Here is a 57671-nt window from a genome sequence, read left to right on the forward strand (position 1 = left end):
CACAGTGCCTGGCGGCGGTGGCCGGCGAGGCTGGCGAGCGCGCCGGCGCCCGCCAGCCTGCGCAGCGTGCCGCCGTCGAGCCCGGTGCGCAGCGCGAGGTCCTGCGTATCGGCAAAGCGGCGTTCGTGGCGCGCTGCCACGATGCGGGTGGCCGCATCCCGGCCCAGGTCATGGATCATGCGCAGCCCAAGGCGCACGGCCGCTTGTGTAGCAGCTTGAGCGGCATCGGCTGTGTCCGTGCTGGCGGGCGGGACGGCTTCGAGCGTGCAGTCCCAGTCGCTGGCGCATACATCGGCCGTGCGCACCTCGACGCCATGCCGGCGTGCGTCCTGGATGAGCTGCGAGGGGGAATAGAAACCCATCGGCTGGCTGTTGAGCAGGGCGGCCAGGAAGGCGGCGGGCTCGAAGCACTTCATCCACGCCGAGGCGTACACCAGCAGCGCGAAGCTGGCAGCGTGCGACTCGGGAAAGCCGTAGCTGCCGAAGCCTTCGATCTGCTGACACAGGCGTTGGGCAAAGTCGGCGTCGTAGCCGTTTTTCGCCAGCCCGGCGAGGAGCTGTTCGCGATAGCGCTCGAGTTCGCCCTTGCGCCGCCAGGCGCCCATCGCTCGGCGCAGCTGGTCAGCCTCGCCGCCGGTGAAGCCGGCGGCCACCACCGCCAGCTGCATCACCTGTTCCTGGAAGATCGGCACCCCGAGCGTGCGCGCCAGTACGCCGCGGATCTCCGGGCGCAACCCATCCATGGGGTCCTCGCCGCGCGCGTCGCGTTCGCGCGCGTGCAGGTAGGGATGGACCATGCCGCCCTGGATCGGGCCGGGGCGCACGATGGCGACCTCCACCACCAGGTCGTAGAAGCGGCGTGGCCTCAAGCGCGGCAGCATGGTCATCTGCGCGCGCGACTCGACCTGGAACACGCCGATCGAGTCGGCGCGCGACAGCATCGCGTACACCGCGGGCTGCTCGCGCGGGATGCTCGCCAGCGTCAGTGCCTGCCCGCGCCAGGCCGACACCAGGGCCAGGCCGCGGCGCAGTGCGGACAGCATGCCGAGCGCGAGCACGTCGATCTTCATCAGGCCGACGGCGTCGAGGTCGTCCTTGTCCCACTGGATCACGGTGCGTTCTGGCATGGCGGCATTCTCGACCGGCACCAGTTCGTCGAGCCGGCCGCGGGCGATGACGAAACCGCCGACATGCTGCGACAGATGGCGCGGAAAGCCGATGAGTTCCTCGGTGAGTGCGACCAGGCGCCGGGTGACCGGACTGGTGGGGTCGAAGCCCGCTTCCTGCAGGCGCTCGGGCAGGATGCGACGGCCGTCGAACCAGTGGTGCTCGCGCGTCAGGCGCTCGATCTGCGCCTCGTCCAGGCCGAGGGCACGGCCGACGTCGCGCAGGGCGCTGCGCGCCCGGTAGCTGATTACGGTGGCAGCCAGCGCCGCGCGTTCGCGGCCGTACTTGCGGTAGATGTACTGGATGACCTCCTCGCGGCGGTCGTGCTCGAAATCGACGTCGATGTCGGGTGGTTCGTTGCGCTCGCGCGAGATGAAGCGCTCGACCAGCATGATGCCCAATGTCGGATCGACCTCGGTGATGCCCAGAGCCCAGCACACCACCGAATTCGCCGCCGAGCCGCGGCCCTGGCACAGGATGCCCACGCTGCGGGCGAAGCGGACGATGTCATGCACGGTGAGGAAGTAGGGCTCGTAGCCGAGCTCGACGATGAGGGCGAGCTCGTACTCGATCTGCCGGCGCACCTGGGGTGGGGCAGGGTCATCGGCAGCGGCGGGCGGCAGCTCGCCCGCCGCGGGTTCGGCGACGGCGTGGCCGGCCTGTCCGCGGTAGCGCCAGCACAGCCCGCCTTCCACCAGCCGACGCAGCCAGCTCGCCGGAGTCTCGCCTGCGGGGACGAGCTCGGCCGGGTACTCGTAGCGCAGTTCGTCGAGGCTGAAGCTGCAGCGTGCGGCGACCGCGAGGGTCTCGGCGAGCAGAGCGGGGGGGTAGCGGCGGGCGAGGGTGTCGCGATCGTGCAGGCGCAGCTCCGCATTGGGGGCGAGTGCGAGTCCGGCCTCGGCGACGCTGCAGTGCAGGCGCAGCGCGGTCATCACGTCGGCCAGTGGACGGCGCGCGGCGTCGTGCATGAGTGCGGCGCTGGCGGCGACCGCGGACACACCGGTGGTGCGAGCGATGCGGCGCAGCAGGGTGATGCGGGCGCGGTCGCGGCCATCGAGCCGCACCGTCACCGTCAGCCAGCTGCGGCCGGGATAGCAGCGCGCCAGCCACGCGGCATCGGCCGCCAGCGCCGTGCTGGCAGCGTCAACGCCGGTGCGGGGCGGAAATGCCGCCGGCGCGACCAGCAGCGCCAGGCAGTCGGTCTGCAGCCCCTCGCGGCAGGCAGCCTCGACCATGTTGCGGGTGAGGTGGTAGCGCCCCTTGTCTGCTGCGCGCCGGGCCTGGGTGATGAGGCGAGACAGCTGGCCATAGCCGGCGCGCGTGGCGGCCAGCAGCACGATGCAGGGGCCGTCGGCAAGTTGAAGCTCGCTGCCGATGATCAGCTGCGGCCGTGCGTCGGCAGGCAGGGCTTGCAGCGCACGGTGGGCACGTACCACGCCCGCGAGCGAGCATTCGTCGGTGAGGGCGATGGCGGTGTAGCCGAAGGCCGCCGCCTGCGCCACGAGCTCCTCGGGGTGCGAGGCGCCGCGCTGGAAGCTGAAATTGCTGAGGCAGTGGAGTTCGGCATGTTGCGGAGTCACAGGTTGACTGTAAAAAAATACAGCTTCAGGCGCAAGCGCGCGCCCTGCACCCAGGGCGTCGTCCGCTGGCAGCCTCGTCTTTGCTGTCGCGGAAACCGGGCGGGCCCGGTACACTCACGCGCTTTGGCCGGCGCTGTCGCAGGCCGAGTCTGCAGATCATTTTCGGGCCGATATGGCCAGCAAGGAGTTTTCGATGCGCTTCGAGATGACCCGCGCCGCACTGTTCGGCGCCCTGGCACTGGCATTTGCGCTGGGCACGCCAGCCCATGCGCAGCAGAAGTCGGTGGCCATCACCGCCATCGTCGAGCATCCGGCGCTCGACGCCGTGCGCGATGGCGTCAAGCAAGGCTTGGCCGAGGCGGGTTTCGAAGAGGGCAAGAACCTCAAGTGGCAGTACCAGAGCGCGCAGGGCAACACCGGCACGGCGGCGCAGATCGCGCGCAAGTTCATCGGTGACCGCGTCGACGTCATCGTCGCCATCGCCACGCCTTCGGCCCAGGCCGTGGCTGCGGCAACGCGCAACATCCCGCTGGTGTATTCCGCAGTGACCGACCCGGTCGCCGCCAAGCTGGTGCCGTCGCTGGCCGCATCGGGCACCAACGTCACGGGCGTGTCCGATGCGCTCGAGCTGGACAAGCAGATCGAGCTGATCAAGCGCGTGACGCCCGAGGCCAAGCGTGTCGGCATGGTCTTCAACCCGGGCGAGGCCAACTCGGTGGTGGTGCTCGAGCGCATGCGCGAACTGCTGCCCAAGTACGGCATGAGCCTGGTCGAGGCCGCCGCGCCGCGTTCGGTTGACGTCGGCTCTGCCGCGCGCAGCCTGATCGGCAAGGTCGATGTGTTCTACACCAGCACCGACAACAACGTGGTGTCGGCCTATGAGGCCCTGGTCAAGGTCGGCATGGATGCCGGCATCCCGCTGGTGGCTGCAGACACCGACAGCGTCAAGCGTGGCGCCGTCGCCGCCTATGGCATGGACTACAAGGCGCTCGGCGTGCAGACCGGCCACATGGTGGCGCGCATCCTCAAGGGCGAGAAGCCGGGCGACATCGCCTCGGAAACCAGCAACAGGCTCGACCTCCATGTGAGCCCGGCCGCCGCCCGTCGCCAGGGCATCACGCTGTCGGAGGCGCTCATCAAGGACGCCGCCCAGGTCGTCGAGTAAGCGGCTGCAAGCCCGGTACGCGACTGCCGCGGTGCAGTCGCCCCGGGTGTTCGCGGCGGGGTTTCCTCGTCGCCCATCCTCAAACGGTTATTTCCCATGTCGCTCTACACCTTGCTCGGGGCACTGGAGATCGGCCTGATCTTCAGCCTGGTCGCGCTGGGCGTGTACATTTCCTTCCGCCTGTTGCGCTTCCCTGACCTTACCGTCGATGGCAGCTTCCCGCTCGGCGGCGCCGTTGCCGCGACCATGATCGCAGCCGGCCAGGACCCCTTTACCGCCACCATTGCCGCCACGCTGGCAGGTGCCGCGGCTGGCATGATCACCGGCTGGCTCAATGTGCGCCTCAAGATCATGGATCTGCTCGCCAGCATTCTGATGATGATCGCGCTCTACTCGATCAACCTGCGCATCATGGGCAAGCCCAATGTGCCCTTGATCATGGAGCCGACGGTATTCAACCTGCTCCAGCCCGAGGCGCTGGTGGACTACGTGTTCCGCCCGCTGCTGCTGGTGCTGATCGTGATCGTCGTGAAGCTGGGGCTCGATGCCTATTTCTCCACCCAGACCGGGCTGGCCATCCGCGCCACCGGTTCCAACGCGCGCATGGCGCGCGCGCAGGGCGTCAACACCGGGCTGGCGGTGCTCGCCGGCATGGCACTGTCGAACGCGCTCGTCGGCTTGGCCGGGGCGCTGTTCGCGCAGACCCAGGGCGGGGCCGACATCTCGATGGGCGTGGGCACCATCGTCATCGGCCTGGCGGCGGTGATCGTGGGCGAGAGCCTGCTGCCTTCGCGCAAGCTTTACCTGGCGACGATCGCGGTCATCGTCGGCGCCATCGTGTATCGCTTCTTCATCGCGGTCGCGCTCAACTCCGACTTCATCGGCCTGCAGGCGCAGGACCTCAACCTCGTCACCGCGTTGCTCGTCACCGTCGCGCTCGTGGTGCCCAGGCTGCGTGCCCACTGGTCCGGCAGGAAGGGAGGCTGACATGCTCAACGTTCAGGATCTGCGCCTGACCTTCAACCCCGGTACGCCGATCGAGACCCAGGCCCTGCGCGGCATGTCGCTCGAGATCCCGACCGGGCAGTTCGTCACCGTCATCGGCTCCAACGGCGCTGGCAAGTCGACCTTCCTCAACGCCGTCTCCGGCGAGCAGAAGGTCGACAGTGGCAGGATCGAGATCGACGGCATCGACATGACCCGGCAGCCGGTGTGGGCGCGGGCGCGCCACGTCGCCCGCGTGTTTCAGGATCCGCTCGCGGGCACCTGCGAGGACCTGACCATCGAGGAGAACATGGCGCTCGCCAGCATGCGCGGCGAGCGTCGCGGCTTCTCGTTTGCCGTCAAGCCGGCGCTGCGCGAGGAGTTTCGCGCTCAGCTCTCGACCCTTGGCCTCGGCCTGGAGAGCCGCCTGTCCGATCGCATCGGCCTGCTCTCCGGCGGCCAGCGCCAGGCAGTGAGCCTGCTGATGGCGGCGCTGCGGCCGTCGCGCCTGCTGCTGCTCGACGAGCACACCGCAGCGCTCGATCCGCGCACCGCGGCCTTCGTGCTCGAGCTCACCGTGCGCATCGTCGCCGAGCACAAGCTCACCACGATGATGGTCACGCACTCCATGCGCCAGGCGCTCGACGTCGGCCAGCGCACAGTGATGCTGCATCAGGGCAGGGTAGTGCTCGACGTGGCGGGCGAGGAGCGCGAGGGCCTTGACGTGCATCACCTGCTGGCGATGTTCGAGAAGGTGCGCGGCGAGGAAATCGACGACGACAAGCTGTTGCTGAGCTGAACGCCTGCACGGATGCCGATGCCCGAAAGGCTCGCGACTTGCGTCGCGCCTACGGCACCCCGCGGCGCGCATCGCCCCCATGTGGGAGCGGCGCGAGCCGCGAGGGGTTGAAGGCGATGGGGCTTGAGGGCGGCCGCGAAAGGCTCGCGACTTGCGTCGCGCCTACGGCACCCCGCGGCGCGGCAATCGCTTAGAATCCGCGCTTCGCTCAAGCATCCAGTTTCCTTTTCGCCATGTCCCAAGCCATTGCCTCCCGTCCTGTCCGCACCCGCTTCGCACCCAGCCCGACTGGCTACCTGCACATTGGTGGCGCGCGTACCGCGCTGTTCTCCTGGGCTTTTGCCCGTCGCCATGGCGGAACCTTCGTCCTCCGCATCGAGGACACCGACGTTGCCCGCTCGACGCCGGAGGCGGTGCAGGCCATCCTCGACGGTATGGACTGGCTGGGCCTGGCGCATGACGAAGGTCCGTTCTATCAGATGCAGCGCATGGACCGGTACAAGGAGGTCATCGGCCAGATGCTGGCCGCCGGCACCGCCTACCACTGCTACATGTCGTCCGAGGAACTCGACGCTATCCGCGAGGCGCAGCGCGCCCGCGGCGAGAAGCCGCGCTATGACGGGCGCTGGCGCCCCGAGGCGGGCAAGGCCCTGGCGCAGCCGCCCGAAGGCGTGCAGCCGGTGGTGCGCTTCCGCAATCCGACCGATGGCGTGGTGGCGTGGGACGATCTCGTCAAGGGGCGCATCGAGATCGCCAACGCCGAGATGGACGACTTCATCATCGCGCGTGCCGACGGCACGCCGACCTACAACTTCTGCGTGGTGGTGGACGACTGGGACATGGGCATCACCCATGTCATCCGTGGCGACGACCACGTGAACAACACCCCGCGCCAGATCAACGTGCTGCGCGCGCTCGGCGCCGAGGTGCCGCTCTACGCCCACCTGTCGATGATCCTGGGCGATGATGGCACCAAGCTCTCCAAGCGCCACGGTGCGGTGAGCGTGATGCAGTATGACGACGACGGCTACCTGCCCGAAGCCGTGATCAACTATCTGGCGCGCCTGGGCTGGAGCCATGGTGACGACGAGGTCTTCAGCCGTGATCAGTTCGTCGAATGGTTCGATCTCGACCATATCACCCCCTCGGCGGCGCAGTTCAATACCGAGAAGCTGAACTGGCTCAACGCGCAGTACATCAAGAAGGCGGATGACGGCTTTCTCGCTGCCGAAGTTGCCAACCGCCTCGCTCGTCGCGGTGTCAATCCCGAGACCGGGGTGGCGCTCGAGGCCGTGGTGGCGCTGTACAAGGACCGTGTCGCCAATCTCAACGAACTGGCGGACTCGGCCGAGCTGTTCGTGGCCGATGTTCATCCTGCACCCGAGGTGATCGGGCAGCACCTGACCGACGCTGCGCGTGCTGCGCTGGTCAGCCTGCGTGCCCGCCTTGCCGGCACCGACTGGAACAAGGCTGCGCTGTCGCAGGCGATCAAGGACACGATGGCCGAGCATGGCCTGAAGATGCCGCAGGTGGCCATTCCGCTGCGGGTGGCCGTGCTGGGCGTGCCGCAGACGCCGTCGATCGATGCGGTGCTCGAAGTGCTTGGCCGCGAGCGCGTGCTGGCGCGCCTGGACCGCCATCTGTGACCGAGGCTTTCCGCGGCGGTTGAGCGTCGCGCTTCAGCGCTGCTGGCGGCGGGGGCGAAACTCGCTGCCGACCCAGCGCGCGAACTCGATTCTGGTGCAGCGGCCGGTACGATCCAGGCCGCGTCCGGCGACGACCCGATAGATGACGATGTCTTCGTCCGGGTTTGCCGAGCGGTGCTCGTCGATGATCTGGCGCACGGACCATTGTTGTCCCGGGCGGTCGTTGCAGTAGAAGTGACCGGCCTTCACCTGGGGCAGTCTGCTGTCGGCGCTGGATTGCGCGATTGCGAGCGCGCGGTGGACGACCTGGCGAAGTTCGTCCGTGCCGACGTCCAGCACGACATTGAGCTCGTCCATTGCCTTGCGTACATGTTCGTCGCCGGGCAGTGGGTAGCCGCCACCGCCACGCCCAGGGGGCAGCGGTGCGTAGTGGGTGAGGCTGGCCGGATAGCGCCGCCAGGGGAAGGGATAGTTGAAGAGGATGGCGGTTGCGCCCAGGATCAGGCAGTTCAGGCCGACCGGATAGAGGGCATAGGCAAAGCCGAGGTCGTGGATCGCCGGGCCGCCGACGACTGCAGCCAGTGCGGTCGCACCGCCGGGCGGATGTATGCAGCGTGCCAGGTGCATGACACCGATCGCGCCGCCCACCGCTGCCGCGCCGGCCAGCGTCGGGTCGGGGATGATGAGCTGGCTGAGCACGCCGACCAGTGCCGACAGCATGTTTCCGGCCAGCAGGGGCCAGGGCTGCGCGAACTGGCTGTGCGGCGCGGCGAACACGATCACCGCAGCAGCGCCGAGCGAGGGCACCACGAACACGGCCGCCTCGCTGCCCACCATGCCCTGCGTGAGCGCGACCACGATCGCGATTCCGAGCAGGCCTCCGAGACTTGCCACCCAGGGCTCGCCGCCATGCTGGCTGCTGTGTGGAATGCCTGCGAGCTCGTGCATGCGCTCGCGTATGGCGGTCAGTCTTCGTGTCGATGACATTGCTGCTTGGTGGTGTCGGTGATCGGTTTTTCGCCCGGTTCTACTTCGTCAGGCGTTCGTACAGCTTGACTGCCGTGTCCACGTAGCGCAGCAGGCGGTCGCCCTCGGCCAGCAGCAGGCGCGCGTGGCGGTTCCTGTTCATCCGCGAGGGGTCGGGCGCGAGCGCGGCGCTGAAACGCTCCCACTGCTGCGCGACCTCGTCGAGCTGGGCGATGAGCTCCGGCAGCCGGCGACTGCCTTGGCGCAATTCGTCGAGGTTGGCGTCGAACTCGACGATCGATGCGCTGATCTGGTCGTCGATCTCCTCCTGCGTGTCGACCAGTTCGCGGAACAGGAACAGCTTGCCGATGCGCTGCGACAGCATGCGGTTCCTTCCCGCAACGTTCACATAGCGTGCGTCGGGCGTACCGGCGCACTGCGCAGCCACGCTGGTGAGGTGGTCCGCGACGTTGAGCACTGCTTCGCTGAGGCGGAACAGCTTCAAGCGGTCCTGGGCGGTGGCTGCAGTCGATAACAGGGCTTGGCGATAGGCCGGCCAGGTGCTCAGGACAGCCGCCAGAGGTTCCTCCAACGCCGCTTCCAGTGGCAGTTTGCGCAGACGAGCCAAGGTGCGTTCGAACTCGCCGTCGAACTGGCGCAGGCGGATCCGGGCATCAGCGGGTGCGATCTCCCACACCAGCCGGGCCGAGGCGATGGCCAGCTGCTGCGAAAGGAAGCGAAGGCGACCGCAGAGGTTGATCAGCGCCCCGGGCGGGAGACCGTTACGCATGTCCGTGGCCGTGCGCCGTGTCTTGCGCGCAAAGCTCAGGCGATGGCCGGCGTCACCGAGCCCGGTATCGAGCAAGGCCGCATGCTGGATGTGGAAATTGCGCTTGTCGACCACGAGCACCCCCTGGTCGATCAACTGGCGCAGGCTGCGCGAGAAGGCCTCTGGCGTGAGTCCCACCTGAGATGCGATCACCTTCTTGGTGGCATTCAGCGTGACGGTGCTTTCTCCTGCCAGCCTGCCCGGCTCGCCGGCTTGCTCGAGAAGGTAGTCGAGGATGCGCTGGGCGCCAGTGGTGCTGCGATGATGCCCCCGGCTGTCGGTTTCCGTTGCCGACAGGCGACGCGCGAGCGCTTCGATGATCGATGCGCTCAAGGCCGGTTCGGCGCTGATCATCGGCCGCAGCACGCGCATGTCGATCGCAACGAGAATGCAGCGGCTGCTGCTTTCGCACGAGGAGCGGTAGTGCGTTGCGCTGAAGGTCTCACCGAGGTTGAGCAACTGAGGGCCCTGGACGACTTCGATGGCCCGCCGGCCACCATCCTCGAGTGGCTGGAAGCGCACCACGCTGCCGCTGCACAACAGCCTGGCGTCGCGCACGGGCTCGCCGCTGCGATACAGGCTTGCGTGGCTGGAGAGTTCCACGAGGCGCCCTGCGCGCTCGAGTTCTTCGAGGCGTTGGGGTGACAGTCCAAAAAAGATGGCACAGCGGGACAGGAAGTCCCGTTGTGCCCAAGTACCGCGTCGTAACCGTGTGTTCAAGTGATTCAGGCCTTTTGTCCGTTGTCCGACCGGCGGTGCCGGCACCAGAGGCCGGTCGGACATCGTGCCCCCCGGGTAGCCTCGATATTAATAGACGTCGTGCTGGGTGTTATAGACGTTGAACTTGCCGGTGGGCGTGATCAGGCGCGGGTCGCGGATCACGGCCTTGAGCTTGCGCGTCCGGTCATCGACCACGACGATGGCCGATTCCTGGTCCGCACCGTTCCACACCGAGAACCAGACCTCGTCGCCCGCCTTGTTGTACTCGGGCTGAACGACGCGCTTGGGGCCGGCCTTGATGCCCGACCAGTCGCCGATCGGGATCAGCTCGTAGCCCTTGTCGATGTTGTCGATGTCCCATACCGCAACCGCCTGGCTGATCTTCTCGTCGGGGTTGAGCGTGGTGTCTACCCACAGATTCTTGGAGGTGGGGTGCGTCTTCAGGAACAGTGAGCCGCCGCCCAGGCCCTTGAGCGTGCGCACGACCTTCCAGGCGTTGTCCGGGTGCTTTTCGGGGTCGGTGCCGATCAACGAGATGGTTTCATCGCCGAGGTGGCCGGTCGCCCACACCGGGCCGTACTTGGGATCGAGGAAGTTGGCACCGCGGCCCGGGTGCGGCACCTTGCCCACGTCCACCAGTTTCTCGAGCTTGCCTTCCTTGGTGTCGATGACGGCGATCTTGTCCGAGGCGTTGGCTGCGTCCATGAAGTAGCGATGCGAGGACTCGAAGCCGCCGTCATGGAGGAAGGGCGCGGCCTCGATCATCTTGATGCTCAGGTTCTCGAGGTCGCGATAGTCCACCGAGTACACCATGCCGGTTTCCTTCACATTGACGAAGAACTCCGGGTTGAAGTGCGAGGAGATGATGGCGGCCACGCGCGGTTCGGGGTGGTAGTCCTGGGTGCCGACCACCATGCCGCGGGTCGACACGATCTTGCGCGGTTGCAGGGTGTCGCCGTCCATGATCACGAACTGGGGCGGCCAGTAGGTCCCGGCGATGGCGTACTTGTCCTCCCAGCCCTTGGCCTTGGAGCTCTCGACCGAGCGTGCCTCGAGGCCGACCTTGATCTCGGCGACAGTCTCGGGCTTCTCCATCCACAGGTCGATCAGGTTGATCTTGGCGTCGCGGCCGATCACGAACAGGTAGCGGCCCGACGCCGACATGCGCGAGATATGCACCGCGTATCCGGTCTCGATGATGCTCACGATCTGCTTGCTGTCGCCGTCGATGAGGGCGATCTTGCCGTCATCGCGCAGCGTCACCGAGAACAGGTTCTCGAGCTTGAGGTCGTTCATTTTCTTCGTGGGGCGCTTCTCCACCGGGATCACGACCTTCCACGAGGCTTCCATTTCCTTGAGGCCGAACTCGGGCGGGGCGGGCGGCGTCTGCTGGATGTAGCGTGCCATCAGGTCGACTTCGTCGTCGGTGAGCACGCCCGAAGTGCCCCAGTTGGGCATGCCGCCCGGCGAGCCGTACTTGATGAAGACCTTGAGGTAGTCGAGTCCCTTCTCGAGGGTAAGGTCAGGCGTCAGCGCCTTGCCGGTGGCACCCTTGCGCAGCACGCCGTGGCAGCCGGCGCAGCGTTCGAAGAAGATGCGGCTGGCTTTGTCGAACTCAGGCTCCGACATGCGCGGTGCGAGCGGGTTGATGTCATGGTGCATCGGCACCTCGGCCAAGGGCGAGGCTGCAGCCTGATATTCCTTCATTGCTGCGTCACTATGGCCGGCCGGAGCCTCGGCGAAGGCCGCCTGGCAGGCCAGAGCCAGGGCCGAGATTGCAATGGCGCGAAGATGCTTGGAACTTCCTACGATCATGATGTGCTCACCCCTGTGAAAGTTGCTTCGGTGGCGCACTCTTGCAGGCTGAAAGTTCCCTGCTTTGATCGACATCAATATTTTCGGACCCCTAGTGCTGGCGCGGTTTCTATCGATTTGCGTGCTTGATGATCATCAAGCACGCAAATCGCGGCGACAAAAAAGCCCCGGCAGGCCGGGGCTTGAAGCGGGGCGCTGGTACGCCTGGTCAGGCTGCCTTGCGGGTGCGTGACGCGGTGCTTGTGGCGGGCACGATGACCTCCAGCGGGTTGACCTTGCTCAGCTTGCCGGCCTCCTCGAACATCGACTGCATGGTTCGTTGCAGGTCTGCAAACTGGCGGGAACCCACTTCGACGACCTCGCTTTGCGTCTGCACGCAGAGCTCACTCACTTCACGCAAATAGCTGGTGAGGTGCTCGAAGCCCTTGCTCTGGGTGACGCCCTGTGTCGCGAGTGCGCTGCGCAGGTCGCCCGATTCGAGCTGTGCGCCACTGTTCGAAGCCAGCTCGCACAAGGTGCGTGCGGTGTCGAGGTTGAGTGCGAGCAGTTTCTCCGCGGCGGAGAGGGTGATCTGTGCGTAGGCCTCGAGGTGTTCGATGCTGGCTTGGGCGTTTGCCGAGAATTTCTCGACGTTGGGTTGGTGGATCATGAAGGCCTCCGGACGGTCGTTGCAGGAAAGTGCTTGTTCTGGCGATGCTATATGAATGCGCGTTGCGCACCCATACCCGCTTCGCGCTGTTCTGCATACCGTGAACCCGGTAGCCATCGGCCAGGGACGGACGCCGGCAAGGTCAGGGCAGGCGAGAGAGCTCGCCTGCGGTGCTTGGGCTGATGCCGTTGGTGATCGCGTAACGTGTGAGTTCGGCGACATTGTGCAGGTCGAGCTTGCGCATGATGTTGCGCCTGTGCACCTCGACGGTGGACGGGGCGACATGCAGGCGTTCGGCAATGCGCGGTGAGGTGTAGCCCTCGGCAATGAGCTGGAGCACCTGGCGTTCGCGCGCGGTGAGGCGGGGCAGCGCGGTCTCGAGGCTGTCGCGGTCTCGCAGGGCGCCTGCAACTGCCCCAGCCACATCGGGGCAGATGTAGCTACGGCCCTGCTGCACCGTGCGGATCGCACGCAGCAACTCGTCGCCAGCCTCTGACTTGGTGATGTAGCCGCTGGCGCCGGCGTTGAGCAGGTCCATGACGAACTGGCGGTCGGCGAAGGCCGAGAGGCCGATGACACGAACGCCAGGGTGGCTGGCACACAGCCTGCGGGTTGCCTCGATGCCGTTCATGCCCGGCATGGCGACGTCCATGCATACGAGATCCACCTCTTGGCGGGCGACGACAGCGAGGACTTCGTCGCCACTCGCCGCTTCGGCGACGACCTCCAGGCCGTTGTCACGGGCAAGCAGGGCACGCAGGGCGTGGCGGAACATCTGGTGGTCATCGGCAAGCACGATACGAAGCTTCATGATGGTCGCTCCGTCAACAAGTCAGGTGCGGGATGGAAACCTGTATGGCAGTGCCTTCTCCAGGCTTGGTCATCAGAACGAACTGGCCGCCTGCCAGCTCCACGCGTTCGCGCATCGTGATCAGCCCAAGTCCGGGCGTGCTGCCCGGTTGTCCGAGCAGGGCAAGCTCGAAGCCTACGCCGTCGTCCACGATGGACAGGCGCGTGCGCGTCGGCTCGCGCTCGAGCCCGATACGAACCTGCCCGGCGCATGCGTGCTTGGCACAGTTTGTCAAAGCCTCCTTAACCAGCCTGAACAGCAGGGTCTGGGCCTCGGCGGCGAGTCCGGGCGCTTCGGCACCGGCCGTTGTCAACACCACATCGAGCCGTGTGCGTTTTCTGAACGCTTCGACATATTCCCGCAGCGCAGGTTCGAGACCTGCGTAATCGAGTGTGGCCGGACGCAGGTCGGTGCAGATCTCGCGGATGCCTGCGGTGGTGTCCGCCAGCAGTGCGTCGACGTCCTCCAGCAGCGTTCCGCACGCTGCGCGCACTTGTGTGGGCAGGCTGTCGGCGAGGTTGGCGAACAGGATGCGCAGCGCGGCGAGGTTCGGACTGGCGCGGTCGTGGAGCGCGCTTGCAAGCTGGCGGCGTTCGCGTTCCTCGATCTCGATCATGTGGCGGGACAGTTCGGCCAGGCGGGCGAGCTGGCGGATACGCTCGGCCTCGAGGCGTTTGCGCGTGGTGATGTCCTGTACCGTGCCGTAGAGTCTCACGACGCGACCGCTTGCGTCCTTGTGCGGCTCGATGACGGTGAAGTGGTGACGCTGCTTGCCCGAGGGCAGCAGCACCTCTTGCTCCAGCGAACAACGATCGCCGGTGTCGATTGCGTGCCAGAAGAGGTCGCGGGTGCGATCGAGCGAGCTCGGTGTGTAGTAGGACAAGACCTCGTTGATGTCCGGTTCGCCCAGGTGCTGAGGGCGCTCGAGCATGCGGAAGAGCTCGCGCGACCAGGTCATCCTTCCGCTGTCGCGGTCGAGTGTCCAGTCGCCGACCTGGGCAAGGCGTTGCGTCGTTGCCAGCCGCCATCCGGTCAGCTCGAGCGCGGCCCGCAACTCGGCGATGTTGCGGCCGCTCATTCGGCCGTACGCCCCGGGCGCGGCGGACGGAGCAGGAAGCGGCCCGGATCGAGTGCCTCCCAAAGGTCGCGCTCGAGCGGCAGTGGTTCGGCGCACAGCGCACTGGCGAGGCTCTCGGCCGCCAATGTCGTCCACACCAGGCCGCGTGCGCCGTAGCCTGACAGCACATGCAGTCCCGCCTGGCGTGCCAGACCTGCGAGTTCGGCCCGTGGCGCGGCTGTCCCGTCCGCAGGGAGGGCGCCGATCATCGGTAGGCGGTCGGGGGAGGCCGGGCGGAAACCCACACGGCCGCGCAGCGCAGTTGCGTCGAGGCCATGGGTGAAGCCAGGCAGCATGGCTTCGAGCTTGCCGAGGTTGTCGGCATGGTCGCGGGCGCGAAGCGCAGGCTCGCTGTCATCGACGTCGAAGGTCGCACCCGCGCAGCGCAGTCCGTCGATCTCCGGACTTACGTAGCCGCCGCGGCACACCACGACGCGCGGCGGGCTGGCACTGGCAGCAGGCAGCAGGGACACCTGTCCGCGGGCACTGACCACCGGGAGCCGCATGCCGGTGTCCAGTTCGAGTACGCCGACGCCGGCCGCAAGGATGACCACCGGCGCCGCCGCAATCAGCCGGTGCTGGTCGTCGTAGGCGTGCCATAGCCCGCCCTGGCGCTCGAGCTGAGTCAGCTTGCGGCCGAAGTGCGTGTGCAGGCTTTGCCCGCTTGCGGCCAGGTTGGCCGCGCACAGGCTGGGCGGCTGCACCCAGCCGCTGCCAGCGAACCACCATCCGCCCGCGGCGACGGTGCAGCCGGCGATGCGTGCGGCAGCGTCCGCGTCGACGTGGCTCAGATGCGAGGCGGGCAGGCCCAGGCGTTCGACCACCGCCTGCATCTTGGCTGCTTGCGCGCCGTCGCGTGCAAGGTGGAGCACGCCGCAGGCGTCCGCCTGCACGGCGAGGCCGCGCGCGCGCAGGCGCGCGATGTGCGCCCAGCCATGCAGCGTGCCGGCGCGTGTGAGCCGGCTCATGCGGTTGTCGTCCAGGCTGGGTAGCGGGCGCAGCACGCCTGCAAGGTTGCCGGAGGCGCCGTTTGCGGGGCCTGCTGCCTGGTCGATCAGTTCGATCGTCCAGCCCCGTGCGGCGAGGCGTTCGGCCATGCTGCACCCAGCCAGCCCCGCGCCCACGATGAGCGCATGTCCGCGTGCTGGCAGTGCCTGTTCGTCCGTCTGCGAGCGCGTCTCGCTGTTGGCGAGGATGCCGCACAGCATCTGGCGCTTGCCGCCGAAGCCTGCAGCCTTGCGGACCTCGAAGCCGGCGCGGCGCAAGCCTTCGCGGACTTCGCCCGCCACCGACCACGTGGCAAGCGTGGCGCCCGGTGCGGCCAGGCGGGCAAGCAGGTGAAAGATGCGCGCTGACCAGAGCTCAGGGTTGCGTGCGGGCGAGAAACCGTCGAGATAGAAGGCGTCTGCACGGGCTAGCAGCTGGGCCAGGCCCTCGCGTGCATCGCCGAAGTAAAGCGTCAGCGTCACCTGGTCGTTGTCCAGGTGCAGGCGGTGCAGGCCCTGCGTCAGTGCGGGCCATTGCGCGCGCAAGGCGTCCGCTTGTGCGGCAAGTTGTGGCCAGCGCGCATGCACGCGGGCAAGGTCTTCGGTGCTGAAGGGGTGCAGTTCGCAGGAGACGAAGTGCAAGCGTTTGCAACGCTGCGGGTCGGCTCGCCATGCGGCCCAGGTGGCGAGAAAGTTGAGTCCGAGTCCGAAGCCGGTCTCGAGGATGACGAAGTGTTCGCGGCCCTGCCAGCGTTCGGGCAGGGCGTTGCCGGCCAGGAACACGTGCTGCGCCTGGCCGAGCGCGCCATCGGCCGAGTGGTAGATGTCGTCGAAGGTGCTGGAGTAGGGAACGCCGTCGGCGCTGTGCTCGAGGCGGGCGGGGATGATCGGCATTGTGCGGCGGCGAGGTGTTCCGGCGCAGGGCCGGCGTCAAGGTGGTGTTTGAAAGCGTGTAATGGTAGCTTGCGCGCCGTTCAATTTCGATTCGCCCTGGTAACGCCATGTCCGCACTCAAAGCGCTCGTCGAATCTTCCCGATTCCAGAAATTCATCATCGCGGTGATCGTCATCAATGCGATCACACTCGGCCTGGAGACCTCGCCCACCGTGATGGCAGCGGCCGGTAGTGCGCTGGTCATGCTGGACCGTGTCGCGCTCGCCATCTTCGTGCTCGAGATCGTGCTCAAGCTGGTCGTGTATCGGCACAATTTCTTCCGCAGCGGCTGGAACGTGTTCGATTTCCTGATCGTGGGCGTCACGCTGCTGCCGGTGGGCGAGGGCGTGTCGGTGCTGCGTGCGCTGCGCATCCTGCGCGCGCTGCGCCTGATCTCGGTGGTGCCGTCGATGCGCAAGGTGGTCAATGCGCTGCTGCGCGCGATCCCTGGCATGAGTTCCGTGCTGACGCTGCTGCTGCTGGTGTTCTACGTGGCCGCGGTGATGGCGACCAAGCTCTTTGCAACCGACTTTCCGGAGTGGTTCGGCAGCATCGGAGCGTCCTTCTACACCCTGTTCCAGGTGATGACGCTGGAGTCATGGTCGATGGGGATCGTGCGCCCGGTGATGGAGGTGCATCCGCTTGCATGGCTGTTCTTCGTCGTCTTCATCCTGACCACCACTTTCGCGGTCCTCAACCTGTTCATTGCCATCGTTGTGGACGCGATGAATACCAGCGATCATGCCGAGCAGGAGGAGACCCGCGAACTGGTGGTAACCGAGCATGAGCTGGTGATGGCGGAGCTGAAGGCCTTGCGCACGGAACTCGCCGAGTTGCGCGCCGAGCGCGGCGGTGCTGCTCCGGCAAGCGGCGATCAGGCGCTGGCGAGCCGCCTGTAGGCGCGCAGGCGCACTTCGGCGCCAAGCGCGAGTCGCGTGAGCGCCGCTGCGCGTTCGCGCCCGGCGGGGCTGGTGCGGTAGAGGTGCGGAGTCATTGTCAGCAAGTCGGCGATGAGTGCAGCGCCTTCGAGCTCGAAGTCGAAGGCCAGGCGGCGTTGCTCGATCAGCTCGAAGCCTGCAGGTGGCGCATCGTCGAGCATGCGCTCGGGCTTGATACTCGGGTAGATGATCTCGCGCAGCGCGAGCAGGTGGCTCGGGCCGGTGTCGAGTTGCAGCAGTATGCCGCCGGGCCTGAGAACGCGCGCGAACTCGGCATGCACCGGGAAGCCGAAAAGGCACAGCACGGCATCGAGCGTGCCCGGCAGGATCGGCAACCGGGCATTGCTGCCCACGATCCAGCACGTGTGGGGATCCCGCCGCGCGGCGGCCAGCACTGCCCATTTCGAGATGTCGAGGCCGACGAGACTCAGGTTGTGGGCCTCGCCGACGGATTCCGCTACGCAGCGCAGGTAGTAGCCCTCGCCACAGCCCGCGTCCAGGCAGGCAAGCTCGTCGGTGTGCGCAGCGCCAAGCTCGATCAGTGCGGCGGCGACTGCATCGGCGATGGGACGGTAGTGGCCGGCCTCGAGGAATCGCCGCCGTGCAGCGACCATCTCCTTGCTGTCGCCGGGGTCCTTCGAGCGCTTGTGTTGCACCGGCAGCAGGTTGATGTAGCCCTGGCTTGCGATGTCGAAGCTGTGGCCCGCCTCGCAACGCCAGCAAGCGCCCCCGTGCTGCAGCGGTGCGCCATCAAGTGGGCAGGCGAGCGCAGTGAAGGGCGCGCGGGCGAAGCTCACATCAGTGCCCCCAGAAAAGCACCAGCAGCAAGCCGCCCAGCGCGAGCCGATAGATCACGAAGGGCAACATGCCGATGCGGTCGAGCAACTTCAGAAAGACGTGGATGCACAGGTAGGCACTGATTGCCGACAGCACCACCCCCCAGGCCATTGCCGACCAGTCCACGGCATGTTCTTCCCGGACAAGGTCGAGCGCACTCAGGCCACCGGCGAGGACGATCACCGGAATCGACAGCAGGAAGGAGAAGCGCGCAGCCCCCGAGCGTGACAGTCCGAGCAGAAGCCCAGCGGTCATCGTGACCCCTGAGCGCGAGGTACCGGGGATGAGCGCCAGGGCCTGTGCGCAGCCGATGAGCAGGATGTCGCGGCGGGAAAGCGCATGTTCGCTGCGAGGCTGGGCGACCTTGCGGCCATGCAGGTCGGCGACCCAGAGCAGCAGGCCGAAGCCGATCGTGGTCCACGCGATGACCAGCGGTGAGCGCAGCGCCTGCTCGATGAAGCCCTTGAACAGCAGTCCGGCGAGTCCGACCGGGATGGTGCCGAGGATGACTGCCCAAGCCAGGCGGCTGTCGCCGACGCGCTGCCTGCGGACGAGCGATGCGGCCCAATCCTTCGTCATGGCGGTGATTTCGTCGCGGAAGTACCACACCACCGCAACCAGAGTGCCCAGGTGCACGGCGACGTCGAAGGCAAGACCCTGGTCGTCCCAGCCAGCGAGCCTTGGGAACAGGATCAGGTGCGCCGAACTGGAGATGGGCAGGAATTCAGTGAGGCCCTGGAGGATTGCAAGGATGACGATCTGGATGAAATCCATCGGGGGCCCTTACCGGTGGTGTGTACGGGAGTGCGGCGCTCACGGCAAGGTGCCGTGGCGCCTGCACGCGATCGGGCGTGATGCGTGCTCAGTCGCTCATTCCATGCGCATTTGCGGGAAGAGGATGACGTCGCGGATTGACGGCGAGTCGGTGAGCAGCATCACCAGGCGGTCGATGCCGATGCCGCAGCCGCCGGTCGGGGGCAAGCCGTACTCGAGCGCGCGGATGTAGTCGGCGTCGAAATACATGGCTTCCTCGTCGCCGGCCTCCTTGGCCTCGACCTGCGCACGGAAGCGCGCGGCCTGGTCCTCGGGGTCGTTGAGCTCGGAGAAGCCGTTGGCGATCTCGCGGCCGACGATGAAGAGCTCGAAGCGCTCGGTGATCTCGGGGTCGGTGTCGGAGGCGCGTGCCAGCGGCGAAACCTCGACCGGGTAGTCGATGATGAAGGTCGGCTCCCACAGTTCGGCTTCGGCACAGGCTTCGAAAAGCTGCAGCTGCAGGCTGCCCAGGCCGCCCGGCTTCACCTTTTCGCCGAAGTCCTTGATCTTCTGCTTGAGCCACGCCGCGTCCGCCAGCTGCTCCAGCGTGAAGCCCGGGTGGTACTTGCGAATTGCCTCGACGATGGTGAGGCGGTGGAAGGGCTTGGAGAGGTCGAGCTCACGCCCCTGGTACACGAAGGATTCGGTGCCCAGCGCCTCGCGTGCGGCGTGGCGGATCAGGCCTTCGGTGAAGTCCATCAGCGTCTTGTAGTTCGCGTACGCCTCGTAGAACTCCATCATGGTGAATTCGGGGTTGTGGCGCGGGCTGAGGCCTTCGTTGCGGAAGTTGCGGTTGACCTCGAACACCTTCTCGAAGCCGCCCACCACCAGGCGCTTGAGGTAGAGCTCGGGCGCGATGCGCAGGAACAGCTCCATGTCGAGCGCATTGTGGTGGGTGGTGAAGGGCTTGGCTGCGGCGCCACCCGGGATCGGGTGCATCATCGGCGTCTCGACCTCGAGGAAGCCGTGGCCTGTCATGTAGTTGCGGATCGACTGCACCATGCGGCTGCGCGCCACGAAGGTGAAGCGCGACTGCTCGCTCATGATGAGGTCGACATAGCGTTGGCGGTACTTCTGCTCGACGTCGGTAAGGCCGTGGAACTTGTCCGGCAGCGGACGCAGGCTCTTGGTGAGCAGGCGGATCTCGCTGGCCTTGACCGACAGTTCGCCGGTCTTGGTCTTGAACACCGTGCCGACGCAGCCGACGATGTCGCCGATGTCCCAGGTCTTGAACTGTGCATACACGTCCTCGCCCACGCCGTCGCGCTGCACGTAGAGCTGGATGCGGCCCGACAGGTCCTGGATGGTGACGAAGCTCGCCTTGCCCATCACGCGCTTCAACATGATGCGGCCGGCCACCTTGACCTCGACCGGCATGGCTTCCAGCGCCTCGGCGTCTTTCTCGCCATACAGCTCGTCGAGCTTGCCGGCGGTGTTCTCGCGTGAGAAGTCGTTGGGGAAGGCACGGCCGCTCTGGCGCCAGGCAGCGAGTTTCTCGCGACGCTCGGCGATCAGGTGGTTTTCGTCCTGCGGCGGGGTGTTCGTCTGGTCGGACATGGTGTGGATTCGGGTCGGATGGAAATTCGTGGGCGCCGGCGCGGTGCCAGCGGCAAAGGCGTGATTGTCGCAGGCGGAGGGGGGGCAGGGCAATTGCGGCAGGGCAGCGTTGCCATCCCCTTCTGCCAGAGGGAGGGGGCAGCCGCGGGGTGACGGTGGCGCGGCAACGGGGCGTGCATTGTTTCTCGGAAATATTTCGCGAACCGCCCTAAAGTGCGTGCTCTGCACTCCGATAGTGGTATCACCGATCCTATTCGTCCCAGGAACCAGGAAATGAGCAGTTTCCGCGAGCTATACGAATCCGTCGAAAAGACGTTCTGGAACTCTCTGACCAAGAAGCTCAGCAGCTTCCTGTTGCTGCCGCTGCTGAACCTCTGCTACCTCGTCCTGTTCTGGTGGCAGTCGGCCGAGATCGAGCGTCTCATTGCACGAGGGCCCGAGGCAGCGGCCGGCATTACGGCGATGCTGGACAAGGGCTTCGTCATTGCGGTCTTCCTGAGCGCCCTTGCACTGGTGATGACGGTCGGACACATCCTCTACATGCGCCACCTGATCGTGCGTCCGGTGCGCGCCATCTGTGGCGTGTTCGAAGAGATCGCGCGCGGCGAAGGTGACTTCTCGCGCAACCTGCCGGTGAGCAGTCATGACGAACTCCGCGACCTGGCCCTCGGTTACAACCGCTTTGCCGACCGCATGCGCGAGATCATCGGCGAAGTGCGGAACATGAGCGTGAAGATTGCGCGCGAGGCCGTGCAGGTCAAGCTGCGCATCGAGGAGTCGGCCGCAGGCGCGCGCGAGCAGGAGCGCATGACCACTCAGGTTTTCGAAACCAGCACCGCCTCCACCGCGGCGATTGATGACGTCTCCCACAGTGCGCACCAGATCACCGACTCGACCAACGCCAACCTTGCCATTGCGCGTGACTCGCTGGTCGAGATGCAGGAGATTGCGGGCAAGATCAACACCGTCAGCGACAAGGTGCTCAGGTTCAACACCACGGTGGACGACCTGTCCACGCGTTCGGAGAGTGTCAAGCAGATCGCCGTGCTGATTCGCGAGATCGCAGACCAGACCAATCTGCTGGCGCTCAATGCCGCGATCGAGGCAGCGCGTGCCGGCGAGGCGGGGCGTGGCTTTGCCGTGGTCGCGGATGAGGTGCGCAAGCTGGCCGAGCGCGTCAACAAGGCCACCGAGGAGATCGTGGGCAACATCAATGGCATGCTGGGCCTGGTGGCGAACACCCGCAGCGAGAACGAGATCATCAATGTCGACGTGCAGGATACGCGGACGGTGGTCGAGCGCTCTGCGCGTCAGTTCGAGCACATGGTCGGCGAGTTCGAAGCCACGGGACAGCAGCTGAGCCAGATCGCCAGCGCGATGGAGTCGTTGAGCAGCACCAATGCCCGCGTGCACGAGAGTGTCACCGCCATCAACCAGCTGTCGGCCAAGGTTGGCGAGCAGATGCAGGACAGCGAGCAGCGAACGGTCGGGCTGACCAAGGCGACCGAGGCGGTACAGGAACTGGTGTCGCGCTTCAAGATCGGCCGCGGGACGTTTGACCAGGTGGTCGACCAGACCCGCATCTTCCGCGACCGCATCCAGGAACAGCTCGAGCAGATGGCGGCCAACCACGTCGATGTCTTCGATCGTCGCTATACGCCGATGGCCGGCACCAACCCGCCCAAGTTCAAGGTGAGCTGGGGCGAGGAGTTCACCCGCCGCTGCCAGGCCATCCTCGACGGCAGCCTCAATGCCGCGCAAGGCGCAGCGTTTGCCGTGGCGGTCAATACCGACAGCTACCTGTCGACCCACAACAGCAAGTTTTCCAAGCCGTTGACCGGCAATTACGAGGCTGATCTGGTCGGCAACCGTACCTGCCGCAAGTTCGACCGCCCACCCGAGCTGCGCGCGGCGCGCAATACCGAGTCGATGTTGTTGCAGACCTATCTGCGTGACACCGGCGAGGTGCTGTGCGACATCGCCATGCCGATCATGGTGGGTGGCCGGCACTGGGGCAATGTGCGGGTCGGTGTGCCTGCCGAATCCCTCATCGCCGACTGAACTGAATACCCGCATGGGGCATGCCGGCAGCAAGACGGCTTGCCCTGTGGGACTGCGGCGGCGTATAGTCCGCCCCGTATCGAACGGGAGCGCCTGGATGAGTCCTCATCCGGGTGTGAAACGGGAAGTCCGGTGAAGCGAGGCCATAGGCCCGCCATTCCGGCGCAGCCCCCGCTGCTGTAAGCCTGACGGTGCCATCAATCAATGCCACTGGAGCACACTGCTCCGGGAAGGCGATGGCAACCGGACGAAGGTGAGCCAGAAGACCGACCCGCTCGATCAGACAGGTAAGTGCCCCGGGGTGCGGGCAAATGCCGACTGCTTGAGCGGATCCATGATCCGCCCGCGTCCTGCCCGATCCGAGTCTCTGCGGTATCGCACGCGTTCATGCTGTCGCCATTGTTTCGCCCTCCGCTTACACCTTGGAAGACTTGGAGCGCGGAACGATGGATGAGAACAGGAAGCACAGCCACAATGAACGCATGCAGCGCAAGAAGGAGGTGGTCGATGCGGCCATCGAGCGCGCGCAGGAAGAACGCGGCATCGTCATCCTGATCACCGGCAACGGCAAGGGCAAGACGACCTCCGCCTTCGGCACCCTCTATCGTGCACTCGGCCATGGCCAGCAAGCGGGCGTGGTGCAGTTCATCAAGGGCACCCATGCTACCGGCGAGGTGGCCTTCCTGCAGCGCAACCCGGGCGCCTGCGCCGTGCGCTACCACGCGATGGCCACCGGCTTCACCTGGAACACGCAGAACTGGGACGCCGACAAGCGCGCCGCCGACGAAGCCTGGGCGCAGGCCGTCGCCATGCTCGCCGACCCGGCGCTGAGCCTCGTCGTGCTCGACGAGCTCACCTACATGCTCAAGTACAACTACCTCGACACCGAACAGGTGCTCGCCGCGGTGCGCGCGCGCCCGCCGAAGCAGACCGTGATCATTACCGGTCGCGCAGCCAAGCCCGAACTCGTCGACCTGGCCGACACGGTCAGCGAGATCGCCGACCGCAAGCATGCCTTCAAGGCCGGGGTGAAGGCCCAGGCCGGCATCGACTTCTGAGCGCCTGGCGCTTGCCTGCCGCACACATCCTGCGATCACACCGTCGCGCCCCCGGAGCATCCCGATGAGCATTCGCCCCAAGATCCCCGCCACCATCGTCACCGGCTTCCTCGGCAGCGGCAAGACGACCCTGCTGCGCCACATCCTCGCCCATGCGGGCGGGCGGCGAATCGCCGTCATCGTCAACGAGTTCGGTGAACTCGGCATCGACGGTGAGATCCTGCGCGGCTGCGGCATCGGCTGCGAGGATGAGGGAGGCGAGCGTGCTGGCCAGCTCTATGAGCTGGCCAACGGTTGCCTGTGCTGCACCGTTCAGGAGGAGTTCTACCCGGTGATGCGCGAGCTCATCGCACGCCGCGACGACATCGACCACATCCTCATCGAGACCTCCGGCCTCGCCCTGCCCAAGCCGCTGGTGCAGGCCTTCAACTGGCCCGAGATCCGCAACGCCTGCACCGTGGACGCGGTGATCACCGTGGTGGACGTGCCCGCCGCCGCGGCCGGCCAGTTCGCGGCCAACCCGCAGGCGGTGGACGCGCAGCGCCGAGCCGACGCCAACCTCGACCACGAGTCGCCGCTGCACGAGCTTTTCGAGGACCAGCTGTCGGCAGCCGATCTGGTGATCCTGTCCAAGACCGATCTTGCCGACGAGACGGCACGCGCTACCGTCGAGGCCCTGGTACGCGAGGAACTGCCACCTGCAGTGAAGGTGGTCGCGAGCGAGCACGGGCGTATCGACCTCGAGCTCGTCCTTGGCCTGGGCGCTGCCGCCGAGGACAACATCCACCTGCGTGCGAGCCACCACGACCATGAAGAGGGCGACGCCCACGACCATGACCACGACGCCTTCCAGTCGGTCTCGGTCGAGCTGCCCGCGGTCGATCGCGAGCGCCTGCTTGCCATCCTCCATGATCTGGTTCAGGCCCACACCATCTATCGCATCAAGGGCTTCGTGGCCCTGCCGGGCAAGCCGATGCGCCTGGTCGTGCATGGCGTCGGCCGGCGCTTCGACAGCTACTTCGACCGGCGCTGGCTGGCGGACGAGACGCCGCGTACCCGCCTGGTGCTGATCGGCGAGGACCTCGACGCCAGCGCTCTGGCGGCTGCGCTCGCCGTTGCCGAAGCGGTCGAGACCGCCTGACATGCACCTGCTGGCGGCACAGGCCGGAGGCTTCGTGGAGGACGACTCGGTGGTCACGCGCATCGCGCAGGACCCGGCTGACATCGTCATCCTCAGCGCTGCCGACACAACCCTGGCCCTGCTCGCCGCGGCCTGCCCCGGGGAGGGGTTCCCGAGCGTGCGCCTGGCCAACCTCCTGCATCTGCGTCAGCCTGCGTCGGTGGACCTCTACCTCGACGAGGTGCTGCAGCATGCGCGGGTGGTCGTCATCGACCATCTCGGCGGTGAGAGCTACTGGCCCTACGGCACCGAGCAGGTTGGCCAGGTGTGCCGGGCACATGGCATCGCGCTGGTGATGTTTTCGGGCGACGCGACCGAGGACACCAACCTGCTCATGAAGGGCAGTGTCGACGTCGAGCTTGCACGCACGCTATGGCGCTACCTGCGCGAGGGCGGGCCGGCGAATGCGCGCAATTTCTATCGTTTCATCGGTGCGCAGTTCTTTGGCCTGGATGATGTGCCCGAACCGCCGCGCCCCTTGCCCGCGGTGGCGGTCTTCCATCCTGCGCACGATTTCGGAGAGCTCGCGCACTGGCAGGCCGACTGGGAGGACGGTGCACCCTGCGTGCCCGTGCTGTTCTACCGTGCCCATCTGCAGGCCGGCAACACCGCCGCCTTCGCCGCCTTGTGCGCCGCCTTGCAGGCGCGCGGCATGAATCCGCTGCCGCTCGCCGTAACCTCGCTCAAGGATCCGCAGTGCATCGACAGCCTGCGTGCGCTGGCGACCGAGCAGGGCGCAGCGCTCATCCTCAACACCACCGCGTTCTCGCGCGCCGCGCTCGACGAGCCCGGCGACCATGCGCTTGCGGGCGACGTGCCGGTACTGCAATTGGTGCTCTCCGGCGGCAACGAGGCACTATGGCGCGCCGACCCCCACGGGCTGGCGCCGCGCGACATCGCCATGCACATCGCCATGCCCGAGGTCGACGGCCGCATCATCACGCGTGCGGTCAGCTTCAAGGGGCTCGACCACCGCTGCGAGGCGACGCAGAGCGATGTCGTGCAGTACCGCCCCGAGCCCGGGCGCATGGATTTCGTGGCCGAACTGGCGCAGCGCTGGTGCCGGTTGCGCACCCTGGCCAACGCTGACAAGCGCCTTGCCCTCATCCTCGCCAACTACCCGGTGCGCGACGGCCGGCTGGGCAACGGCGTCGGCCTCGATACCCCGGCCTCGGTGCTCGCCATTCTCGATCGCCTGCAGGCCGAGGGCTACGCGGTGTCCGACCGTCCTGCCGACGGCGAGGCGCTGATGGCGCAGCTGCGCGCGGGCATCACCAACGACCCCGACAACTGGACGCTGCGACCGGCGCAGCAGAGCCTGGCGCTGGCCGACTACCTGAGCTTCCTCGAGTGCCTGCCGGCGGCCTGCCGTGAGGCCATCGTCCAGCGCTGGGGGGCGCCCGAAACCGACCCGATGCTGCGTCAAGGGCGCTTCATGATCGCCGGCCTGCGCTGCGGCAAGGTCTTCGTTGGCATCCAGCCCGCGCGCGGCTACCAGCTCGACCCGATGGCGAGCTACCACGATCCCGACCTCGTGCCGCCGCATCATTACCTTGCCTTCTACCTGTGGCTGCGCGCGCACTGGCGCTGCGATGCCATCGTGCACGTGGGCAAGCACGGCAACCTGGAATGGCTGCCGGGCAAGAGCGTTGCGCTGTCCGAGACGTGCTGGCCGGATCTGGTGTTCGGGCCGATGCCGCACCTGTATCCCTTCATCGTCAATGATCCGGGTGAGGGCACCCAGGCCAAGCGCCGTGCGCAGGCGGTCATCATCGACCACCTGATGCCGCCGCTGACGCGTGCCGAGAGCTACGGCCCGACGCGCGACCTCGAGCGCATGGTCGACGAGTACTACGAGGCGGTCATGCTCGACCGCAGCCGCGCCGACCTGCTGCGCCGCCAGATCCTCGACCACATCCTGCGCCACGACTTGCACCGCGACCTCGGCCTGGCCGCGCCGGCCACGACCGAGGACGAGCAACTGCTGCTCAACCGCACCGACGCCTACCTGTGCGAACTCAAGGAGGCGCAGATCCGCGACGGCCTGCACGTGTTCGGCCATTCGCCCACCGGCCGCCTTCGCCGCGACACGCTGCTCGCCCTGGCACGCCATCCCGCTGGCGACGGGCAGGGCGCGCGCCAGGGGCTGACGCGCGCGCTCGCAGCCGATCTCGAACTCGGTACGGGCTTCGATCCGCTCGATGCCGACTGGGCCGCAGCCTGGGAGGGGCCGCGCCCGGCGGCGCTGGCGCAAGTGGATGCAGGCGCATGGCGCACCACCGGCGATACGCGCGAACGTCTCGAATTGCTGGCCTTGCAGGTGCTCGATCACGGCCTGCCCGCTGCAGACGACATGGCCTGGCCGGCGACGCGTGCCGTACTTGCGCGCATCGACGCCGAGCTCAAGCCGCGTCTCGATGCCTGCGGCGAGCAGGAGCTGTACCAGCTCATGCGCGGCCTGTGCGGGCGCTTCGTGCCGGCCGGGCCGAGCGGGGCACCGACCCGCGGCCGGCCCGACGTGTTGCCCACCGGGCGCAACTTCTATTCGGTCGATACCCGCGCCGTACCCACCCAGACTAGCTGGACCCTGGGCCTGCGCTCGGCCGAGCGCCTGGTCGAGCGCCATGTGCAGGAGCATGGCGATTTTCCGCGTGCCATCGGGCTGTCGGTGTGGGGCACGGCAACCATGCGCACCGGTGGTGACGACATTGCGCAGGCCTTCGCCCTCATCGGCGTGCGTCCGAAATGGGCCGACGGCAGCCATCGCGTGAGCGACTTCGAGATCCTGCCGATGTCGCTGTTCGACCGCCCGCGCATCGACGTCACGCTGCGCGTGTCGGGCTTCTTCCGCGACGCCTTTGCCAACGTCATCCGCCTGTTCGATGCCGCGGTGCAGGCGGTCGCCGCGCTCGACGAACCCGCCGATGTGAACCCGATCCGCGCCCGCATCCTGGGCGAGGCGAGCGCGCTCGAGGGGCGCGGTTTTGCCTCCGCCGACGCTCGCCGTCAGGCTGGTCACCGTGTCTTCGGTGCCAAGCCCGGGGCCTATGGTGCGGGACTTCAGGGCCTGATCGAAGGCCGTAACTGGGATAGCGATGCCGACCTGGCCGCCGCCTACCTCACCTGGGGTGGGCACGCCTACGGCCAGGACGACTATGGCACCCCCGCAAGCGACAGCTTTGCGAAGCGGCTGGCCGGAATCGACCTGGTCATGCAGAACCAGGACAACCGCGAGCATGACCTGCTCGATTCCGATGACTACTACCAGTTCCAGGGCGGCATGAGCGCGGCGGTACGCCACCTCTCGGGCAAGCAGCCGGCACTGTACTTCGGCGACCACAGCAACCCCGGCTCGCCGGCGATCCGCTCGCTTGCCGAGGAGATCAGCCGCGTCGTGCGCAGTCGCGCGACCAACCCGAAGTGGATCGAGAGCGTGATGCGCCACGGCTACAAGGGCGCGTTCGAGATGGCGGCGACGGTGGACTTTCTGTTTGCCTTCGATGCCACCGCGCGTGTCGTCCGCGACGACCAGTACGCCCGTGTCACCGACGCCTATCTGGAGGATGCCGCTGCCCGCGACTTCCTCCAGCGCCACAACCCCGAAGCGCTCGCCGGCATCTGCGAGCGCCTGCTCGAAGCCATGGACCGAGGCCTGTGGCAGTCGCCCGGCGACTACCGTGGGCGTGTCGAGCAGCACTTGCTCGCTGCCGAACAGCGTGTGGAGGAACGATGAGCCCTGGTGCCAGCGTCGGCCTGCCGCCGGCCTTTCCCTTCGTCGCCCTACATGGCCAGTCTGCGCTGCAGACGGCCTTGCTGCTGTCTACAGTCGATCCGCTGATCGGCGGCGTGCTGGTGGAGGGGCCGCGCGGCATCGCCAAGTCGACCGCCGCACGCGCGCTGGCAGCCCTGCTGCCGGGCGGGCGCTTCGTCAATCTGCCACTGTCGGCAAGTGAGGAACAGCTGGTGGGTACGCTCGACCTCGAGGCTGCCCTCAAGGCCGGCGAAGTACGCTTCCGTCCCGGCCTGCTGGCGCGCGCGCACGAGGGCGTGCTCTATGTAGACGAGGTCAATCTGCTCGCCGACGGTTTGGTGGATCTGCTGCTCGACGTGTGTGCGAGCGGCATCAATCACGTCGAGCGCGACGGCATCAGCCACGTGCATCCGGCGCGCATCACGCTCGTTGGCACGATGAACCCGGAGGAGGGCGAGCTGAGGCCGCAACTGCTCGACCGCTTCGGCCTCTTCGTGCGTATCGGCAACGCCCTGGCGCCGGCTGCGCGCGAGGCCATCGTGCGTGCCCGCCTCGCCTTCGACGCCGATCCGGCGGGCTTCGTCGCCAGCCATGACGAAGCCCAGCGCATGCTCGGCGCACGTATCGTCGCGGCGCGTGCCGCGCTGCCGGCCATCGGCTTCGACGACCAGACCCATGCTGCCGTGGCGGCACGCTGCCATGCCGCGGCAGTGGAGGGGGTCCGCGCCGATCTGGTGATGTTGCGTGCGGCCCGCGCCCACGCCGCGCTCGAGGGTCGCACGCGCATCGAGGTCGCCGATGTCGATGCGGTCGCCGAACTGGTGCTCGCCCATCGACGCCAGGACGACGCCGAGCGCGCAGCGCAGCCGCCGGCGCCTGCACCGGCCACTGATCAGCCGCCGCCCGCCAGCGGCGAGGACTGGGGGGCGCTGCCTGCGCAGGACGTACCCATTGCTGCAGTCAAGAACGTGAGGCCGCTCAATGCAAAAAAGCCCTGACGCGTCTCGCAGCGCCCGGCAAGGGGGCTGCGGGACGCGCGCCGAACGCGCCGCGGCGCGCACGCGGGTGGCGCGTTGCCGGTGGCCGCATCGACTGGCCGCGCAGCCTTGCCGCCAAGGGGGTCGGCGCGCTCGAGCCTGCCCACCTGCGTCGTCGACCGCGCCCCGTGGGCAGCGCGTGCCTGCACTGCCTGGTGCTCGATTGCTCGGGCTCGATGCTGAAGGGGCGCCGTCTGGCGCTCGCCAAGGGTTTGCTGCTGGCGTGGACCGCTCAGCTCTACCGGCGGCGCGAGTCGCTCGCTGTGATCGGCTTCTCGGGCACTGCGGCGCGCGTGCTGCAGCCGCCGCGCAAGGCGGTCGCCTTCAACACGCGCTGGATCGCGCCCGTCGCCGGCGGCGGTGGCTCACCCGCCGCTTCGGCGGTGGTGCTCGCCGATCGCATGCTCGCCAGGCGTCGGCGCGCACAGGCAGGCGAGACAGTCCATCTCTGGCTGCTGTCGGACGTGCGCTTTGCCAGCCTGCCGCCGCGCCCGCTACATGCCACGCACTGCAGCGTCATCGATTTCGACGAGGGGCCGTTCGCCCTCGGTCGTGCGCGCCAGCTCGCGCAGCTTTGGGGTGCGGAGCATCTGTCCGCATCCGCTTTCGCGTCGGCCCTCGGCTGACGTTTCGTTCCACCACCCGTGCCTGAATCAGGAGAAAACATCATGCATATCGAACCGGGTATCGTCGAGGGCAGCAAGATCCTGCTCAGTTATGGCACCGCTGCGGCGGCCATCGGTTTTGCCGGCAAGCTCGTCGTGGATGCCGTCAAGCGTGACGGGGCAGCGGCAATCATGCTGCGCGCCGTGCTTGCCACCGTCCTGGTCTTCGCCTTCTTCGAGATCCTGCCCACGCAGGAAGTCGGCGTTTCCGAGGTCCACCTCATCCTTGGCTCTACGCTGCTGCTGCTCTTCGGCGCGGCGCCCACGGCGATCGGCCTGGCGCTCGGGCTGCTCGCCCAGGGGCTGTTCTTCGCTCCCGACGACCTGCCGCAGTACACGATGAACGTCACCACCTTGCTGGTGCCGCTGTTTGCCATCGCTGCGCTCGCACGCCGCATCATCCCAGCGAACACGCCCTACGTGGACCTGAGCTATGGCCAGGTGTTCAGGCTGTCGCTGGCCTACCAGGGCGGCATCGTCGCCTGGGTGGCGTTCTGGGCGCTCTATGGCCAGGGCGTGGGCGCGGACAACCTGAGCAATGTGTTCAGCTTTGGTGCTGCCTACATGCTGGTGGTCGTGCTCGAGCCGCTCGTTGACCTTGGCGTGCTCGCCGCGGCGAAGGCGCTTCATCAGCTCAAGGGCAGCATGGCTGTCGACAAGCGCCTGTACGAAGGCGCGCGCTGAGCTCGGGCACAGCCTCCGGCGGCGTGACGATTCGGCGCTGGAGGCGTGCCGCCTCTGAACTGGCAGACTGAAGATGACAGATAACGCGACCGCGCTGGCAGGAGCCCGCGTCGGGACGATGGCTGCGCCGCGCGTGCAGGGCTGGTGCCCGGGCGCGCTGCGGCCGATGATGTCGGGCGATGGCCTGGTACTGCGGCTGCGTCCGCGGCTGGCCCGCTTCACCCGCGACCAGATCCTGGGCATCTGCGCGGCAGCTCGCAGGCATGGCGCCGGCCTGGTTGACCTTACCAGCCGCGCCAACCTGCAGGTACGCGGCGTGCCCGAAGCGGCCTGGCCTCAGCTGCTCGACGCCTTCGGCGAGCTCGGCCTGCTCGACGCCGATGCTCGCCTGGAGGGGCGGCGGAACCTGCTGGTGGCGCCCGATTGGGTGGCGGGCGACGACACCGAGCGCCTTGCCATCGAGTTGGCGGGGCGCCTGGATGAACTCCCCGACCTGCCGGCCAAGGTCGGCTTCGTGATCGATGCAGGCGACGCGCCCCGGCTGCTCGGCGACCCGGGCGACTTCCGCATCGAGCGTGGCGAACAGGGTGGCTTGATCCTGCGCGCCGCAGGGAGGGTGCAAGGCGTTGAGGTCACTGCAGATGCGGCGGTTGACGCACTTATCGCCCTCGCTCACTGGTTCGCGGCAAGTGGCGGCGCTGCCGCCGGGCGCATGGTACGCCACCGGGCACCCCTGCCAGCCTGGGCCTGCGGAGCGCTGTTGCCTGCTGCTGCGGCAGCCCGCCTTGCCCCGGGCGCGCATCCGCTGGGGTGGGTATGCAGCCTGCCGTTCGGCCAGGCCGATGCGGCTGCGCTGGCCGATGCCGTGGTCGCGAGCGGCGCCAAGGCCGTGCGGATCACGCCTTGGCGGCAGCTGCTGCTCGAGGCGGCCCGGTCCGGTGTTTCTCACAAGCTCGACAGCGCCTGTACCGACAGCGACGCGTTGGCGGCAGCCGGCTGGCAGGTCGAAGCCTGCGCAGGCGCGCCGTATTGCGTGCAGGCGGGCGTCGACACCCGCGCGCTCGCGCTGCGCCTGGCGGCAGCAGCTGCGCAGGGTGGCCTGTCTCTGCCTGCGGCACTGGCGGATGCGCCGCGCCTGATCCACGTCTCCGGCTGCGCCAAGGGGTGCGCACACGCGGGCCCTGCAGCCATCTGCCTGACCGGTCGCGGCACGGCCTTCGATCTTGCCTTCGATGCCCGTCCGGGCGAGCCCGTGCACGCGGCGGGGCTGAGCCCGGCTGCCGTGCTCGAGCGTCTTGGAGTTCATTGATGCCCCATGTATTCGAAACCGACGGTGCGGCGATCTACCGCCAGTCCTTCGCCATGATCCGCGCCGAGGCCGAGCTCGGCCGTTTCGATGCCGATGAGGAGCCGGTGGCCGTGCGCATGATTCACGCTGCGGGCATGGTCGGGCTCGCGCCGTTCATCGAATTCTCGCCCGGCTTCGCCGTCCGTGCCCGGGCTGCACTCGACGGCGGGGCACCGATCCTGTGCGATGCACGCATGGTGTCGGAGGGCATCACCCGTGCGCGCCTGCCGGCGGACAACGTCGTGCTGTGCACGCTGTCCGATCCGGCCGTGGCCGGCATGGCGCAGGCCATGAGAACAACCCGCTCGGCCGCTGCGCTGGAGTTGTGGCGGCCTCATCTGGAAGGCGCCGTGGTGGCCATCGGTAACGCGCCCACCGCGCTCTTCCATCTGCTCAACATGCTCGAGGACACCGCCTGCCCGCGCCCGGCGGCCATCATCGGCTGTCCGGTCGGCTTCGTCGGCGCGGTCGAGTCCAAGGATGCGCTGTGGGATGCACTGCCAGTGCCGAGCTGCATCGTGCGTGGCCGGCTGGGCGGCAGCGCGATCACCGTCGCGGCCGTCAATGCGCTCGCGAGTCGCAAGGAATAACAATGTTGAAGATCACCCCTTCCGTGATGGAACGCGTGCCGGCCGACACCCTGGGCGGCGCGCAGGCTGCGGCCACCGCGCTAGGCACCATCCATGGCGTTGGCCTCGGGCCTGGTGCGCAGGACCTGCTGAGCGTCCGCGCCGACCGTCTCGTGCGCGGCACTCGGCATGTAGCGTATTTCCGCAAGGCCGGGCGTGCCGGGCGTGCGCGGCGCATCGTCGAGGGTATGCTGCGTGACGACGTGGTCGAGTTTGCGATGGAGTACCCGGTCACGACCGAGATCCCCTTCAGCGACCCGCGCTACAACGCCTTGCTCGCCGAGTTCTACGCGGCATGCATCGAGCGCCTGCACGCCATTGCCCGCAGCGGCGAGGACGTGGTCGTGCTGTGCGAAGGCGATCCCTTCTTCTACGGCTCCTTCATGCACCTGTACGCACGTCTGCAGGGCGTGGTGCCGGTGCGCGTGGTGCCGGGCATCACCGGCATGTCGGGGGCATGGACGGTGAGTGGCACGCCGATCACCTGGGGCGACGACATGCTCACCGTGCTGATGGCCACGCTGCCGGAGGAGGATCTCGCGCGCCGTATCCGCGACACCGATGCGCTCGCGGTGATGAAGGTCGGACGCAACCTGCCCAAGCTGCGCCGCGCAGTGGCTGCGGCCGGGCGCGAGGACGAGGCCTGGCTGGTCGAGTACGCGACCATGCCCGAGGAGCGCGTGACGCACCTGCGCGACGCCAGCGATGCCACGCCGTATTTCTCGATCCTGCTCATCCACGGCCAGGGGCGGCGTCCATGAGCGGCTGGCTGGCAATCGCCGGGCTCGGCCCGGGCGGGCAGGCGCTGGTGACACCGCAGGTGGCCGCCGCCCTCGAGGCCGCCAGCGACGTGGTGGGCTACTTCCCCTATGTGGACCGGGTGCCGGTGCGCGCCGGCCAGGCCCGCCATGCCTCGGACAATCGCGAGGAGCTGGCGCGCGCCCGGCACGCGCTGGCCTTGGCCGCATCCGGTCGTGGGGTGGTGGTCGTGTCCTCGGGCGACCCTGGCGTGTTCGCCATGGCGTCCGCGGTGTGCGAGGCGCTCGAGCATGGGCCGGCCGCCTGGGGCGATGTCGAGGTACAGGTGCTGCCCGGCATCACTGCGATGCTGGCTGCCAGTGCGCGTGCCGGCGCCCCGCTTGGGCATGACTTCTGCGCCATCAACCTGTCCGACAACCTCAAGCCGTGGACGCTGATCGAGCGCCGCCTGCGCCTTGCGGTCGAGGCCGACTTTGCCATCGCGCTCTACAACCCGCGCTCGCGGTCGAGGCCCGAGGGCTTCGCGCGCACGCTCGCGGTGTTGCGCGAGGTGTGCACGGACGATCGCCTGATTCTCTTCGCGCGCGCGGTGAGCACACCGGACGAGCGCCTCGAGGTGGTCCCGCTCGGCGCTGCGCACGCCGAGATGGCCGACATGCGCACCGTGGTGATCATCGGCTCCAGCCTGACGCGGCTGCTGCAGCGTCCGGCCGGCGCCTTGCTCTACACCCCGCGCGCCACCCCGAGGGTAGCGCCGTGACCCAGCCAGGCGAGTACCGCGTCCACCTCGTGCACCTCTGTGCGCGCGGGCAGGACGGGGCGCTGCACCATCAGCACCGGCACGCCGAGTTGGCGCGCCGCGGCGAGCTTGGCGCTCGCGCCCTCGCCGCCGGCGTTCTTGCTGACGACGAGTTCGATACGGTGGCGCTGCAGCAGCGCGAGGTCGCCGGCGACATCGAAGGGACCGCGGTCGACCACCACGTGGTGGTCGGGCAGCGGGATCGGCGCGGCCGGCGGGTCGACCAGGCGCAGCACGTAATGATGCTGGGGCTGCGCGGCAAACTCGGCCAGGTGCATGCGGCCGAGCGCGAGCAGCACCCGGCGGGGCGCACCGCCAAGCGCAGCGACGGCGGACGGCATGTCGGCGACCGTTTGCCAGCGGTCTCCAGCCTGCGCGGTCCATGCCGGGCGGGTGAGGGCGATCAGCGGCACGCCCGCCTGGCGGGCTGCAACGATCGCATTGGCGCTCATGCGCGCGGCGAAGGGGTGGGTGGCGTCAATGAGATGGGTGATGCGTTCGTCCGCCAGGTAGCGCACCAGGCCGGCGACGCCACCGAAGCCGCCGACGCGCGTCGGCAGGGGCTGCGGGCGGGGCGTCTGCACGCGCCCGGCGTAGCTGTAACAGGCCCGTATGCCGCTTGCGGCAAGCGCTTGAGCGAGCGCGCCGGCCTCGGTGGTACCGCCGAGGACAAGGACATTGGGAGCGTGCTTGGGGGAGACTCTGGAGTGGGGCTTGTGGTGGAGATCGGGCATGGATGAATCGCGCAGCCCTGCGTGGCTGACCATCGTCGGAGTCGGCGAGGATGGCATGGCGGGGCTGGCCGAGGCAAGCCGCGCTGCGCTCGCCGGTGCCGAGTTCGTGATCGGGGCGCAGCGCCATCTCGGCCTCGTGCCCGCGGTCGCCAGCCCCGATGCCGAACGCATCGAGTGGCCGGTGCCGTTTGCTGACGGCATCGAGCGGCTGCTCGCGCTGCGTGGCCGGCGGGTGGTGATGCTGGCCTCGGGCGACCCCTTCTGCCTGGGTGGCGGCAGCGTGGTTGCGCGCCATCTCGCCGTTGGCGAGTGGACCGCGCTGCCTGCGCCTTCGGTGTTCAGCCTTGCTGCGGCTCGCCTGGGCTGGCCGTTGGAGCGCACCGTCTGCGTGGGCCTGCATGCGGCGCCGCTCGGCCGGCTGCGCGCGCAGTTGGCGCCGAGGCTGCGCATGCTCGTCACCCTGCGCGATGGCGCGGCCGTCGCCAGCCTGGCGCACTGGCTGGTGGCGCAAGGCTTTGGTGCCAGCACGCTGCATGTGCTCGAAGCCCTCGGCGGCGTGCGTGAGCGCACGCGTACCACCCTTGCCGCAGGCTACGCATTCGCCGATGTGGCGCATCCCGTGGTGGTGGGCATCGAGGCCGCGGCTGAGGCCCGCGATGTGGTGCCGCGCGCGTGCGGCCTGCCTGATGGCTTGTTCGAGCATGACGGCCAGATCACCAAGCGGCCGATGCGCGCGCTCACCCTGTCGGCCTTGGCGCCGCGGCCCGGCGAGCATTTGTGGGACATCGGCACCGGGTCGGGATCGATCTCGATCGAGTGGCTGCTTGCCCACCCTGCGAATGCGGCCACAGCCTTCGAGGCCGACCCGCGGCGTGCGCAGCGCGCGCGCAGCAATGCATGCGCGCTTGGCGTCGACTGCCTGCAGGTCATCGAGGGGCGCGCGCCGGCCGTGCTCGATGGCCAGCCCTTGCCCGATGCCGTATTCGTTGGCGGCGGGCTGTCGGCGGCGTTGCTCGAGGCCTTGTGGGCCAGGCTACGGCCGGGCACGCGCGTGGTCTGCAACGCGGTGACCCTGGAGTCGGAGGCCTTGCTCGCACAGTGGCAGGCTGTCCATGGCGGTACGCTGCTGCGCATCGAGCTGGCCGAGGCGGCGGCGCTCGGCAGTCGCCGGGGCTGGAAGTCGGCCTACCCGGTCGTGCAGTGGAGCACCTGCCGATGATCGTCGCTGGCTTCGGCTGCCGGGCAGGGGCGTCTGCTGCCGCCTTGCAGGCCGCGCTCGACGCGGCACTGGTCACGGTGCGTGCACGCCGCCCCGGTCTGCCGGGCCCCGATGTGCTGGCGGCGCCGCTCGACCGCCTTGCCATGCTCGAGCCGCTGGCTGATGCGCTCGGGGCCCGACTCGTCGGTGTCGATGAAGTTGCCTTGCGCGGGCAGCATACTCCGACGCGCTCGCTTCGCATCCTCGCCGTACGCGGCTGTGGCAGTGTCGCCGAGGCCGCGGCGCTGGCCACGGCCGGACCGCTATCGCGCTTGCTTGTCGCGCGGCACATTTCCCCCGACCGCAGCGCCACATGTGCGCTCGCCCAAGGATCCCAGACATGACCATTCACTTCATCGGCGCCGGACCCGGCGCCCCCGACCTGCTTACCCTGCGCGGACGCGACCTCATTGCCGCATGTCCGGTCTGCCTGTACGCCGGCTCGCTGATTCCCGAGGCCGTGCTCGGCCATTGCCCGCCGGGCGCGCGCATCATCAATACCGCCCCGCTGTCGCTCGACGACATCGTGGCCGAGATGCAGGCCGCGCATGCGCGCGGGCAGGACGTTGCCCGCCTGCATTCTGGCGATCTGTCGGTGTGGTCGGCGATGGGCGAGCAGTTGCGCAGGCTGCGTGCGCTCGGCATCCCGTACACGGTGACGCCAGGCGTGCCTTCGTTTGCGGCTGCGGCTGCCAGCCTGGGGACCGAGCTGACCCTGCCGGGGATTGCGCAGTCGGTGGTCCTCACGCGCACGCCCGGGCGTGCGAGCGCGATGCCGGCCAGCGAGAGCCTTGGCCATTTCGCCGCCACCGGCGCCACGCTGGCCATCCACCTCTCGATCCACAACCTGGCAGGTGTCGTCGCCAGCTTGCTGCCGCACTACGGCCCGGCCTGCCCGGTGGCGGTGGTGTGGCGGGCGAGCTGGCCGGAGCAGCGTATCGTGCGTGCGACGCTGGAGAGCATCGCTGCTGCCGTGGATGAGGGCATGGAGCGTACCGCGCTGATCCTGGTCGGCCCCGCGCTGGCAGCCGAGGGCTTCGACGAGAGCCGGCTGTACGCGCCGGACTACGAACGCCGCTTCCGGCCGCAGTCGGCGCTTGCCAACAGCCCGACGGCAGCGCCGGCGGATGAAGGCCGGGGCGAGAGGCAGCATGCGGGCTGTTGAGGACGTTGACGCGGCGCTCGAGCTGCAGCTGGTCGGCATCGGGACCGGCAATCCGGCACACCTGACACTGGCGGCGATCGAGGCGCTCAACCAGGCCGCGTTGATCCTGCTGCCGCGCAAGGGCGAGGACAAGCTCGAACTGCTCGACCTGCGTCGCCATATCTGCGCCCGCGTGCTCGACGGGCCGGTGCGGATCGTCGAGTTCGACCTGCCGCAGCGCGCTGCAGACGGCGATTACCTGGCAGCGGTGGCGGACTGGCACGAGGCGATCGCCGCAGAGTGGCTGCGTCAGATCGATGTGCACCTGCCAACCGGCGGCGGCAAGGTGGCGCTGCTGGTATGGGGCGACCCCTCGCTCTACGACAGCACGCTGCGCATCGCCGCTCACGTGCAGCACGAGCGCCCGCTGCACGTGTCGGTGGTGCCCGGCATCACCAGCCTTCAGGTGCTCACCGCGGCGCATCGTATCCCGCTCAATGACGTCGCTGCCCCGGTCATGATCACAACCGGCCGCCGCCTGCGCGAACAGGGCTGGCCGGTCGGCGCCGATACCGTGGCGGTGATGCTCGATGGCAACTGCGCCTTCACGACCCTGGAGGGCGCTGGCATCGAGATCTGGTGGGGTGCCTACGTCGGCATGGCGCAGCAGGCCCTGGTCGCGGGCCCGCTCGGCGAGGTCGCGGACCAGATCGTGCGCCTGCGTGCGCAGCTGCGCGCCCGCCACGGCTGGATCATGGATATCTACCTGCTGCGCCGCCGCAGTCGGGGCTGAGCGCCCAGCCTTCGGCACGCCGGTGCTGTGTGGGCGGCTTGCTTCTTTCGACTTCGCGGGAACGAGTGGGCTCGTGGCGAATGGGGAGCCCAGACATCGGCGCCGACTACGGCCCGGTTGCCGTCTGTCGTGTCCCCAAATAGATGGAGACTGGGTTACGCTTGCAATCCCGCCAGGATATGCAAAGGAGCTAAGAATTGTCTTACCCCCCTCCGCAACACGGCACGGCAGTACGCCGCGGCCTCAACACCTCTTCCTCGCCCGCGCAGCGGCACCGGCGCGGTCGCAACGCGGTACCTTGGCCCGCGCGGCAGCCAGCATCGCACTCGGCGTCGCCTTGTTCGCAGCTGCGCCGCTGAGCGGCGTTCCGCTTGGCGGGGCGAGCGCTCTTGCCGCGCCTCCAGCCCAGATCAAGACACAGGTGCCCGGCTACTATCGCCTTGGGCTTGGCAGCTTCGAAGTCACCGCCTTGTACGACGGCTTCGTCGATCTGCATGTCGGATTGCTCAAGGGCATGGGGGTCGAGCAGATCCAGTCCTTGCTGGCGCGCATGTTCCTTGAACACACTGACGGCGTGCAGACGGCCGTCAACGCTTACCTGGTGCATACCGGCGAGCGTCTGATCCTGGTCGATGCAGGTTCGGCGGCCTGCTTCGGTCCCACCCTGGGACAGGTCGTCGCCAACATACGTGCCGCCGGTTACGCCCCGGAGGCGGTGGATACCGTCCTGCTTACCCACCTCCATCCCGACCATGTGTGTGGCCTGCTGAGTGCCGATGGCAGCGTCGCCTTCCCGAATGCGACCGTGTGGGCTGCACAGGAGGATGTCGACTACTGGCTGAGCGAAGCCGTCGCGGAGGCGGCGCCGGAGGGCAACCGACCATTCTTTACCATGGCACGACAGGCGGTCGAGCCTTACCAGGCCGCTGGTCGCTTTCGTAGCTTTGGGCGGAATGACGCGCTGTTGCCGGGTGTGACGGTGATACCGACCCCCGGGCATACGCCGGGGCATACCTCGTACCTATTCGATTCGGGCGGTCAGAAGCTGCTGGTGTGGGGCGACGTCGTGCACAGCCACTCGGTGCAGTTCCGCCATCCGGAAGTGGCGCTGGAGTTCGACACCGACCAGGACGCGGCGATCAGTACCCGGCGTGCGGTGTTTGCCCGAGCGGTCGAAGAGGGCTGGCGCATTGCCGGGGCGCATCTGCCATTCCCGGGGTTGGGGCGTATGCGCGCGGAGGCCGAAGGGTTCGCCTGGGTGCCGGCGGAGTTCGGGCCGATCCGCGATACGCGCTGAGCACATCCAGCAGAGCTCCCCGCTATGAGGGCTGCTCTGCTGGCTTCGGGTTTGGGCGACCGGGCAGTAAGGGAGGCTCCTTAGTTTACTGCGCGCTGCAGGATTCCGATCGGCGGCGCCCAGTCGCTCGCCGGCTGTTTCTTGCGCGTCACCAGCGTGAGCTGCGCGGGTGCGAACACGTTGGCGTTGTGGGTCACCGGCGTCGTGATCAGGTACTGCGCACGGGTGGCACGCAGGAAGGTGCCGACGCGGTCGATGTTGGCGACGTCCAGATGCGCGAAGGGTTCGTCGATGAACACGAAGCCGCCAGGGCGCGCTTCGTCCATGAGCAGGCCGATGAGCAGGATCAGCGACTTCATGACCTGCTGGCCACCCGAGGCCTCGCCGTCGTTGAGGCCCACTGCGCCCTTGCGGTCGAAGTCGAAACGCACCTCCAGGCCGGCCTGGGCGAGCGAGAGGTCGTCGTTTTCCAGGTGCGGCGTGGGGCAGTCGACGTTGACGTTGGCGAGTTCGCCGAGCGCCTTCAGGTTCTTCGCGTACTGGCGCACCGTGGCGCGCAGTTTGGCGATGTAGGCGGCGCGCGCATTGTCGGTGTGCAGGCGTGCGGTGGTGCAGTAGCCCTGGCGGTTGAGGTAGTCGCGCTCGCGCAGTGCGACGTCGGCGCCTAGGCGGTCGCGCACGACCAGTACGGCAGGGTCGGTGATCCAGTCGCCTTCGTCGAGGTGGCGGCGCAGGCGATCGAGCTGGAGTCGCGCGCCGCGTGCGTCGCCGTACTTGTCGGCAAGCAGGGCGAGTTCGTTGGGCTCCAACCAGTGTGCGGCCATACCGTGCCGGCGGTGGCGCAGCTTGACGATGCGCTCGGCCTGGGCGTGGCGGCGCGGGCCGTGCTCGCGGGCGATGTCCGCCAGGCGCAGATCGACTGCCTTGAGCTCGCGGGTGCGGCGTTCGAGCTCGATCTGGATGCCGTTGAGCTTGTCCGAGAGACGGTCCATCTCGCCGCGTGTGTCGCTGCGTGCGGCGATGGCTTCGGTGAGCGCCTTGCGTGCGGCAGGCAGCTCGGCCTCGGCGCTGGCGTAGGCCTCGCTGCGGGCGGCGAGCAGTTGTGCCGACTGCAGGCCGAGCAGGCCCTGGCGGATGGTGGTGAGGCGCGCGGCGGCGGCGTCGAGCTTGGGGCGCAGGGCCTGGAGCTGTTTGTCGAGCGCGCTGATCTCGTCCTGCAGCGCGGCGATGCGCGACTGGCGGGCGAGCTCGCCGAAGTGGAACTCCTGCGGCCGGCCGAGATGGCGGGCGCCGCGGCGCTCGCGGTGGTAGCCGTCGCGGGTGATCCATTCCTGCTCGCGCGGCAGGTCGCGTGCCGCCTCGGCATTGTCGACGCGGCGGATGCGGTTGAGCAGATCGGTGAGCCAGCGCGGCACCGCGGCGCTGAACTCGACCACTTCGGCCAAGCTCATGCCGCGCGGCGGTGGTGCGTGCTCGCGTTCGGCGACGATGAAGTGGCGGAAGCGTTCGCGCTCGCCGATCGCCCAGGCGGCATGGCGGTCGCCTTCGCGCTCGAGCAGGATGAGGTGGCGGTATGGACGCAGGATGGCTTCGAGCGCAGCCTGCCAGGCCGGGTCGGTCACTTCGACCACTTCGGCGAGGCTGCGATGGGCGATGCCTTCGGCTGTCAGCTTGACGCGGAAGCGCGCGACCTCGGCGTCGCCCGGCGGGCCGGCGCGGTTGCGCTCGCCGCGCAGGGTGTCGGTCTTGTCCTCGAAGGCGGCGAGCAGTTCGCGTTCCTTGCGGCGCAGGCCGGCGAGCGCGGCGTCGGCGTCCTCGTGCTCCTTCTCAAGCGCGAGCGCGTCGGCGCCATGCTCGCTGGCGAGCTGGGCGCGCAGCACGTCGCGCTCGGCGAGCAGTTTCTCCAGGTCGCGCACGCGGTCGTGGGCGGCGAGATAGTGCTGCTCGGATGCGCTGTCCGCCTCCCTGAGGCGCTTGCGCTCGGCCTGCACGGCTTCCTGCTCGGACCGCACCAGTTCGAGGCGCTGGCGCGATTCGCGCTGCTCGACGAGCTTCTCGGCGCGCTCGCGGCCAACGCGCTGCAGGGCTTCGCGTTCGCTGGCGATCTCGCGCTCGAGTTCGGCAATCTCGAGTCGGGGGACGATCTCGGCTTCCAGCGCCTGCACTTCGTCGGCGAGCTGCTTCCATTCCAGGAAGCGGTTGGCCTCTGCCTTTTTCTCCTCAGCCTGGGTCTTGAGTCGGTCGAGGTCGATGCCGAGCTCGTCGAGTTCGCGTTCGGCCGACTTCTGCTCCTCGCGTGCGGCCTGGTAGTTGTCCAGCACCTCCTTGTCGCCGAAGACGTCGAAGACGAGCTCCAGCAACGCTTTGGGCGAGTATTCGCACAGCTTGTCGGTGTCGCCCTGTTCGAGCGCCAGCACCTTGGTGATGGCCGGTGTCAGGCCGCCCCAGGCCAGCCGGTTCTGGTAGTCGCGCAGGCCGACCCAGTCATTGGTCTGTTCGAGCGCCTCGATGGGCACGTTGCCATCGACGATGGTGTAGTCGCGGATCCATTCGCCGCCAGCCTTGCGGATGCGGCAGGCGAGCGTGACCTCGTCGGCCAGGCAGGGAAAGAAGGGGCGCTTGCCGCTGTGGCCGGGCTGGTTTGCGACCACGGCGCGGATCCAGGCGAAGCTGCGGTCGGCGCGGCGCACATAGCGGCGGAAGTCGCGCTTGCCCGAGCAGCGCAGTGCGAACAGGGTGCGCAGGGCGTCGAGCAGCGTGGTCTTGCCCGAGCCGTTGGGGCCGACGATGGTGATGATCTGGGCGTCCAGCGGCAGGGTGAAGCGCCGCCAGAAGTCCCAGTGGACGAGCTCGAGGGTCTTGATGTGGAACATGGGCCTGGGTCGCGGTGAGGTTCAGCGCCGCTGCAGCAGCAGCCCGCACTCGAGGTGGTGGGTGTAGGGGAACTGGTCGAATGCCGCCGCCGCCGCGATGCGGTGGGTGGCGGCGAGCGCAGCCACGTTGGCGCGCAGCGTCTCGGGGTTGCAGGAGATGTAGAGGATGCTGTCGAAACGCTTCGCCAGCGCGATCGTGCCGTCATCGAGGCCGGCACGCGGCGGGTCGACGAAAAGGGTGGAGAAGCGGTAGCCGGCGAGATCGACGCCCTGCATGCGGCGGTATTCGCGGCCACCGGCCAGCGCGTCGCTGATCTCCTCGCTCGCCATGCGCACCATGGTGACGTTGCCGATGTCATTGTCGGCGAGGTTGGTGTGGGCGGCGCGCACCGAAGTCTTGCTCATCTCGGTGGCGAGCACGCGGTCGAACAGCGGCGCCAGCGCCACGGTGAAGTTGCCGTTGCCGCAGTACAGTTCGAGCAGGTCGCCACCCAGGCCCCTGGCCTGCGCACGCGCCCATGACAGCATGTGCTGGTTAACCCCAGCGTTCGGCTGGGTGAAGCTGCCCTCGAACTGCTGGTAGCGCAGGCGCTGGCCGTCGACAACGAGCGCTTCCTGAACCCAGTCGCGCTCGAGCACGATCTTCTGCTTGCGGCTGCGGCCGATCACCTGAATGCCCAGCGCGGCGGCGAGCGCGCGCGCAGCGGCCTCCCAGGCCTCGTCGAGCGGACGGTGATAGACAAGGCTCACCAGGCATTCACCGCTCAGGGTGGCGAGGAACTCGACCTGGAAGATCTTGCGGCGCAAGGCCTCGCTGGCCTGGATGGCGTCGCGCAGGCGCGGCATGAGGCCGGCGATGGGTTCGGCGGCAGCAGGAAAGCTGTCGATCAGGATGGGCTGCCTAGGATCGGCGCTGTCGAACATCGCATAGTCGATGCGGCCGTCGTGGTGCCACAGGCGGAATTCGGCACGCAGGCGATAGTGCAGCGGCGCTGAGCGGAAGACGGTGGGTTCGGGCAGTGCAAACTCGGCGAAGTCGGCGCTGTAGCGCGCGAGCTTGGCGGCGAGCTGCGCTTCGTAGTGCGCGGGGTCGATGACGGGCAGGGGCATGGGTTCAGCGCGCCTCCTCGGCAACCTCGTCGTCGGGCAGGGCGTCGGCGAGGCGATCGGCATGGGCGAAGGCGTTGGCCTCGGGCATGGGATGGCCGGCGGCGGCGAGTACCTCGCCGAGCGTGCCGTGGATGATGCGATCGGCCATCACGCGGTAGTCGAGCGCGAGGTCGAGCAGCGGACCTTCGCTGATGAGGCCGTTGCGGCGTTCGATGAAGCCGAGGCGGGCGAGTTTGCCGAGCATGAAGTTGCGCACCTTGGTGCGTCCGCCGAGGCGGGGGCCGAAGTCGGCGATCAGCGAGGCCTCTGTGAGCGTGCCCGAGACGGCGTCTCCATGCGCGACCGGTTTGTCGCCGCCGAACATGTCGGTCTGGCCGTCGTCCACCCGCTCGCGGCGGGTGACCTGGCGCTCGCGCTTGGGCAGCACGATCAGCGACCAGATGATGACGAGCAGGGCGATCTCGTCGCGCGTGAGGCCCATGTTGCTGGCGGCGTACTCGCGGCCGGCGCCGAACACCGGTTCGGCGAGTTCGGGTTGCAGGGCAACACCGACGTGGGCGGCATAGGGGTTGTCGAGCAGGCGCAGGCCGACATCGGCGAGGCGGCGGTCGAGTTCATGGCGGAAGGTCTCATCGACCAGGGCGCGCCGCACCAGCTTGTCGTTGCGCGGAAGCCAGCGCTGCGCGAGCAGCCGCGTGGTGAGGGTCTTGAGTTCGTGTTCCATGGAAATCCTGGGGGCTCAGGCTGGGGTGGTGGCGCGCGGACGCACCTCGCCGAGCGTCATCGCCGCGATTTCGTCTTCACCGACTGCAGTCAGGGTGTCGCTGAATGCGACCTCGATCGGCAGGCGCATGAGGCTGCCGACCGGGCCGTCTTCCGGGCCGGCCTCGGCGCCGTCGGCCAGCAGGGCAAGCAGCGACAGGCGATAGCTCGCCGGCGCGAAGCCGCCGCCAGCGATGACCTGGTGCAGCGGCTGCGGCACTGGCAGGGTGCCGAGGCGGTGGGTGAAGTGCTCGAGCAGGCGCAGGTCTTCGGCTTGCAGCGTGACGCCTGCGGGCTCGGCATCGGGCGGCGGCAGTGCCGCTTGCGTATTGGTCGCGGCGGACTCGCCTTCGAGCATGGCCTCGGCGCGGTCGAGCAGCTCGTGGCCACCCGCCAGCAGGGCGAGTTCGGGCACGGTCGCGCAGGCGTCGGCTGCGAGCCCGGCAATGCGGTGGGCATCCAGGCTGCGTAGCCAGGCGGCGACATCGGAGGACGAGATGCCCGAGCCACCCAGGGTGACGCGCTGGGCTTCGATCTTGTTGAGTGCGCGCTGGAAGGAGGCGTCCACCCGCGCCAGGCGCGACTGCGCCAGGCCGATGCGCTGCGCGATGCGGGCGATGTCGAAGTCGACCTCGGGGTCGGCGAGCAGTTTGTTGAGGATGTCGGTGCCGCGGTCGAGCCAGCGCCCGTTGGCAGACAGGCGGCGGCGGGCGTCCAGGATGCGGAACTCCGAGCCGGAGGCGATAGCCTCCTCGAAGTGCCAGGAGAGGTCGTTGAGCTTGGACAGCAGGTGGCCGAGCGCCTCGGGGGTGATGCTGCCCACCGCCTGCAGGCCGGCGAGCTGGGCGGTGAGGAAGCCGAGTTCGGCGTCTTCCTCCTCGCCGAAGCGCAGCAACATGGCGATCGCTGCCACCGCATTGCGACCGATGTCGGAGAGGGCGTAGTGGCCGTCCTCGCCGATGGCCAGCAGTGCATTGTCGCGCAGGCGCTTCAACACCGTCTCGAGCTTGACCGGGTCTAGATAGGTGAAGCGCGCACGCAGCGCCTCGGGCGACCAGCGCGGACTGTCGGCCTCGCGGCCGATCTCGCGCAGCACGAGCAGGCGCATGAGCACCTCGGCCTCGGTGCCGCGGAAGAGCGTGATGAAGGCCTCCAGCAACGGGCGTGCCGACGCCAGTGCCGCCAGTTCGGGCACTTCGTCGGCGTCCACGCCTGCAGCGAGAAAGTCGGTGAGGGGCGCTTCGGTCAAACCTTAGACGCCCTGCTTGAGGCTGGCGGCGATGAAGTCGTCCAGGTCACCGTCGAGCACGGCCTGGGTGTTGCCGACCTCGTAGTTGGTACGCAGATCCTTGATGCGCGACTGGTCGAGAACGTAGCTGCGGATCTGGTGGCCCCAGCCGATGTCGCTCTTGGAGTCCTCCAGCTTCTGCTGCTCGGACTGGCGCTTGCGCAGTTCGGCCTCGTACAGGCGCGCTTTGAGCATCGACATGGCCTCGGCCTTGTTCTTGTGCTGAGAGCGGTCGTTCTGGCACTGCACGACGATGCCGGTCGGCTCGTGGGTGATACGCACTGCGGAGTCGGTCTTGTTGATGTGCTGGCCGCCGGCGCCCGAGGCGCGGTAGGTGTCGATGCGCAGATCGGCGGGGTTGATCTCGATCTCGATCGAGTCGTCGACTTCCGGAAACACGAACACCGAGGTGAAGCTGGTGTGGCGACGGGCGTTGGAGTCGAACGGCGATTTGCGCACCAGGCGGTGGATGCCGGTCTCGGTGCGCAGATAGCCGTAGGCGTATTCGCCCGAGAGCTTGATCGTGCAGTTCTTGATGCCGGCGACTTCGCCCTCGGTCTCTTCCATCAGCTCGACGCTGAAGCCCTTCTTCTCGCCGTAGCGCAGGTACATGCGTTCGAGCATGCCCGCCCAGTCCTGGGCCTCGGTGCCACCGGCGCCGGCCTGGATTTCGATGAAGCAGTTGTTGGGGTCCATCGGGTTGCTGAACATGCGACGGAATTCGAGCTTCTCGATCTCGCCTTGCAGCTCGCCGAGGTCGGTCTCGACCGCCTCGAAGGTGTCGTCGTCGTCCTCGGCCTCGGCGAGTTCGAAGAGATCCTTGAGGTCGCGCGACTGCGCGTCGATCTTCTGCAGCGTCAGTACCACGTCTTCGAGCTGGCGCTTTTCCTTGCCGAGCTCCTGCGCGCGCTCGGCGTTGTTCCAGACGGCAGGGTCTTCCAGCGCGCGGTTAACTTCTTCGAGCTTCGATGCTTTCACATCGTAGTCAAAGATACCTCCGTAGTTCGCGACCGCGGGCGGCGAGGTCGGCGAGTTTTTCGGCGATGGCGTTCTGGCGTTCGGCTTCCATGGCTGCGGCTCCGGCTCAATCTGGGAAACCGCGCATTATAGCCGGAGCGCGCGCCTGCCTGCAGGCCTCGCTGTCACTGCCATGACCCCTGAACGACGTGTCATGAACCTGGCGCAGCGCGGGGACCGGCGGTCAGGTACCGGGTTCCTCCGACGCTCGCCGCCAAGCCGGACTGGAACCCGCAGCGCCTGCCCGATAACATGCGCTCAGATGTGCTGCGGCCCTGTCCTGGCCGGGCGCCTCCTTTACTTGCAACTGGGTGCCATGCAGCGGAACAAGAGAACGATCCATATCGCACTGGTTGCGACGGTGCTGGCGCTGAACCTGTTCATTGCCGGCTTGCTTGCATACACCCTTGAGGTGGCGAAGGAGCGCAAGGAGGAAGAAGTCCGGGTGACCGTGGAGAATCTGTCGCTGCTCCTTGACCAGAGCGTAAGTTCGTCCATCCGCGAGATCGACCTCAGCCTGCGCGAAGTGCAGGGTGATCTCGAACGTTCGCTGCTCGAACACGGCAGGCTTGACCACGCACTGCTGAGCGAGCGTATCGCGCGTTTCCACGACTGGCTGGCGCCGATTGCCGAGTTCAAGGTCACCGACGCCGAGGGCAGGGTGATCCTCGGGCACGCGGTGACGCCCGATACCCGGGTCAGCTATGCCGACCGCAGCTATTTTTACGAGCATCGGAGCGCGGATGATGGCGTCACACGCGCCAGCAAGCTCGTCTATGGCCGTGTTGCGGGCACCTGGGGCAATGTCTTCTCGCGGCGCTACAACGATGCCTCGGGGCAGTTTGCGGGGGTGGTGACCGCGGTGGTGCCGGTGGCGTACTTCGAGCGCTTGCTGTCCGGCCTCAGCCTCGGCAGCCGAGGCATTGCGCTGATGCGCGACCTGGACATGAGCCTGATCGCGCGTTTTCCACCCCTTGAGACCGATGCCGGCGGAGTAGGCTCGCGTGGCGGTTCGCTGGAACTGCGCGACATCGTCGCGGCGGGCGTGCAGGCACAATCCTTTTACAGTGCGCAGACCGCAGACGGCATCAACCGCATCAATGCCTATCGCAAGCTCGCCTCCATGCCGGCCTTCGTGGTCGTGGGCTGGGGCGAGGACGACTACCTTGCCCAGTGGCATTACGACCGCTGGAAGGCGATCGTGTTCTTTCTGACGTTCTGCGCCGTGACGCTGGTCGCAGGCGGCTTGTTGTGGCGCTTGGTCAGGGCCACCGAGCGCGCCAATCAGCGCAGCCGCATTCTGTTGCAGAACGCGAGCGATGGCATTCACATCACCGATGCCGCGGGCACCGTGGTGGAGGCCAGCGATGCCTTTTGCCGCATGATCGGGCACCCCCGTGCCGACGTGATCGGGATGAACGTGACGCAGTGGGATGCAGGTTTCTCGGCAGATGGGTTGCGGGAGGTCACCGAGCGCTTGCTGGAGTCGTCGGAGGTGCTGACCTTCGAGACCGTTTACCGCCGTCGCGATGGCGGCACGTTTCCCGTGGAGATCACCGCGTTTGCGCTCGAGGTTGACGGTCGGCGCGTGCTGTTCTGTTCCGCGCGGGACATCAGCGCGCGCAAGTCGGCCGAGGCCGAAGTGCGGCAGCTTGCCTATTACGATGCACTCACCGGACTGCCCAACCGGCGCCTGCTGCTCGAACGGCTGGAGGCAGCCCAGGCGGCCAGTGCGAAGCTCGGCAGCCGTGGTGCCCTGTTGTTCATCGACCTCGACAACTTCAAGACGATCAACGACACGGTCGGGCACCAGCAGGGCGATGCCCTGTTGAAGGAGGTGGCGAGCGTACTGGGTCGATGCGTGCGCAAGGAGGATACGGTGGCTCGGCTCGGCGGAGACGAGTTCGTGGTCATGCTGGAGAACCTCGACGAACGCGAGGACGCGGCGGCCCGCGTCGCAGAGGCCATTGGTGGCAAGATTCTGCAGGCGTTGCGCAAGACCTTCGCGGTGGGCAACTGCGAACGCCGTGTGTCGGCCAGCATCGGCGTCACGCTGTTTGGCGGTGAGGCTGGCGAGGCGTTGGAGGAGCCGTTGATGCGGGCCGACCTCGCCATGTACCAGGCCAAATATGCCGGCCGTGATGCGATGCGCTTCTTCAACCCGCAGATGCAGGCCGACGCCCAGATCCGTGCAGAGCTCGAGGCCGGGCTGTGGAGCGCGCTCGAGAAGGGGCAGTTCGTGCTCGAGTATCAGCCCCAGGTGAGGGGCAGCGCAAAGGTGATCGGGGTGGAGGCGCTGGTGCGTTGGCGGCATCCCGAGCGTGGTCTGGTGTCGCCGGCCGAGTTCATCCCGATCGCTGAGGAGAACGGCCTGATCGTGCCGCTCGGTCGCTGGGTCATCGAGACTGCGTGTGTCCAACTGGCGGCGTGGGCATCGGTGCCCGGGCGCGCGGAATTGTCGATCGCAGTGAATGTGAGTGCGCGTCAGTTCCTGCAGCCGGATTTCGTGGCCGATGTGCTCGGAGCCCTGGAACGCAGCGGCGCTTGCGCGCAGCGGCTGGAGATCGAACTGACCGAAAGCACGCTGATCACTGACATCGAGCAGATCATCGCCCGCATGGAGGTGCTGAGAGCGCATGGGCTGCGCTTTTCCCTCGACGATTTCGGCACGGGCTACTCTTCGTTGGCCTACCTCAAGCGCTTGCCGCTGGATCAGGTCAAGATCGACCGCAGTTTCGTACGTGACATCCTGGTCGATCCGAACGATGCAGCCATTGCGACCATGATCACGGTGCTGGGCGAGACACTGGGCCTCGTGGTGGTCGCCGAAGGTGTCGAGACCGAAGCCCAGCGCGACTGCCTGCTGCAGATCGGTTGCCGGGCCTATCAAGGTTTCCTGTTCAGCCGTCCGCTTGGCGCGGTGCAGCTGGAGGCGTTCCTGGACGCGATGTCACCACAGGCGGCGGCTCAGTCCCCACGTTGAAGATCGTCGATCACTGCCCTCAGGAAGCGCGCCGCTTCCCCGCCGGTGACCACCCGGTGGTCGAAGGACAGGCTGAGCGGTAGCACGCGGCGCACCGCAGGCTTGCCATCGACCGGGCGCAGCTGTTCGTGCACCCGTCCGGCGCCCAGAATGGCTACGGTGGGCGGCAGTACGATCGGCGAGGCGTACTTGCCGCCGATCATGCCGAAGTTGGACAGCGTGATGGTGTTGCCGCGCAACTCCTCTGCCGGGATCCGGCGCGCCTGCACGTCCGCCCGCATGCGGTCCAGCCCGGCGCGCAGGTCGGCCGGGTCACGGTTGGCGACGTCGCGCATCACCGGCACGAACAGGCCCTCGGGCAAGTCGAGCGCGATGCCGACGTCGATCCTGCTCACCAGACGGCGGGCCATGGTGTGGCTTTCGTACCATGCGTTCAGCGCGGGCTCGGCCCGGCAGCCGGCAACCAGTGCGCGAAGCAGGCGTACGGTGACATCGGCGTCCGCAGCCCAGGCGTGGATGTCGGCATCGTCGATGACGGTGGCGGCGGCCACCTCGCTCTGGGCCAGCGCCATGTTCTGCGCCATTGCGCGCCGTACGCCGCGCAGGGGCTCGGCAGGGCCGACCTCGGCGAGGATCTTCGCCACGCGCTGCACGTCTGCAGTGGTGATGACCCCGTCGGGCCCGGACGGCGTGACCATCTCGAGTTCGACCTTGAGCTGGCGGGCGAGCGCGCGCACCGCGGGTGTGGCCCGGATGGCGCCGCCCGCGTGGGCGACGGGGGCGGGTGCTTCGGCCCTGACCTCGCGGCCGACCTGCACTTCGCCCACCACCGTACCAGCGTCCTCTTCCTCGGCTGCGCCCTCGAAGCCGACGAGCGGTGCGCCCACATGCACGACCTTGCCGGCCTCGCAGTAGAGCTTCTGCACGCGCCCGGCGAAAGGCGAGGGGATGTCGACGATGGCCTTGGCGGTCTCGACCGAGACCAGGGGCTGGTCTGCGGCGATTTCGTCACCGACACTGACGTGCCATTCGACGACCTCGGCTTCCTGCAGGCCTTCGCCGAGGTCGGGCAGCTTGAAGATCTTCATGATGCCTCCAGGGTCTTGCGCGCCGCTGCGACGATGCGCTCGACGCTGGGCAGGTACTGGTTCTCGAGCCGCGACAGCGGCATCACGGTGTCGTAGCCGGTGACGCGCTGTACCGGCGCCAGCAGCGAGTACAGGCCCTCGTCCGCGAGGCAGGCGGCGATCTCTGCACCCAGGCCTGCTGTGCGTGCAGCCTCGTGCACGATCACGCAGCGCCCTGTGCGTGCCACCGACTCGAGGATGGTGGCGGTGTCGAGCGGCTTCAGCGTGGCGACGTCGATGACCTCGGTCGATACGCCCTCGGCGGCGAGCGCATCGGCGGCGGCCTGGGTTTCGTGCAGCATCGCGCCCCAGCTCACCAGGGTGAGGTCGCTGCCGCTGCGCAGGGTGAAACATACGTCGAGCGGCAGCGCCTCGCCGTCGTCGGCGACCTCCTGGCGGAACAGGCGGTACATCCGCGTCGGTTCAAGGAACATCACCGGATCGGGGTCGCGGATGGCCGCAAGCAGCAGGCCGTAGGCGCGCGCGGGTGACGAGGGCATCACCACGCGCAGGCCGGGCGTGTGGGCCAGCATCGCCTCGGGGCTCTCGGAATGGTGTTCGGGCGCATGGATGCCGCCGCCGCAGGGCGTGCGCACGACCAGCGGACAGGCGAGCCGGCCGCGCGTGCGGTTGCGCAGGCGTGCGGCGTGGTTGATCAGGTGGTCGAGCGCCGGGTAAAGAAAGCCGGAGAACTGGATCTCGGCCACCGGTCTGAGGCCCATCGCCGCCATGCCGATCGCGGTGCCGACGATTGCGGTCTCGGCGAGCGGGGTGTCGATCACTCTGCCGGCGCCGAAGCGTTGCTGCAGCCCGACCGTGGCGCGGAACACGCCGCCGTTGGCACCGATGTCCTCGCCGAGCAGCACGACCGCTTCGTCGCGTGCCAGTTCGTGGGCGAGGGCGAGGTTGACTGCCTCGACAAGGTTGATCTCAGCCATGATCGCCTCCCGTGTTTCTGCCCGCGCTGCCAGGTGCGAAGCGCAGCGCCTCGTCGCGCTGGGCGGCGAGCGCGGCGGGCAGTGTTGCGAACAGGTGCTCGAACATTGCTGTGGTCACAGGCGGTGGGGTCGAGAGATAGGCCTCGACGGCGGCATTCACGGTATCGGCGCATTCGCGTGCGAGCGCTTCTTCCTTGTCCGGCCCCCAGGCGCCAAGCTTGAGCAGATGGTTGCGCAGGCGGGTGAGCGGCTCGAAGGACCATTGTTCCTGCACCACGGCCGGGTCGCGGTAGCGCGAGGCGTCGTCGGCGGTGGTGTGGTCGCCGAGGCGGTAGGTGACGGCCTCGATCAGGGTCGGCCCACCACCCGCCCGCGCCTTGGCGAGTGCTTCGCGGGCACAGTGGTGCACCGCCACCAGATCGTTGCCATCGACCTGTACGCCTTCGATACCGGCAGCGATGGCTTTCTGCGCCAGCGTGGCGGTGGCGCTCTGTGCGCTGCGCGGTACCGAGATCGCCCACTGGTTGTTGCTGAGCACCACCACCAGTGGCGCTTGCCATACGGCGGCGAAGTTGAGCGCTTCGTAGAAATCGCCCTTGGAGCTGGCGCCGTCGCCCAGGAAGCTCACCGCGGCACGGGCCTCGTTGCGCAGCTTGAAGGCGTAGGCTGCCCCCGCGGCATGGCACACCTGGGTGGCGATCGGCACACAGTTGGGAAAATCCAGGCGTGCCGCGGCGAAGTCGCTGCCGCGCTCATCGCCGCCCCAGTAGCGCAGGCTTTCGTCGATGCGCACGCCGCGCACGAGCTGTGCGGCGTGTTCGCGGTAGGACGGGAAGAGCACGTCTTCGCTGCGCATCGCACTGGCCACCCCGACGCCGATGGCCTCCTGGCCGAGCGCCGAGGCGAAGGTGCCGAGCTTGCCGGTCCGTTGCAATGCGATGGCCTTGGCGTCGAAGGTCCGGGTAAGGTACATCGCGCGGTACATCGGCACGAGTTGCGCCGGATCGCGCGCGAAGTCGGGCAGCGGCCCGAGCGCCTCGCCCTGCGGGTCGAGGAAACGGCGATGGTCGATCTGGAACCGGGTAACAGTGCTCATGGCGCGCTCCCCTTCGGTCTCGGTCGATCCCGCATGCACCTGTGCCCGTCGGGGGGGTCTCCTTGGGCTGCCTTCCGCATCCGGGGGCGAGTGTCGGCGGCTACCGGTTTGCGGTGCCGCGACCTGGTCCGTTTGCCGGGTTGGAGCGCCCGCGGGCATGGATGTTCCCGCATGCCCGCGGGCCGAACGATGTCGGGCCGTGACCGGTGTCACGCCAGCAGCCAATGACCGGCTGGTGCGCGCTCAGGCCGCCTCGAAATGCTCCAGCATCAATTGCACGCTGGCGACGCCGTTGTACTCGTTGACGCCGAGACGGAAGGCCGCATGGATCTGGGCGGCAGCACCGTCGGCGTGGTTGAAGCGGATCGCCTCGTAGCGCGTACCGCTGCGCGACAGCTCGAGCTTGAGGTGCTTGTCCTTCAGCAGGCGCTGGCGCTCGACACGGAAGACGTCGTCGAACACCGGCGCCGCAAAGCCCTGGCCCCAGATCTCGTTGTCGAGCATGCGGGCGGCGTCGAGTGCGAAATAGCCGGATTCGAGGCTGCCGTCCGTTTCGATGCGACGCTCGAGCTGCGCGGGTTCGAGCAGTTCGCTGACGACCTCTTCGAAAGCAGCGTCGAAACGTGCGAGTTCGGATTCGCGGATGGTCAGGCCCGCGGCCATGGCGTGGCCGCCGAAGCGCACGATGAGTTCCGGGTGGCGCTTGGTGACGAGGTCGAGCGCGTCGCGCAGGTGCAGGCCCGGAATCGACCGCCCGGACCCCTTGAGCTCACCGTCGTTGGCGCGCGCAAAGGCGATGGTCGGGCGGTGCAGGCGCTCCTTGATGCGGCCGGCGACGATGCCGATCACGCCCTGGTGCCAGTCGGGTTCGAACAGCGCCACGGTGGCGCGGTTGCCTGCCTCGAAACCGGAGAGCCGGGCGAGTGCCTCCTCCTGCATGCCGGCCTCGATGCCGCGCCGCTCACGGTTGAGCTTGTCGAGTTCCTGGGCGATGTTCATCGCGCGGCCGGGGTCGTCGGTGATCAGGCACTCGATGCCAAGGCTCATGTCGGAGAGCCGCCCCGCGGCGTTAAGGCGCGGACCGATCATGAAGCCGAGATCCATCGTGCTGGCGCGAGCCGGATCGCGCCCGGCGAGTGCGAACAGGGCGCGTATGCCCGCCTGCATGCGCCCGGCGCGCATGCGTGCCAGACCCTGTGCGACCAGGATGCGGTTGTTGCGGTCGAGCTTGACCACGTCGGCGACGGTGCCGAGCGCGACCAGGTCGAGCAACTCGGCGAGGTTGGGCTCCTTGCCACCGGCGAAGGCGCCGCGCTCGCGCAGCTCGGCGCGCAGTGCGAGCATGGTGTAGAACATCGCGCCCACGCCGGCCAGTGCCTTGCTCGGGAAATCGCAGCCGGGCTGGTTGGGGTTCACGATGACGTCGGCTTCGGGCAGCACGTCGCCGGGCAGGTGGTGGTCGGTGATCACGGTGGCCATGCCGTGGGCACGCGCTGCGGCGATGCCCTCGACGCTGGCGATGCCGTTGTCGACGGTGATCAGCACGTCTGGCTCGAGGCGTGCGGCGATGTCGACCATCGCAGGCGTGAGGCCGTAGCCCAGGGTTACGCGATCAGGCACCAGGTAATGCACGTCGGCGCCAAAGGCGCGCAGCGCACGCATGCCAACGGCGCAAGCGGTGGCGCCGTCGCAGTCGTAATCGGCGACGATGACCATGCGCGCGCCAGCTTCGATGGCGTCGGCCAGCAACTGCGCTGCCTCTGCCGTGCCGGTGAGCGCCTCGGGCGGCAGCAGGTTCTTCAGACTGGTGTCGAGTTCGTCGGCGCGGCTGATCCCGCGCGCGGCGTAAAGGCGGGCGAGCAGGGGGTGCAGGCCGGCATCGGCAAGGCGGGCGAAGGCCTGCTGGGGGACGGGGCGGGGCTGGATGCGAGTCATCGGGCTTCGTGGGGGGGCGGTGGCGGCGTTGCCTCAGGCAGCGGCATGGGAGCTGGGGCGAGCGACTTCAGCAGGTCGTCGAATGCGTAGGGCTTGCGCCAGAACTTCCAGCGCTCGCTACGCTGGTTGGCGACGAGCAGCGTAGCGCGGTCGCCGGGGGCGGTGATGTGCAGGCTGTCGATGCGGCCGCCTTTCAGTGCAGTGGCGAGTGGCGCGAACCAGTCGCGCTCCAGTGCTTCGAGACCAGTGCGCCATGCGTCGAGATCCAGCGCTTGGGCGGGGAGTCGCAAGCCGTCGAGTACGACCAGCGTGTCCTGTCGAAGTGCGGCGGAGACATCGGGCATGGCGACGGGGAGGCCGCAGTTGCGTGCCAGGCCGACGCTGAGCGGGTCGGTGGCCTGCACCAGCGCCGCCGGTGCCTGTGGTGCGTGTTCGAGTGCGCCGGCGCCCCACAGCCAGATACTATTTACCGCGCGCAGGCCGGATGCCTCGCGGGCGCGGCTGCGCGGATGATTGTGCAACACGATCTGCGCTTCATTCATGGTGCGCTGCCACAGGCGGGCGTCCTCGCCTTCGGGAAGGAAGTGCTTGACCGGGCGGCCTACAACGTCGTCCAGTGGGTATAGCGTGGCCTTGGAGGCTTGCGCCAGCCTGAGGTACCAGCGTGTCGGCGTGCAGGCCTCGAACTGGCCGAGGTCGGTGAAGACCTCGTTGAGCGCAGCGACCAGTTCGGCGGCTTCCTCCGCATCAAGCTGGCTGTCGTCGAAGCTTTGCAGCAGGAGATGCTCGCGGGCGAAGGAGAGGTTGACCGGGTCAGCGCACAGCCAGTGGCCACCCTCCGCCGGGGGCGGGGCATCGGGCTCGCCACTGCGGCGCAATGCGGCCAGCGGCAGCGGTCCGCCTTCGAGTCCGAACAGCCGCGCCAGCTGGCGGTCGTAGGGCTCGAACGCGAGCACCGAGCGCGAACCGCGGCCAAGCAGGCCGGCCAGCCCGTCGAGCGTCAGGCCCGAGGCCGGTCCGAGCAGGGTTGCGGTAGGCCACAGCAGGCCGGGGATCAAGAGCTGGATATGCATCGGAGACGTCACTTTGGAAGCCGCGCGAGTCTAGCACGCGTGATGGGCACTGCTTGCCTGTGTGGTCATGTCGGTGGCGCAGCCGCGATCAGGCTTGACACGAGATGCTGAAGGGTCTTCAATTGATCTATCGATATCAATCAGATGATTGAAGGAACCCAGCATGAAGCCCACGCCTACCCCGGTTCGAGCGCCCTCAGCGGCCTACGCCGCACGCGCCACCCTGAGCGGGGCAGACATTGATCGTTACCTTCATGCAGCGTCCGCGCTCGAGCGTGACCACATGGTGCGCGAAGGCTTCGAGACCGGCTCGCTCGAGGCCTTCGCACATCGCTTCGGACGCAGCGGGCGCAGCTTGGCGCAGTTGCTGGGTGTGGCACCTGCAACCTATGACCGCCGCGTGCGCGAGGGCAAGCCTCTGTCGCAGGACGATTCCGACCGCGTCGCGCGGTTGATCGACGTCGAGCGTGCGGCGACCCGGGTGTTTGGCGACGAGGCCGCTGCACGCGAGTGGTTGGCTGCTCCCGTCCCCGTGCTGGGGGGCGCCATACCGATCGAACTGCTCGCCACCACCCCGGGGCACCAGGCGGTGATGAACGCCCTGCGCCGAATCATGGCCGGTACCGTCGCCTGATGGCGGCGCGCACGGCGACATTGTGGCGGCTGGCGCAGGACTGGATCGATCTCGATACGGGTGCGCTGCTCTGTGCGGCCGAGGATCTCGCCTGCGCAGGCAATGGTGCGGCTGCGGTCGGGGGGCGCTGGAACAGTGTCGGCAGACCGGTGATCTATCTCGCCGATAGTCTCGCGCTTGCGCAGCTGGAGAAGCGGGTGCACACGCCGCTGCGCCCGCCGCGGGAGCTGGTGGCTGTCGAGGTGACGCTTCCGGCGGCAGCAGTGCTCGAGGCCGAGACGCTTGTCCCGCCCGTGGGCTGGAGCATGGACAACGTGGATTGGTCGGTGGGCCGTACGCCATCGCAGCACCTGGGTGATGACTGGGTCGAGCGCAATGACACCCTGCTGCTGCGTGTGCCGTCGGTTGTTGTGCCCGTGGGCTGGAACTATCTGCTCAACCCGTCTCACCCCGATGCGCGCCGGCTGCGCACACGGCGCCTGCCTTATCGGCCCGACGCACGCTTGTGGTGACGGCGGCGCTGACCGCATGGGCACGCGCCGCTGCCGGAGTGGCTGCCTCAGGCGTGCCTTGTGTAGCGGCGTACGCCGAGCAGGCTCAGTAGCCCGATGGCGAGCAGGGCCGGCACCGCGGGCTCGGGAACGGTGGCATGGAAACGCTCGCCGAGCAGCCGGTGCGCTGCACTTGTCGGGTGGACGCCGTCGAAGAAGAGATACTCGTCGCAGTTCGACACTGCACTGAAGATGCACCCGTCACTCATGTTGGTGAAGCCATAGGTGCCGGGATCGCCGATGACCTCATCTAGGAAGGCTGCGGTGTCGAACTCCATCAGGCGGAGCCCGCCGGGGAGGCCCGGAATGCTCCCGGCACGGATGTGCGCCAAAGTGCTGGCGAGCGCGTTATTGAAGCCGGTCGAGATGAGGTCCAGGCCTTGGCGTGCCTCGTCGGTCTGCCCCAGGCCCAGAGGGGTGCTCGCCAGGTTGGGCATGTTGGGGATGAGGAAGTCGGTTGCGCCGATGCTCGCCAGCAGACCGATCGAACTTACCAGATTGGTCACTGCCGTCTCGGCGGCGGCAAGCAGGTTGCCGCCGGTTGCGAGCGTGAAGAAGAAGTCGTTGGGCGCTGCCCACAGCATGAACAAGCTGCTGGCCGGGTCGAAGCTCGCCGCCGGGCTGCCCATGAACTGAAGCACCTGCGCCTGGGCGCCGGTCAGCTCAAGGCTGGGCGGCAGGGGGAAGGGTGAGCCGGTGAGGTAGTTGAAATTGCCCAGGCCGGTCATCGCGCCGC

The 57671-nt window shown here is 67.9% G+C and carries 47 protein-coding genes and 1 riboswitch (1 of these 48 running past the window's edge); of the genes, 24 read left to right on the forward strand and 23 right to left on the reverse strand.

Annotation, left to right across the window (positions count from 1 at the left end; all coding sequences use genetic code 11):
- Positions 1-2747 (reverse strand): error-prone DNA polymerase (locus tag C662_RS09185; RefSeq protein ID WP_002927798.1); only part of this gene is annotated, 2747 nt, incomplete at its 3' end.
- 172 nt (positions 2748-2919) lie between these two features.
- On the opposite strand from C662_RS09185, the gene C662_RS09190 reads away from it, so the two are divergent.
- The 4 genes from C662_RS09190 (at position 2920) to gltX (ending at position 7341) form a co-directional block, all read left to right on the forward strand.
- Positions 2920-3912, forward strand: a complete 993-nt coding sequence (locus C662_RS09190; protein WP_002927800.1) for an ABC transporter substrate-binding protein — start codon at positions 2920-2922, stop codon at positions 3910-3912.
- A gap of 96 nt (positions 3913-4008) precedes the next feature.
- Positions 4009-4899: an ABC transporter permease gene (locus tag C662_RS09195; RefSeq protein ID WP_002927806.1), complete on the forward strand. Its 891-nt coding sequence runs from the start codon at positions 4009-4011 to the stop codon at positions 4897-4899.
- Between the two features lies 1 nt (position 4900).
- Positions 4901-5695, forward strand: a complete 795-nt coding sequence (locus C662_RS09200; RefSeq protein WP_002927808.1) for an ABC transporter ATP-binding protein — start codon at positions 4901-4903, stop codon at positions 5693-5695.
- Positions 5696-5928: 233 nt separating this feature from the next.
- A complete protein-coding gene (gltX, locus tag C662_RS09205) occupies positions 5929-7341 on the forward strand; it encodes a glutamate--tRNA ligase (protein WP_002927810.1) in 1413 nt (470 codons plus the stop codon).
- Positions 7342-7374: 33 nt separating this feature from the next.
- Here gltX and C662_RS09210 read toward each other — a convergent pair whose 3' ends face one another.
- From C662_RS09210 to mnmC, 7 genes are all read right to left on the reverse strand, one after another.
- Positions 7375-8289 carry an HPP family protein gene (locus C662_RS09210; protein WP_002927811.1) on the reverse strand — a complete coding sequence of 305 codons (915 nt, stop codon included), beginning with the start codon at positions 8287-8289 and terminating at the stop codon, positions 7375-7377.
- A gap of 79 nt (positions 8290-8368) precedes the next feature.
- Complete coding sequence (locus C662_RS09215) at positions 8369-9739, reverse strand: type IV pili methyl-accepting chemotaxis transducer N-terminal domain-containing protein (protein WP_002927813.1); 1371 nt, start codon at positions 9737-9739, stop codon at positions 8369-8371.
- A 204-nt stretch (positions 9740-9943) separates the two neighbouring features.
- Positions 9944-11671, reverse strand: a complete 1728-nt coding sequence (locus C662_RS09220; protein WP_002927815.1) for a nitrite reductase — start codon at positions 11669-11671, stop codon at positions 9944-9946.
- A gap of 208 nt (positions 11672-11879) precedes the next feature.
- Entirely contained in the window at positions 11880-12320 is a 441-nt protein-coding gene (locus C662_RS09225) for a phasin family protein (RefSeq protein WP_002927817.1), read from the reverse strand.
- Positions 12321-12462: 142 nt separating this feature from the next.
- On the reverse strand, positions 12463-13131 hold the full coding sequence (locus C662_RS09230; RefSeq protein WP_002927820.1) for a response regulator: 669 nt from the start codon (positions 13129-13131) through the stop codon (positions 12463-12465).
- Between the two features lie 13 nt (positions 13132-13144).
- The gene (locus C662_RS09235) at positions 13145-14248 is read right to left on the reverse strand and encodes a PAS domain-containing sensor histidine kinase (RefSeq protein WP_002927822.1); all 1104 of its coding nucleotides are present in this window, start codon (positions 14246-14248) and stop codon (positions 13145-13147) included.
- The gene (mnmC, locus tag C662_RS09240) at positions 14245-16167 is read right to left on the reverse strand and encodes a bifunctional tRNA (5-methylaminomethyl-2-thiouridine)(34)-methyltransferase MnmD/FAD-dependent 5-carboxymethylaminomethyl-2-thiouridine(34) oxidoreductase MnmC (RefSeq protein WP_002927826.1); all 1923 of its coding nucleotides are present in this window, start codon (positions 16165-16167) and stop codon (positions 14245-14247) included. The genes C662_RS09235 and mnmC overlap by 4 nt, the downstream gene beginning before the upstream one ends.
- A 107-nt stretch (positions 16168-16274) precedes the next feature.
- Here mnmC and C662_RS09245 point away from each other — a divergent pair, with 107 nt between their 5' ends.
- Entirely contained in the window at positions 16275-17105 is an 831-nt protein-coding gene (locus C662_RS09245; protein WP_002927827.1) for an ion transporter, read from the forward strand.
- Here the strand turns inward: C662_RS09245 and C662_RS09250 are convergent.
- The 3 genes from C662_RS09250 to lysS all read right to left on the reverse strand — a co-directional run bounded on the left by C662_RS09250 (position 17081) and on the right by lysS (position 20351).
- A complete protein-coding gene (locus tag C662_RS09250; protein ID WP_002927829.1) occupies positions 17081-17941 on the reverse strand; it encodes a putative RNA methyltransferase in 861 nt (286 codons plus the stop codon). The genes C662_RS09245 and C662_RS09250 overlap by 25 nt on opposite strands.
- A 1-nt stretch (position 17942) precedes the next feature.
- On the reverse strand, positions 17943-18755 hold the full coding sequence (locus C662_RS09255; protein ID WP_002927834.1) for an undecaprenyl-diphosphate phosphatase: 813 nt from the start codon (positions 18753-18755) through the stop codon (positions 17943-17945).
- A 96-nt stretch (positions 18756-18851) separates the two neighbouring features.
- A complete protein-coding gene (gene lysS / locus C662_RS09260) occupies positions 18852-20351 on the reverse strand; it encodes a lysine--tRNA ligase (protein WP_002927836.1) in 1500 nt (499 codons plus the stop codon).
- A 273-nt stretch (positions 20352-20624) separates the two neighbouring features.
- Between lysS and C662_RS09265 the strand changes: the two genes are divergently transcribed.
- The 11 genes from C662_RS09265 (at position 20625) to cobJ (ending at position 34283) form a co-directional block, all read left to right on the forward strand.
- Entirely contained in the window at positions 20625-22412 is a 1788-nt protein-coding gene (locus tag C662_RS09265) for a methyl-accepting chemotaxis protein (RefSeq protein WP_002927838.1), read from the forward strand.
- A 68-nt stretch (positions 22413-22480) separates the two neighbouring features.
- Positions 22481-22701, forward strand: a riboswitch (cobalamin riboswitch).
- A 157-nt stretch (positions 22702-22858) separates the two neighbouring features.
- Positions 22859-23470 (forward strand): cob(I)yrinic acid a,c-diamide adenosyltransferase, encoded by a 612-nt coding sequence (gene cobO / locus C662_RS09270; protein ID WP_002927840.1) that lies wholly within the window; start codon positions 22859-22861, stop codon positions 23468-23470.
- A 64-nt stretch (positions 23471-23534) separates the two neighbouring features.
- On the forward strand, positions 23535-24611 hold the full coding sequence (gene cobW, locus C662_RS09275; RefSeq protein ID WP_002927842.1) for a cobalamin biosynthesis protein CobW: 1077 nt from the start codon (positions 23535-23537) through the stop codon (positions 24609-24611).
- Between the two features lies 1 nt (position 24612).
- A complete protein-coding gene (gene cobN, locus C662_RS09280) occupies positions 24613-28383 on the forward strand; it encodes a cobaltochelatase subunit CobN (RefSeq protein ID WP_002927844.1) in 3771 nt (1256 codons plus the stop codon).
- Complete coding sequence (locus C662_RS09285) at positions 28380-29399, forward strand: ATP-binding protein (protein WP_002927845.1); 1020 nt, start codon at positions 28380-28382, stop codon at positions 29397-29399. The genes cobN and C662_RS09285 overlap by 4 nt, the downstream gene beginning before the upstream one ends.
- A gap of 167 nt (positions 29400-29566) precedes the next feature.
- Complete coding sequence (locus tag C662_RS09290) at positions 29567-30064, forward strand: vWA domain-containing protein (RefSeq protein ID WP_002927846.1); 498 nt, start codon at positions 29567-29569, stop codon at positions 30062-30064.
- 42 nt (positions 30065-30106) lie between these two features.
- Entirely contained in the window at positions 30107-30787 is a 681-nt protein-coding gene (locus C662_RS09295) for an energy-coupling factor ABC transporter permease (RefSeq protein ID WP_002927847.1), read from the forward strand.
- Between the two features lie 73 nt (positions 30788-30860).
- Positions 30861-32096, forward strand: a complete 1236-nt coding sequence (locus C662_RS09300) for a cobalamin biosynthesis protein CobG (protein ID WP_232431589.1) — start codon at positions 30861-30863, stop codon at positions 32094-32096.
- Entirely contained in the window at positions 32096-32725 is a 630-nt protein-coding gene (locus C662_RS09305) for a precorrin-8X methylmutase (RefSeq protein WP_002927849.1), read from the forward strand. The genes C662_RS09300 and C662_RS09305 overlap by 1 nt, the downstream gene beginning before the upstream one ends.
- Before the next feature lie 2 nt (positions 32726-32727).
- Positions 32728-33525 (forward strand): precorrin-2 C(20)-methyltransferase, encoded by a 798-nt coding sequence (gene cobI / locus C662_RS09310; protein ID WP_002927851.1) that lies wholly within the window; start codon positions 32728-32730, stop codon positions 33523-33525.
- Entirely contained in the window at positions 33522-34283 is a 762-nt protein-coding gene (cobJ, locus tag C662_RS09315) for a precorrin-3B C(17)-methyltransferase (protein WP_002927853.1), read from the forward strand. Before cobI ends, cobJ begins: the two co-directional genes overlap by 4 nt.
- Here cobJ and C662_RS09320 read toward each other — a convergent pair.
- Positions 34247-35056 (reverse strand): cobalt-precorrin-6A reductase, encoded by an 810-nt coding sequence (locus C662_RS09320; protein WP_002927854.1) that lies wholly within the window; start codon positions 35054-35056, stop codon positions 34247-34249. The genes cobJ and C662_RS09320 overlap by 37 nt on opposite strands.
- Here C662_RS09320 and C662_RS09325 point away from each other — a divergent pair.
- The 5 genes from C662_RS09325 (at position 35055) to C662_RS09345 (ending at position 39548) form a co-directional block, all read left to right on the forward strand.
- Positions 35055-36275: a bifunctional cobalt-precorrin-7 (C(5))-methyltransferase/cobalt-precorrin-6B (C(15))-methyltransferase gene (locus tag C662_RS09325; protein WP_002927855.1), complete on the forward strand. Its 1221-nt coding sequence runs from the start codon at positions 35055-35057 to the stop codon at positions 36273-36275. The genes C662_RS09320 and C662_RS09325 overlap by 2 nt on opposite strands.
- Positions 36272-36658, forward strand: a complete 387-nt coding sequence (locus C662_RS09330) for a cobalamin biosynthesis protein (protein ID WP_002927856.1) — start codon at positions 36272-36274, stop codon at positions 36656-36658. Before C662_RS09325 ends, C662_RS09330 begins: the two co-directional genes overlap by 4 nt.
- On the forward strand, positions 36655-37479 hold the full coding sequence (cobM, locus tag C662_RS09335; RefSeq protein WP_002927859.1) for a precorrin-4 C(11)-methyltransferase: 825 nt from the start codon (positions 36655-36657) through the stop codon (positions 37477-37479). The genes C662_RS09330 and cobM overlap by 4 nt, the downstream gene beginning before the upstream one ends.
- A complete protein-coding gene (cobF, locus tag C662_RS09340; RefSeq protein ID WP_002927862.1) occupies positions 37466-38251 on the forward strand; it encodes a precorrin-6A synthase (deacetylating) in 786 nt (261 codons plus the stop codon). Before cobM ends, cobF begins: the two co-directional genes overlap by 14 nt.
- A gap of 298 nt (positions 38252-38549) precedes the next feature.
- A complete protein-coding gene (locus C662_RS09345; protein WP_002927865.1) occupies positions 38550-39548 on the forward strand; it encodes an MBL fold metallo-hydrolase in 999 nt (332 codons plus the stop codon).
- Positions 39549-39628: 80 nt separating this feature from the next.
- Here the strand turns inward: C662_RS09345 and C662_RS09350 are convergent, their stop codons facing one another.
- From C662_RS09350 to prfB, 5 genes are all read right to left on the reverse strand, one after another.
- On the reverse strand, positions 39629-42421 hold the full coding sequence (locus C662_RS09350; RefSeq protein ID WP_002927868.1) for an AAA family ATPase: 2793 nt from the start codon (positions 42419-42421) through the stop codon (positions 39629-39631).
- A gap of 21 nt (positions 42422-42442) precedes the next feature.
- Positions 42443-43531 (reverse strand): tRNA (uridine(54)-C5)-methyltransferase TrmA, encoded by a 1089-nt coding sequence (gene trmA, locus C662_RS09355; protein WP_002927871.1) that lies wholly within the window; start codon positions 43529-43531, stop codon positions 42443-42445.
- Between the two features lie 4 nt (positions 43532-43535).
- Entirely contained in the window at positions 43536-44255 is a 720-nt protein-coding gene (locus C662_RS09360; RefSeq protein WP_002927874.1) for a hypothetical protein, read from the reverse strand.
- A 15-nt stretch (positions 44256-44270) separates the two neighbouring features.
- Positions 44271-45542 carry a hypothetical protein gene (locus C662_RS09365; RefSeq protein ID WP_002927876.1) on the reverse strand — a complete coding sequence of 424 codons (1272 nt, stop codon included), beginning with the start codon at positions 45540-45542 and terminating at the stop codon, positions 44271-44273.
- Positions 45543-45545: 3 nt separating this feature from the next.
- Positions 45546-46650, reverse strand: a protein-coding gene (prfB, locus tag C662_RS09370) for a peptide chain release factor 2 (protein WP_157354493.1) whose coding sequence is annotated in 2 segments (ribosomal slippage) — positions 45546-46568 and positions 46570-46650 — 1104 coding nt in all. Because the reading frame shifts where the segments join, the coding sequence is not laid out codon by codon here.
- A gap of 264 nt (positions 46651-46914) precedes the next feature.
- On the opposite strand from prfB, the gene C662_RS09375 reads away from it, so the two are divergent.
- Entirely contained in the window at positions 46915-49581 is a 2667-nt protein-coding gene (locus C662_RS09375) for a bifunctional diguanylate cyclase/phosphodiesterase (RefSeq protein WP_037984378.1), read from the forward strand.
- Here C662_RS09375 and C662_RS09380 read toward each other — a convergent pair.
- From C662_RS09380 to C662_RS09400, 5 genes are all read right to left on the reverse strand, one after another.
- Complete coding sequence (locus tag C662_RS09380) at positions 49566-50669, reverse strand: dihydrolipoamide acetyltransferase family protein (RefSeq protein ID WP_002927885.1); 1104 nt, start codon at positions 50667-50669, stop codon at positions 49566-49568. The genes C662_RS09375 and C662_RS09380 overlap by 16 nt on opposite strands.
- Positions 50666-51646 carry an alpha-ketoacid dehydrogenase subunit beta gene (locus tag C662_RS09385; RefSeq protein ID WP_002927887.1) on the reverse strand — a complete coding sequence of 327 codons (981 nt, stop codon included), beginning with the start codon at positions 51644-51646 and terminating at the stop codon, positions 50666-50668. Before C662_RS09385 ends, C662_RS09380 begins: the two co-directional genes overlap by 4 nt.
- A complete protein-coding gene (pdhA, locus tag C662_RS09390) occupies positions 51639-52742 on the reverse strand; it encodes a pyruvate dehydrogenase (acetyl-transferring) E1 component subunit alpha (protein ID WP_037984381.1) in 1104 nt (367 codons plus the stop codon). The genes C662_RS09385 and pdhA overlap by 8 nt, the downstream gene beginning before the upstream one ends.
- Positions 52743-52985: 243 nt before the next feature.
- Positions 52986-54677: a single-stranded-DNA-specific exonuclease RecJ gene (gene recJ / locus C662_RS09395; protein ID WP_002927897.1), complete on the reverse strand. Its 1692-nt coding sequence runs from the start codon at positions 54675-54677 to the stop codon at positions 52986-52988.
- Entirely contained in the window at positions 54674-55750 is a 1077-nt protein-coding gene (locus C662_RS09400) for a hypothetical protein (RefSeq protein ID WP_002927899.1), read from the reverse strand. Before C662_RS09400 ends, recJ begins: the two co-directional genes overlap by 4 nt.
- A gap of 163 nt (positions 55751-55913) precedes the next feature.
- Between C662_RS09400 and parS the strand changes: the two genes are divergently transcribed.
- On the forward strand, positions 55914-56384 hold the full coding sequence (gene parS / locus C662_RS09405) for a type II RES/Xre toxin-antitoxin system antitoxin (protein WP_002938713.1): 471 nt from the start codon (positions 55914-55916) through the stop codon (positions 56382-56384).
- Positions 56384-56896, forward strand: coding sequence for an RES family NAD+ phosphorylase (locus C662_RS09410; RefSeq protein WP_002927903.1), 513 nt, complete (start codon positions 56384-56386; stop codon positions 56894-56896). The genes parS and C662_RS09410 overlap by 1 nt, the downstream gene beginning before the upstream one ends.
- A 47-nt stretch (positions 56897-56943) precedes the next feature.
- On the opposite strand, the gene C662_RS09415 is transcribed toward C662_RS09410, so the two are convergent.
- Positions 56944-57671, reverse strand: the 3' portion of a protein-coding gene (locus C662_RS09415) for an SGNH/GDSL hydrolase family protein (RefSeq protein ID WP_002927905.1). It continues 271 nt past the right edge of the window; 728 of the gene's 999 nt are visible here — the last part of the coding sequence; the start codon falls outside the window, past its right edge; it ends in the stop codon at positions 56944-56946.

Origin of the sequence: Thauera sp. 28, assembly GCF_000310145.2 — a bacterium.
Classification (GTDB): Bacteria; Pseudomonadota; Gammaproteobacteria; order Burkholderiales; family Rhodocyclaceae; genus Thauera; species Thauera mechernichensis.

Excerpts from the sequence above, each read along its gene's own strand:
- C662_RS09200 (WP_002927808.1), top strand. The coding sequence starts at position 4,901 with ATGCTCAACGTTCAGGATCTGCGCCTGACCTTCAACCCCGGTACGCCG.
- pdhA (WP_037984381.1), bottom strand. The coding sequence starts at position 52,742 with ATGAGCACTGTTACCCGGTTCCAGATCGACCATCGCCGTTTCCTCGAC.
- cobN (WP_002927844.1), top strand. The coding sequence starts at position 24,613 with ATGCACCTGCTGGCGGCACAGGCCGGAGGCTTCGTGGAGGACGACTCG.
- C662_RS09265 (WP_002927838.1), top strand. The coding sequence starts at position 20,625 with ATGAGCAGTTTCCGCGAGCTATACGAATCCGTCGAAAAGACGTTCTGG.
- cobM (WP_002927859.1), top strand. The coding sequence starts at position 36,655 with ATGACCATTCACTTCATCGGCGCCGGACCCGGCGCCCCCGACCTGCTT.
- C662_RS09285 (WP_002927845.1), top strand. The coding sequence starts at position 28,380 with ATGAGCCCTGGTGCCAGCGTCGGCCTGCCGCCGGCCTTTCCCTTCGTC.
- gltX (WP_002927810.1), top strand. The coding sequence starts at position 5,929 with ATGTCCCAAGCCATTGCCTCCCGTCCTGTCCGCACCCGCTTCGCACCC.
- C662_RS09235 (WP_002927822.1), bottom strand. The coding sequence starts at position 14,248 with ATGAGCGGCCGCAACATCGCCGAGTTGCGGGCCGCGCTCGAGCTGACC.
- C662_RS09410 (WP_002927903.1), top strand. The coding sequence starts at position 56,384 with ATGGCGGCGCGCACGGCGACATTGTGGCGGCTGGCGCAGGACTGGATC.
- C662_RS09190 (WP_002927800.1), top strand. The coding sequence starts at position 2,920 with ATGGCCAGCAAGGAGTTTTCGATGCGCTTCGAGATGACCCGCGCCGCA.
- cobO (WP_002927840.1), top strand. The coding sequence starts at position 22,859 with ATGGATGAGAACAGGAAGCACAGCCACAATGAACGCATGCAGCGCAAG.
- cobF (WP_002927862.1), top strand. The coding sequence starts at position 37,466 with ATGCGGGCTGTTGAGGACGTTGACGCGGCGCTCGAGCTGCAGCTGGTC.
- C662_RS09325 (WP_002927855.1), top strand. The coding sequence starts at position 35,055 with ATGGATGAATCGCGCAGCCCTGCGTGGCTGACCATCGTCGGAGTCGGC.
- C662_RS09400 (WP_002927899.1), bottom strand. The coding sequence starts at position 55,750 with ATGCATATCCAGCTCTTGATCCCCGGCCTGCTGTGGCCTACCGCAACC.
- C662_RS09320 (WP_002927854.1), bottom strand. The coding sequence starts at position 35,056 with ATGCCCGATCTCCACCACAAGCCCCACTCCAGAGTCTCCCCCAAGCAC.
- lysS (WP_002927836.1), bottom strand. The coding sequence starts at position 20,351 with ATGTCCGACCAGACGAACACCCCGCCGCAGGACGAAAACCACCTGATC.
- mnmC (WP_002927826.1), bottom strand. The coding sequence starts at position 16,167 with ATGCCGATCATCCCCGCCCGCCTCGAGCACAGCGCCGACGGCGTTCCC.
- trmA (WP_002927871.1), bottom strand. The coding sequence starts at position 43,531 with ATGCCCCTGCCCGTCATCGACCCCGCGCACTACGAAGCGCAGCTCGCC.
- parS (WP_002938713.1), top strand. The coding sequence starts at position 55,914 with ATGAAGCCCACGCCTACCCCGGTTCGAGCGCCCTCAGCGGCCTACGCC.
- C662_RS09225 (WP_002927817.1), bottom strand. The coding sequence starts at position 12,320 with ATGATCCACCAACCCAACGTCGAGAAATTCTCGGCAAACGCCCAAGCC.
- C662_RS09220 (WP_002927815.1), bottom strand. The coding sequence starts at position 11,671 with ATGATCGTAGGAAGTTCCAAGCATCTTCGCGCCATTGCAATCTCGGCC.
- C662_RS09330 (WP_002927856.1), top strand. The coding sequence starts at position 36,272 with ATGATCGTCGCTGGCTTCGGCTGCCGGGCAGGGGCGTCTGCTGCCGCC.
- C662_RS09375 (WP_037984378.1), top strand. The coding sequence starts at position 46,915 with ATGCAGCGGAACAAGAGAACGATCCATATCGCACTGGTTGCGACGGTG.
- C662_RS09385 (WP_002927887.1), bottom strand. The coding sequence starts at position 51,646 with ATGGCTGAGATCAACCTTGTCGAGGCAGTCAACCTCGCCCTCGCCCAC.
- recJ (WP_002927897.1), bottom strand. The coding sequence starts at position 54,677 with ATGACTCGCATCCAGCCCCGCCCCGTCCCCCAGCAGGCCTTCGCCCGC.
- C662_RS09210 (WP_002927811.1), bottom strand. The coding sequence starts at position 8,289 with ATGCACGAGCTCGCAGGCATTCCACACAGCAGCCAGCATGGCGGCGAG.
- C662_RS09230 (WP_002927820.1), bottom strand. The coding sequence starts at position 13,131 with ATGAAGCTTCGTATCGTGCTTGCCGATGACCACCAGATGTTCCGCCAC.
- C662_RS09295 (WP_002927847.1), top strand. The coding sequence starts at position 30,107 with ATGCATATCGAACCGGGTATCGTCGAGGGCAGCAAGATCCTGCTCAGT.
- cobJ (WP_002927853.1), top strand. The coding sequence starts at position 33,522 with ATGAGCGGCTGGCTGGCAATCGCCGGGCTCGGCCCGGGCGGGCAGGCG.
- cobI (WP_002927851.1), top strand. The coding sequence starts at position 32,728 with ATGTTGAAGATCACCCCTTCCGTGATGGAACGCGTGCCGGCCGACACC.
- C662_RS09380 (WP_002927885.1), bottom strand. The coding sequence starts at position 50,669 with ATGAAGATCTTCAAGCTGCCCGACCTCGGCGAAGGCCTGCAGGAAGCC.
- C662_RS09195 (WP_002927806.1), top strand. The coding sequence starts at position 4,009 with ATGTCGCTCTACACCTTGCTCGGGGCACTGGAGATCGGCCTGATCTTC.
- C662_RS09350 (WP_002927868.1), bottom strand. The coding sequence starts at position 42,421 with ATGTTCCACATCAAGACCCTCGAGCTCGTCCACTGGGACTTCTGGCGG.
- C662_RS09305 (WP_002927849.1), top strand. The coding sequence starts at position 32,096 with ATGCCCCATGTATTCGAAACCGACGGTGCGGCGATCTACCGCCAGTCC.
- cobW (WP_002927842.1), top strand. The coding sequence starts at position 23,535 with ATGAGCATTCGCCCCAAGATCCCCGCCACCATCGTCACCGGCTTCCTC.
- C662_RS09255 (WP_002927834.1), bottom strand. The coding sequence starts at position 18,755 with ATGGATTTCATCCAGATCGTCATCCTTGCAATCCTCCAGGGCCTCACT.
- C662_RS09300 (WP_232431589.1), top strand. The coding sequence starts at position 30,861 with ATGACAGATAACGCGACCGCGCTGGCAGGAGCCCGCGTCGGGACGATG.
- C662_RS09360 (WP_002927874.1), bottom strand. The coding sequence starts at position 44,255 with ATGGAACACGAACTCAAGACCCTCACCACGCGGCTGCTCGCGCAGCGC.
- C662_RS09245 (WP_002927827.1), top strand. The coding sequence starts at position 16,275 with ATGTCCGCACTCAAAGCGCTCGTCGAATCTTCCCGATTCCAGAAATTC.